Below are 57371 nucleotides of genomic sequence, written 5' to 3' on the forward strand. Positions count from 1 at the left end.
TTGAGCACGTTTCGGCTGGGATCGGCACTACTGGCGATCACGCCACCGATGAGATGGGTGTTGCCGCCCACAGTGATGTCGAAACCGCCACTGCCCGCACCGATGCCGCTGACGTCGGTCACGCTGGCGTAGTGACTGTTGACCTTCGTTTGGCTGAGGTTGAGGCCACCTCCGCCGCCGCCACCGATGCCGATCACCACTTGGCCACTGCCTTGGAACTGCTTGCTGGCGTAGTCGTCGGTGTCTTGTTCGCTTTGGATGAGTAGGTTGTTGCCGATGGCGGCGATGACTTGATTGCCGGTGAGCTGCGCGCCCTTGATGGTGGTGTCGTTGCCGCTGATGAGGGTCAACGTACCGCTGGCGTCGACGGTGCTGTCGGTATGGGTGATGCCGTTGCCGTGTGCGCTGCCTTCGCCACCGGCGGCTTGGGCGTAGATGCCGAAGCCGCTGCTGCCGATCAGTACGCCGACGCCTGCGCTGACGTTTTGGTTGTCGCTTTGCAGGGTGTGGTTTTCCGATTGGCTGAGGAGGTTGAGGTTGTTGGCGGCGGCTAGCGCCACGTTGTCGCCGTTGATTTGGCTGCCAATGATGTTCACGTCACCGCCGGTGGCCGCGATGGTGACGTTGCCGTTGCTGCGGATACGACTGCCGTAGGTGATGTCGTCGTGACTGGTGGTGGTGCTACTAGCACTGCTGCCGCCGATGCCGAGCTTGAGGTCGATGTTCGCTTTGCCTTGGGCGGCATTGGCGATGGCATCGGCGCCTGTCTGTCCGGGGCCGAGGTTCATGCCTTGGCCGGCGCCGGGTGAGAACAAGGTCTGCGCGGCTTGCGCCGCATACAGGGCCTGTAACCGGCTGTCCTGGACTTGGCTTCCACGTTGCACGCTGTAGTAAACGCTATTGGCGACGTTGGCCACCGTACCGCCGATGCCGACGTTGATGCCACCCTGACTCATCTTCTGCGTCTGCTTGATATCGGTACTGCCCACCGCCGCATCGATAGTGACGTTCTTGCCGATGATCGTGGTGGCGGTGTTGCTGATCACATCACTGCCGGTGATGTGCACGTTGTTGCCGGCGTTGAGGGTGACGCTGCCGTTCAAACTGCCTACGGTGCTGCCGCTGTAGCGGGTTTCGTGCACGGTGGTGCCTTGGTTTTGCGTGCGGTTACCGATGAGCACGCTCAAGCCGCCGTTGTTCATCAGACCGGTGTGGCGGGTGCTGTTGGCTTGGTTGTAGTCGTAGGTGTTTTGACCGGCGTTGAGTGTGAGGTCGTTGCCGGCGGCGAGGATCACCTCATTCGTGGCGACGATTTGCGCATTAGTGGCGGTGAGGTTGTTACCCGCGGCGACGGTGACGCTGTCGCCACTCAATACGCTGCCGGCACTGGTGCTTTGGCTGATTTGCATGCTGCTTGCGTTGCTGCGCCATTCCGGGTCGACGGAGCCGAAGCGTTTGCTGCTGGTGCTGAAGAAGTTGAAGCTGCTGGTTTCGATGGCGTGGGTTTCGGTGTGGGTGTCTTGCGCGTCGGTGAGGGTGATGTCGCGGCCGGCGGCCAGGGTCAGCGCGTCGTTGGCGTTGAGGTAGGCGGCTTGGGCATTGAGATCATTACCGGCCACCAGACTGACGTTGTTGCCGCCAAGGGTTGTGCCGACGGCGTAGGTGTCGCTGCTGGAATCTTGCGTGGTGGTTTTGCTGTGGCTGAGCAGGTTACCTTGGGATGTCACCGTGTTCTGGAAGCTGCTGTGGGTTTCTTCACCGGCTACAAGGTTGATGTTGTTGCCGGCGACGAGGACGACCTCGCCGTTGGTGCTGGTGAGGGTGCCAGCAACGCTGGTGAGGTCGTGGCCGGCGGTGATGCCCACGCCGTTGGCGGCATCGACGCTCGTGCCGCGCAGCGTTTCATCGTAGCGGCCGGTGCCGGTGATGGTGTGCCCGCTCACCGTTTCGGTGGTTTTGGCGGTGCTGTCGGTGACAGCGGTGAGCACGACGTCGTGACCGGCGCTGAGGGCCAGTTGGTTGCGGGCTTGGAGTTGCGCACCTTGGCTGGTGAGGTCGTTGCCGGCCATGAGGACGGCGCTGTCGCCAGCATTGACCGTGGTGACGAGATGCGTGGTGCTGGCCTCACCGTTCATCTGCGTGCCGCTGCGTTGCGTGTGGGTCGCGGCGTTGAGGTTGATGTCGTGGCCGGCGATCAGCTGCGCATTGTTGCCGGCATTGAGCGTGCTGGCAGTGGCGTTCACGTCATTGCCGGCGGCGAGGCCAAGGTTGTTGCCGGCGGTGACAGCGGCGTGATCGAGCGTGAGGGTGTTACCTGCTTGGGCTATCAGCGTGCCGGTGGCGGTGAGCTGGCCGCCGGACGGTGTGCCAAGCTGCGGCGCATTGAGGCCGCTGAGGTTGACGGTGCCCAGCGACACGTTGCCGGTGGTGGCGCTGCTGGTGAGATTATTGCCGGCGACGAGTACCACATTGCCGCCTTGGATGCTGCCGACGTTAAGCAGGTCTTGCGCAGCCGTTACGCTCACATCCCCACCGGCGGTGAGTGTGCCGGCATTGAGCAGATTGTTCGCGGTAAGGCTGGTGTTTTGGCTCGATCGAAGGGTGCCGGTGTTGGTGAGTTGACCGCTGGCGTTGAGGCCAACGGTCGTGCCCTGTATGACTGCGCCACTCGCCACGCTATTGGCGGTTTGTTGGCTGAGGTACACCACCGGCACCAGCACGTGTTCGCCGTCGACGGTTTCGTTGACGAGCCACACCATGTCTTGGGTGAGGCTCGCCATTTGTTCAGGCGTGAGTGCTACGCCGACGGCGAGGTTGAACTGCTCGGCTTCTTGCACGCCGGCGTCCATCAGCGCTTTGTATTGGTCGAGCGCGTCGGTGGCACCGTCGAGGTAACGACGGCCGGTGAGACCGGTGATTTGATCCATCACCAATTGGGTTTCGTAAAAGGCATCGCCGAGGCGCTTGAGGGTAGCGTCGCCGTCAAGACCTAAGCGATCGAGCAAATAATCACTGCCGAGGAAGCCGGTGTAGCTGGCGAAGCGCGGATCGGTTTCCACCAGGTATGGACCGCCGCTGCCAGGGTGAATGCTGTAGAGACCGTTGCTGGGTAGTTGTATGGGATAAGGTTGCAGCGGCGTACCGACGATTTGCGCACCCGGGGCGGCTTTGCCGGTAAGCGCCGCACCGCTGGCGTTGTTGCCCAAACCCACGCCCGTGACCGGTTTGCCATCACTGCCGACTACGGTGTTATCGATGGTTTGCCCACTGATGTCCACGGCATTGCCGGCGCTCATGAAGGCAGAGACCGGCGCATCGGCGGCAAAGGTGACCCAGCTCGGGATCTGGCCGGCGCCGAGCGCGAGTGTGTCGGTAAGGGTCTGGGTGCCATATTGCATCCACGGACCGTCAACCCATCCGCGCGGGTTGTCTATCAATCGCTGTGTGGCCGATTGTTCGCCGATAGTGGTGACAACGGTGCCTGTGGGCACCCAGGCAATGTTTTGCACCGTCTCGTTGCCAACGTTACCGCCGCCGTTGTTACCGTCCTGACCATTGATGATCAGGTTGTTGCCGGCGGCCATGGTGGAGGTGTCGTTAAGCACCGAGCCGTTGAGGGTGATGTTGCCACCGGCCAAAAGACGGCTTTCCGCGCTAGTGGCTGCGATCTGCGTGATCGATGTGAGTGTGGCGGTGTACATACCCTGGAAGGTGTTGGGCGAGCCTGATCCAAACGGATAACCGGCGCAACGCTGATTGTCCGTCGTGTTGTTGAGGTTATTGCAGAAGGCTGTGGCATCGGCAAACTCGCTGCTATCGATGATTTGGCTGGGGTCGGCGTCTGTGGGCGGCGCGATGGTGTTGTTACTGCTACCGCCGTTCCACAGGTAACGTGCAAGCGTGTAGGTATACGTGTTCCGCGCTTGTTCGGCAGCACTGAGGTTGTAGACCGAGGTTTCGAACACACGTCGCCGATTGGTGAACTGGCTAGCAGCGATGGTGACATCGCCACCGGCTTCGATATCGCCGGAAAGATTGAGTATCCAGTTGCTGCGCGTACCGTTGGCATCGGCGGCTATGGTCAGATCGCCCAGCGTGTAAAGCATCGCATCCCGATTGACCACGTTGCCGGTGACATACAGATTGAGACGATTCACCGCGGCGATCAGCGCGGTTTGGTACGGATTGTTATCTGTGATGTCGCCCAGATCGGCGCCATTGGTAAGGTTGGCGGCGTTGACTGTTATGTCGTTGCCGATCACGGTGCCGGTATTGGTGATGTCACCACCGTTCAACACCACCGTATTGCCTTCGATACGGCCTTCGTTGGTTTGTGTGGCCGCATTAATGATGGTGGTGTCGCTGTTGATGCTTGCGCCCGCGCGGTTGTCCAGGCTGGCTGCGTTCAACGTGAGCGCGCCCGCACTTTTCAGCGTGGCGCCGCTGGCGTTGATGAACGCGCCGCCTACGTTAAAGATGAAATCCCCATTGGCAAACAGTGTATTGCCGGCTTGGTGGGTGTAATCACTGGCAAGTGTGAGGCTTAAATTGTTGCCGGCGCGCAGACGACCGATGCCATCGAAGGTATCGAACTGCGAGGTGACATTGCCATTGGAGGCGACATTACCTCCATTGTTGTGCACGGCGCCCAGGGTAAGCGCGATATCGCCACCCGCACCAATCGAGCCGTCGGTGTTGTCGATCGTGGCCGCGGTGTTATGCCAGTTGAGATCGTTCGCGCTGTACAGCGTACCCACTTGGTTGGCGAGGTAACCGCTTTGCAGGGTGAGGCTGTGCCCGGAAACAATGGTGCCCGCGTTGTTGCTAATCTGCGCGATGGTGAGCGTGACATCGCCTTGACCACCTAACGTGCCGTTGCTGTTGTTTATCGTGTTGCTGGTGAGGGATGTCGTTCCGCTATCGATGTTGGCGATGCGTCCACCTTGATTGCTCACGGCCGCAGCATTGAGCGTTAGCGACGCATCGCCCTGGCCCGTACCGGCCTCCAGCGTACCCTTGTCGTTGGTCAGTGTGCCGCCGAACTGCGCGTTCACGCTGCCCTGCGCCTGCAGTGCCCCCTGGTTGATGGCATCGCCCTGTGTGGTGAGTGCCAAATCCGTACCGGCGTAGATTTGGCCGGCATTGCTCAGCGTGCCCGCATCAAGGTTGACGGCTTGGTTACTTCCAAGGAAGCCACTCGCATCATTGTTCAAAGCTTGCGCGACGGCAATATCGAGATTGCTGTGCAGCGCCTTGATCTGGCCGTTACCGTTATTCAACACACTGGCAGCGACACGCGCGCTGTTGGCTTGTAGCAAGCCACTCAGGTTGCTCAGCGTGCCGGCGAAGGTCGCTTGCAGGGCATCGGCGATGATCGTACCCCCGTCATTGCTGAAATCGCTGCCGGTCAGTGTGACGCTGCCGGCCACGCTGAGTGTTCCGCTGTTGTTGTTCGTTGTGGCGCTATGGAGCGCGAGCTGGCCATTGCCAACGATTTGGCCGTGCGCATTGATCAACGAACCGCTGGTGATGCTGAGGCTACCCGTGCCAGCGTGCTGGATGGCACCGGCCGTACTGTCGATGGCGCCGGCTTGTAGCGACATATCCTGCGCAGTGGCAGTCCACACGCCGTGCGTGTTATCCAGCATGCCGGCGACCTGCACACTCATGAGGCCGTTGCCGGTTTGCATTACGCTGCCGTAAGCGTTGAGCCAGGTAGCGCTTTGCACATCGATTTGACCCGCCTGCATTACGCCTTGGCTGTTGTTCACCATCCCCGCAGCGCGCACAGTTAAAGCACCTGATGCTGCGAGCGTCGCATTGCTATGATTGAGATCACCCACGGCGCTGAGGGTGATGTCACCACCGGACTGTGTCTGCGCATTGGACAGATCCAACACGCCGCCCTGCAGGGTGATGCCGCCCGCGGCAAGGTTGCGGCCGTTAGCAGCCAAGGTCGCTAATGCGCTGATGGTGAGTGTACCGCTACCCTGCAGCGAACCATCACCCGCCACACCGGCACCCAGCGTACCCAGTGATGCAAGTCGCTGCGCGGTCAATGTAGCGTTATTTGCCGCAGCGAGGACATTACCGTTGTTGAGTGTCCCACCTGCATTGAAGGTGAGATCACCGGCACTGTAAATCGTGCCATTGTTGGCGATATCGCCACTGGACTGCACCGTCATACTGCCCGTCGACTGCAGCGCGCCACTGTTGCTGACACTGTTGCTGCTGATAGTCAGGTTACCGGCGGCCGAAGTCGTACCCGTCAACTGCAGCTGGCCGGCCTGGTTGATGGTGAAATCGCCACTTTGCGAGGCAAGTGTGCCCGCATTGCGCACGCCTAGGCCGGCTTCGGTGCCCACCAGCATGATCTTGTTGGCATACATGCCGCCCAGTGCCGCCACGTCCAGGCTTACGCTCGGAGAGGCGCCATCACCCGCGATCGCATGCGCGGAAAGCCCGTTGTAGTCGACCTGATTAGCGCCGGTAACGGCATTGAGACGATTGGCCCACACACCGCCATTGACGCCAAGGCTTCGTGCAATCAGATCCAGGCGATCGATGTTGGATGCATTCAAGCCATTGCCATCGACGCTGATGGTGCCACCCGTTACATGAAAGGCACTCAGTGACCCATCTCCGCCAAATATCGGCGCGCCCGTGGTCAGGGTCGCTCGGGGGGTGTTGATGAAGCCGCCACCATCAACGCTGATCCCATTGGGATTGCTGATCACGACATCGGCGGCGTTCCCCGTCACCTCGGTATAGCCGCGCAGGTACGTTGGATTCGTGGAAGTGACTTCGTTGACGATCACTTTGGCCGACTGGCCCGCCTGATAGTTGGAGTTGCCGACGATGTAACCGGCCAGCTGCGTCTGTGATACGCCAGCGCTGTTGTTGAGGATCAAGCCCCGTGTGTCGACGTTGAACTGCTGATACTGGTTGCGCGACACACCCGCTACCGACGGGGCAGTGATGTTCACCACCGGCACGCCATTGGCGGCGGTGTCGATGCCGGGACGGTGCGCACCTGCGTTCGGATCGGGCACTACCTGGGCGGCGACGAACATCGGCACACCAAGCAGCGCCGATAGCACTGCTGCGCTCAATGCGCGGTGCGAAAAAGAAGGTGAAGAAATCCGTGCAACAGCAGAAAGGCCGACCATAATCTGTCCTTGATAGTTACGCAGCAAACCGATGAGATGTAGATGGAATAAATTGCTTATCCGTGCAAACCCATATCGCCAAGAAACTGTTTGGCGCAGCGCTCCCCGACCTCATTCACGGCGTTCTTTACGGCGGCATAGTCATCGGCCTTCCAGGCGTCCAAGGCTTGCTTGGTGTCGCCATCGCCCTGGCACACGGACGTAGACACCACCTTGTTGGTGCCGTCGAGTACGCTCGTACTTAACTGCCAATGCAAACGGTAGTTGTCTGAGCCAAACAAGCTGTCATAGCTGAGCATCCAGACATCCTGCTTGATGTCGATGTGGTAAGCGGCCGCCGCAGCATGTATGCCCGCGTCGTTCAACGAATGGGTGATGGACGTCGCCATGGCATAAGCCGGTGTTTGCGCCTGTTGCACGTTGTGACCTATATCTGACACCGCGCTCTGCACCACGCGGCCTGCAGAATCCCCTGCTTGCTGCGCCTCTTGCATCCCCTGCGGCGATATCGATGAAGGATTCGAGGCGACAATCGAAGACGCAACACTTGCCAACACCATGCCGGTGACGGCCTGCCCTTTTGTTTTCAAAGCGACGGACGATGCACCCTTGACATCGCCTACCACAATGCCCTGCTCGCGGAACTTGGCAGCCTGATCAACGCTCACCCCGACCGGTTGTGTCGTACAGCCTGCCAATAGCGTTACGAGCGTCATCATCGTTAGGAATTTGGATTGCATGATGTGGTCCTGAATCAATAGGAATAAACGAGCTGAAAACCGCTTGCTGGACGGTCGTTCGGCAATACCGTGCCGCCGTGCACGGCCTTGCCGACGAAGGCATCCCAACTCAGGTTTCGATAGCTGCCACGTAGGCCAAAAAAACCACCGGCCAGCGCGGTATTGCCGGGGAGGTACGCCGCACTTGGCCCACTGATGCGGCCTATATCGGCGCCGACATACCAAGCCAATGGCCAACCGCTGACTGGCATGGTGAAGCTGTTTCGCCAATACCAACCGCGTTCGCCGGCCAGGGTTTGATCACCGTCGAAACCATGCACGGTGTAGCGACCGCCGACGGTAATGAATGCATCGGCGTAGAGCCGATTGTTGGTGTATTGGCCGTGGAACTCACTGACCCATTGCACGAGTTGGTTCGCCACTTTGAATGGCAAACTCAGCGAAGCGTCCAGCGTGGACAGGTGATAATCGAACGTTGGATCGTCGGGTGTGCGATCGACGGCATCGTGCTGACCGCCAAACCAGCGCACGCCCAAGCGCTCGGCCAGACGCAGATCGAGCTGCGCGCCGCCAAGGTAATGCCGGTGTGCAAGGGCCGCTTCCACGGTGGTTTCGTCACGCCGCTGCGAATCCAGTTCCACGTCTTCGATATAACTGTGAGCCCAGCGTCTTCCGACATGCATTTCGGCGGTCGTTTTGCTGTCGCGATTGCGATACAACAAGCGCTGCGCAGCCAGATCGAGCGACCGGGACGTGCCGCGGCTCACAAAGGTCTGCGCGAAGCCTTGCACCGACTGGTGATAGCGACTGCCGTACGCGACCGCCGTGAACAGCCACTTTCTGCGTGGAATGGAATAGTTGACGCTGTAGCCCTGCGTGCCCAGATCGTTGCCATTGAACACTTCACGCGTAACGCCCAGCGACAAAAGGTCATTGGCTTTCAGCGGATTGTCGATGCCGACATTGATACCCGCTTGGTACAGGCCCGTGGCGGGCGCCCCGGAATCATCCAGCGTGGCCACCACACGCCACGGCTTGACGCGCTTGACGGTAATGACCAGATCGGACTGACCGGGAATATCGGCTGGCGCGATGTCTATGTTCGCGTCCTGGGAGGGCACGCGCTTGATTTGCTCCAAACCCTGCTCGATGTCGCGCAGATTGAGCAGGTCACCAGGGCGCATCGGCAGTGTTCATTGCCAATCACCCCAAGACGTTGCGTCAGCCATGCGGATGGCATGAATTGCGCCGGGCACTAGCGTAATTTTCAGCTTGCCCTGCGAAAGGTTCTGTTCGCCGAGGCCGACACGCGTGGTGACGTAGCCGTGATCCAGGATCAGATCACCCGCGCGCCGCATGATCAGACTAATGCCTTCATGGCCCACGCAGCGGCCGACGTAGTGATTGAGGTAGCGCCGCACAAAACCGAACGCTTCGCTGCGTTCACCTACCAGCCGGATCTGCTTGAGCTCAAAACAGGGTGTCTCGACGGGTAATTCCGTCGTGCGGAAATCAGTGGCGGCCTGGCCATGCAGGCGAACATCCGGAGCCCGCTCACGCGTTGCACGGTCTTGTGCTTGCTGCTGAGTCCTTTGGCGCTGTTGCTGCTCATCGAGCGTGAGCAGCCTGTCCTGCGACCAAGACGCAGGCGACAGCATCATGCATGCCAACGCCAGATGAGGTGACCAAGGGAATGTCAGGCGACATCGTTCGCCATCCTTTGCGATGTGTGTGGTTTCCATACTTCAGCGGGCGACTTTCGGTGAACCGCTGAGGCTAATGAGAAAGGCCGCACTTACACGCGGATACGACGAAATTTAGTCAAAACCTACGAACTTCCAGCGAATCCGTCTACAGCCGATTCGTAAAATGCGTCGGAAAACTCTTACTTTGCCCGATAATCCTGATACGACTTTTCTTCAACCAGTTGCGAGCCCAGCTTGAGGTTGATGTCGCGCTTCACCGCCGCACGGTCGTCGTTCTTAAAATACACCGAACGCGCCAGTTCGATGAACTCCGCGTCAAACGCCTGTTCCTTTTCCTTGATGCGGATACGGTCTTCGATATCCCAGAGCGCTTCGTTCACGGCCAGTAGATGCGCGCGCTCTTTGCTGATGTCGGTTTGCGATGCATGATGGTTGGCCCACGTGGCGTTGAGCAGGTTGAGTTCGTTGTGCACGTTGGCGCGCTTGGTGGCGTCGGAAATCCGCTGCGCCTTGATCTCGAGGATGGTGATCTTGTCGATCAGCTCCCCGAAGGAGACGGGTACCTGGATCAGGCTCATGAAAAAACCTCGTATGGAAAGGGTCGACAATCTGTCGCAAAAACGCCGCTTATCATACTGCTTGCTTACGGACGCGTCGCCCTGACACACCCAAAACAGGGCCATAGATGGCCCTGTTTTGGGAAACGAGTAACCCCGGGGCTCGGTGGCATTAGGCGGACAACACGTCGCCAGGCCCGGCTTTCGCCGGGCGATGGGAGCGTCCTAACTCAGCGCACTGGGCAGCCTTTGCATTCGAGCAAAAAGCGCCGCATAAAAGTCCGCCGGCAATTGCGCCTTTACCGGCACGCTCCACCAGTAAGGCTGCGCGAACGCGCGGCACTTTACTGCGTCTTTTTCAGTCATCAACACGGGCAAGTCGTCGCCATAGGCCAGATCGTCCCGCGTAAAAGCATGATGATCGGGAAACGGGTGCGGGATCACCTCGATGCCCTGCATCGCAAGATCGGAAAAGAAACGCTGCGGATGACCGATCGCCGCCACCGCATGCACGCGCATGCCGGAAAAGCTTGCGATGGAACGTTCGTGCCCATCCGCCAGCGCGCGCGCGTGATCGCCGTGCAGCCGCATCGGCACTTCGCCCGCCTGCGCGGCGGCACCGTTGCAAACGCGAAAACCCACCTGTTTCAGTCGCCCAAGCGGCTCGCGCAAAGGTCCGGCGGGAAGCAATCGTGCGTTACCGAAACGGCGCTCGCCGTCGATCACGCAGATTTCGATATCGCGGGCGAGACGATAGTGTTGCAATCCATCGTCTGCGACGACAACATCGCATCCGCCATCGAGCAACAGTTGTGCCGCCGCGGGGCGATCACGGCCGATCGCCACCGGAACGCCTCGACCACGCATCAAGCAAGGTTCGTCGCCCACTTCGGCAGGGTTCGGTGCGTCGCCGAGCAAGGTCGGCTGGCGTTGACTGCCGCCATAGCCACGACTTACCACACCAGGACGAAAGCCGCGTTCCCGCAAGGCCTCCACCACCGCCAATGTCAGCGGTGTTTTCCCCGTGCCCCCCGCGGTGATATTGCCCACGACCACGACAGGACAAGGAAGACGCACGGCACGCAGCCAACCCAGGCGGTACAGCGTGCGGCGAATGGCGACCACCACCCCATACAGTGCAGCCAACGGATAGCACCACCATGGCAACCGGCTTTGGCCGTACCAGCCTGCGTGGAGGGTTGCTTCCAAGCTCATCAGTCGGCGACGACGGCGGCAGGGCGCTCGTTGAACTGCATGCGGTGCAGTGCCGCGTAGTGACCGCCCATCGCGATCAGCTCTGCGTGTGTACCGCGCTCGACGATCTTGCCTTGATCCAGCACAGCGATCTGATCGGCGTGCTCGATAGTGGAAAGACGATGCGCAATCACCAAGGTCGTGCGATCGCGCATCAAGCGTTGCAGAGCCTGCTGAATCAGGCGCTCGGATTCGGTATCAAGCGCGCTGGTTGCTTCATCGAGCACAAGAATCGGCGCGTTCTTGAGGATCGCGCGCGCGATGGCGATGCGTTGGCGCTGACCACCGGAAAGCATGTTGCCGCCCTCGCCGATCGGGCTATGAATGCCGCTGGACAGCTTGACGATGAATTCCATCGCGTTGGCGGCCTCAGCCGCGGCAATGATGTCGCCTTCGCTCGCGCCGGCGAGTTCGCCATAAGCGATATTTTCGGCCACGGTGCCGTCGAACAGCACCACATGCTGCCCCACCCAGGCGATCTGCTGGCGCAGCGAGGCCAGGGTGTAGGTTTCGTAATCCTCGCCATCGAGCAGGACGCGTCCGCTGGAAGGTTCGTTGAAGCGCGGCAGCAAACTGACCAGACTGCTTTTGCCGCTGCCGGAGCGCCCGACCAGCGCGGTCACCGTGCCTGGCGCGCAATGCAGATCCACGCCCGACAACGCCTGGAATTGGCCACGCGGATAAATCAGGCGCACGTCTTCAAAACGCAGATCGCCACGCGTGCGCGTCAGCGCCTTGGTGCCGTGGTCCACTTCCGGTGGCATGTCGATGATGGCGAACAGGTTCTCCGCCGCCGAGATACCGGTCTGGATGGTCGATTGAACATTCGACAGGCGCTTGAGCGAGGACAACATGCCGCCCATGGCGCCGATCACAGAAATGAATACACCCGGCGAGATGCTGTCGATCACCGAGGGCCGCGATGCCAGAAACACCATTCCTGCCAGCGAAAATGACGCAACCGACTGGACGGTCGAGCCAGAAATCGCACTCGTCGCCACAATCTTGAGATTGAGATAGCGCGCGCGTCCGGACACATCCTTGAACCGTTCGGATGCCTGCTTCTGGCCAGCGTAAATGCGTACTTCGCGATGCGCCTGCAGCATCTCTTCCACTGTGCCCGTCACCGAACCCATCATCCCCTGGATGCGGCGACTGATGACACGGTAGCGGCGACTGACCGCAGTGGTGATCAACACGATGGCTGGCACCATCACGAGCAGCGCAGTCGACAGATAAACGCTTTCCTGCAGCATGACAACAAACATGAACAGGACCGTGAACCCTTCGGTCACCATGACTTTCAGTGCATCGGTAGAAGCACCTGCAATCTGCTCACTGGTATAGGTGATGCGCGAAACCTGATGGCCCGAATGCTCATTGCCAAAGTATGTCACCGGCAAGCGCAGGTAAGAGTCGAACACATCGCGCTGCATGGTCTGCACCACATTGCGACCAATGTAGCCCATGCCATAATTGCTCACGAAGATCGCGATGCCGCGAACCAGGAAGATCGCGACAATCCAGATCGGCATCCAGAAAATGAGGTATTGATCCTTCTTGGTAAGAAGGTCATCCATGATCGGCTGCAATTTCTTGGTAAAGAGCGCAATGCCGCCCGCATCCACCATGAAGCCGACAACGGAAATCAGAAGTATCGGCCAATAACGCGCCGAATAAGTCAGCAGCCGCTTGTAGACGCGCCGGCTTTCCGCGTCCCACAACGCGACCTTCTTTTTCCCCTCGCTCATTGGCCCGCTTCCGACTGCGTCGGCGTCGTGGCGATGGACAGATGCGTGAAGCCCAGCTGACCCAGTGCGTCCATGGCCGTGACCACGTTCTGGTGCGCTGTCATGGCGTCGGCGCGAATCGTGACGGTCTGATTGCGATCATCGCCAGCCACGCGGGAAATCGCCTGCTTGAGCGCATCCACACTGCCACCTGGGATTTCATCGCTGCCAACGTAGAAATGCCCATCGCGGTCCACCATGATGGTGATCGCGGGCGGTTGCATGTCGCGATCCTCCGCGCTGGCCTGCGGCAGATTCACTTTCAGGCGCGAGTGCTGCACGAACGTGGTGGTGAGCACGAAGAACATCAGCAAAGTCAGCAGCACATCAATCAACGAAACGACGTTGATCTCAAAATCGTCGCCCCGACGGTCGTTACCGATACGCATGGTTTAGACCGGCGCCTTGTCGCTCGCCGCGACCGAAGTACGACGTGCCCGCGGCGCCGGCGTGGGTGCGGCTGCGGAAAGCGTGAGGTCGTCCAGCAGCAAGGTGGCCTGCTTTTCCATGTCCACGCAATAGCCGGCCACTTTGGAGCGGAAATAGCGGTGCAACACGTACGCGGGAATTGCCACGGTCAAACCGGCGGCAGTACAGATGAGCGCCTCGCCGATGCCGCCGGCCATCTTGGTGGGGTCAGCCATGCCTCCCACCATCACCTGCATGAACATGCGAATCAGGCCGATCACCGTGCCGAACAGGCCCAGCAGCGGCCCAATCAACGCGATGGTGCCGAGCGTGTTGAGATAACGCTCCATGCGATGCACGACGTGTCGGCCGGTGTCCTCGATGCGCTCCTTGATGAGATCGCGCGAGTGGTGCCGTACCGCCAGTGCGGCGGCCAGCAATTCGCCCAACGGCGAGCCGGTGGACAGTTTTTCCAGATGTGCCGGGTCCAGTTGATCCGAACGCGCCCATTCGCGCACTTCCTGTGAGAGTCCGGGCGGCAGCACCGAGCTGCGGCGCAAAGTCCAGCACCGCTCCAGCACGATCGCCAACGCCACCGCCGAGCAGATCAGGATGGGCGCCATCGCCCAGCCGCCTGCCATCAAAATCTGACCTAAATCACCCACAAAAACTCCCGGCACTGCCGTCTGCGGAAGCTTCCATCATAGCAGCGTCGCCGCGGCATACCGTGCGGCCGGTGGCAGTTGAATGCCCGGCCCAGGCCGGGTATGACGCTACTCTTCCCGCCAGTAGCGCCGCGCCAGCACGCGCCAACGCGCCGCCACGTAGGCAGGCGCAGTCGCGGGAAAATCAATCTGAACGGCACCCGCCACCGCCGTGTTGAACACCGGCACGCGCGCTGCGGCGTAGCGCGCCATGACTTCCGGCCGTGGATGCCCGAAACGGTTTCGCCATCCGGCCGAAACAATCGCCAGTTCAGGTTCGACCGCCGCGATGAAGCCGGTGCCGGACGAGCCATTGCTGCCGTGATGAGGCACCTGCAGCACCGGGCGTGGCCCCGGTCCCACTGCCATGGCGACACGTGGTTCGGTATCCATGCCGATATCGCCAGTAAGCAAGAGACGCCCGGCTCGACCTTCAACCAGCAGAACGCATGAATGATCATTGGCCGTTGCGTCCTGCGCGCCCGCAGAAGGACTGAGCACGCGGAAGTTCACGCCATCCCAGTTCCAGTGCTGGCCAGCCACGCATTGTTCCATCGGAAATTGTTTCATCGGACTAGGCATGCGCGCAGGTTCGCCTGCGTAGCGGCGCGCCGCGGGGAAGGCGGCGGCCACGACGGGCGCGCCACCGGCGTGATCGTTGTCAGCGTGGCTGATCATCAGCACATCCAATCGGTCCATGCCGAGCGCGTGCAGTGAAGGCACCACCACGGCCGATCCCAGATCGTAGTCCGACGGATAGCGCGCCCCGGCGTCGTAAACCAGGACGTGGTCGTGTGTGCGCACGATCACGGACAGCCCCTGCCCCACGTCCAGTATCCACGCCTGGAAAGCACCGATATCCGGCGGCTGACGCACCGGCCATGACAATGGCAGAAACAGCAAGGCCCCGAGCACACGCAATGGCACGCCACGCGGCATGAACAGCCATACGGCACCCAGCATGGCCAACACGAGCGCCCACGGTTTCACGGTCGGCAAGAACCAGTGCGTACCTGGCCATGCGGCGGTTTGCTCCAGCAACCACCATTGCGCGTGAGTCAACCATTCGGCCACGCGCAGGGGTGGCGTGGCCAGCGGCGGACAAACGATCAACAACAACATGCCGAACAACGCGCATGGCACGATCACGAAGCTCACGAACGGCACGGCAACCAGGTTGGAAAACGCACCCACCAGCGATGCCTCACCGAAAAACCACAGCGTCAACGGCAACAGCGAAATCGTCATCACGATTTGTCCAACCGTGAGCTCATGCAGGAAAGCGCGAATCCCCCGCCCTTTGGCGTCCATGCATAAAATCAGGAAAGCGACGCCGATAAATGACAGCCAGAAGCCCGCTTCCAGCACAGCTAGCGGATCGACAAGCAGCATGGCGATGAGTGCGATCGCCAGGATATGGCCAGAACCCGCCGTCCGACGCAGGCATCGCGCCAGCGCCATCGCCGCAATCATCAGGACGGTGCGCACCGTGGGCATGCCGAAGCCAGCAAGCCCTGCATAAATGAACGCGCAACTTAACGCGGCGAGGGCTTGCGCCTGTCCACGTGGACAGCGTAGCGCCAGCGAAGGCCACAACGCATACAGGCCATAACATAGCCAGACGCCGAAGATCGCCGCCACACCAACGTGGAACCCGGAGATAGCGATCAGATGCGAAATGCCATTGGCACGCGCGACATCCCAGTCTTGCGCATCCAGCCCGCGTGTATCCCCCACCGTAAAAGCGCGCAGCAAGGCGGCATCATGGGGATCATGCACGCGTGCCTGGATGCCCTCGGCAAGTGATCCACGCCATCGATCCAGGCACCACGCCGACGTGCTCAATCGCGTGTTGGAGGCGTCGTCACGCACATAGCCCACCGCAGAGATGCCGCGTGCAAGTGCGCTGCGCTCGCCATCGGCGCCACCTGGATCGACCGTTCCGCGCGGCCTGCGTAAGCGCAGCAGCACGTGCCAGCGCGAGCAAGGTTCGGGCTCCGACGTGGGTTTATCGTACCAACTGATGCGCGCCAGACCTTGCCACGGCAGCGCCTGCCCATCCCGTGCGACGTGCTCGATCCGGAACTGCACACTGGTCGTGCCGGCCTTGATTTGCGCCAAGCCCACGACATGGCCGATGGCTTGGAAATCCTCCCCTTCCCATGCTTTGGGCAGGCGTGCATCCATGGCTGCACTGCCTCGCCATGCAGCCCATGCGAAACCAAATATCAGCACGACTAACCAACGCGTACATGGGACGCGCCACGCAAGCGCGCATGCGCACGCAGCGAGTATTACCAACACCCCATGCGGCGGCAGCTTCGGTAGCCATTGCACCACGGATACGCCAATCAACAAGGCGAGTGCCACCGGGATGGTGCTGGACCATGTTCGCGCTTGCCGTAATTCCCCGACCGTCATGAGGGAAAGCTAGCGCAGGTAAAAGCGCGCAGCTGTAAGGCGCAGGAGCGGATCGGGGTGCGGCAAAGCCGAGCTCGCGAATCGTGCTTTGACCAGCACGTATCCGCTGGACACCTTTGAAGGCCGTCACTCCCGCGTCAGCGGGAATCTACGATCGTCTCTGGAAAGACACGATGGATTCTCGCTAACGGGTGAACGACATGATGGGTGCGGCGTCGGAATGATGAAAGCCTAAGATCAAACCTTCTCGCGCAATTCCCCGTTATGCAATTCCAGTGTGCGATCCATGCGTTTCGCCAGCCTGCTGTCGTGCGTGACGAGGATGAAACTGGTGCCGATCTCGCGATTCAATTCAAGCATCAGTGCATAGACCTGTGAGGCGTTGTCTTCGTCAAGATTGCCCGTAGGCTCATCGCCCAGCACACAGGAAGGGCGCGTCACCAACGCACGCGCCACTGCGCAACGCTGGCGTTCGCCGCCGGAAAGCTCGGACGGCTTGTGCGCCAGGCGCTGACTCAGCCCCACACGCTCCAGTAGCGTCGCGGACTGTTTCTGCGCTTCAGAGATGCCAACCCCGCGAATCAGCAGCGGCATACACACATTTTCCAGCGCCGTGAATTCCGGCAATAGATGATGGAACTGGTAGATGAAACCCAGCGAGCGATTGCGCACGCGTCCGCGTTCGGCATCGGACAGCTTGGAAAGGGTGCGGCCTTCCACTTCCACTTCGCCGCCGCTCAACGTGTCGAGGCCACCAATGAGGTGCAGCAGCGTGCTCTTGCCGGTGCCGGAGGCACCGACGATCGCCAGCGTTTCGCCGCGCTTGAGCGTGAAATTCACGTCGGTGAGCACCGTCGTGTTCAGATCGCCTTCCGCATAGGTTTTGGCGACGTGACTGGCGCGCAGCACGATATCGTTGGAAGCGTGGTTCATCGGCTTATTCATAGCGCAGCGCCTGTGCCGGTTGCGTGCGCGAGGCGCGCCATGCGGGATAGAGGGTCGCAAGCAGGGAGAACAGGAAGGTGATCAACGCCACCCAGATCACGTCGTGCAATTCAAGCCTGCTAGGCACTTCGCTGATGTAATAGACATCCGGCGACAGGAAGGTGATGCCGGTGATGTGCTCGATCCACTTGGCAATCGTGGGTAGCTGCCACGACAGCAGCGAACCAAGCCCCACGCCAAAGCCGATACCGACAAAACCCACCAGCACGCCCTGCACCATGAACATGCCCATGATGCTGCGCGGCGTGGAACCGAGCGTACGCAGGATGGCGATATCGGCCTGTTTGTCGGTCACGAGCATCATCAACATAGAAATCAGATTGATCACCGCCACCAGAATGATCAACGACAAGATGATGAACATCACATGCTTCTCCATGGAAATGGCGGAGAAGAAATTGGCGTGACTGTCCATCCAGGTCGTCAACCCGTATATCTGGCCCAACGTATCGGACAACTGGCCTGCCACGGTGCGCGCGTTGTAAAGATCATCCAGCTTCAGGCGAATGCCGGTCGGGCCGTTGATGCTCTTGAGCTTTTCCGCATCGCCGATGTTGATCAGGCCAAGGCCGGAGTCGAACTCCTCCATGCCCATCTCGAAAATGCCGCTGACACGGAAACCGCGGATGGTCGGAATGGCACCCCATGGCGACGCGTGCCATTCCGGCACCACCATGGTGACTTTGTCACCGACATTCACGCCGAGCTGCAGTGCCAGATCTCTGCCGAGAATGATGTTCCAGCTGCCAGGCGTGAGCGAATCGAACGACCCCTGGATCATGTGCTTGTTGATGTCCGAAACGTTCGGCTCTTGCGTTGTATCGATGCCACGCACCAACGCGCCACTGGAGTGTTGCGCCTGCAGGAACGATTGGATCTCGACATAAGGCGCCGCCCCTTTCACATGCGGGTTGGCCTTTACCTGCTGCATGGCGTATTGCCAGTTCTGCACCGTCTCGCCCGGCAGGCCGGACACCGTGGCATCGGAAATCGCGCCCAGGATGCGTGAACGGAGCTGGTAGTCGAAGCCGTTCATGACCGACATCACGGTGATCAACGCCATCACGCTGATGGTGATGCATACGATGGACACCGTGGAAATGAAGGAAATGAACTGATTGCGCCGCTTGGCGCGGACGTAGCGCAGGCCGATGAAAAGCTCGAGCGGTCGGAACATGGGGGCTTCGCTGGTGGGATATGGGCGGGAGGCCTGAAACCTCAGACCGCACCGCGCGCGCAGAGTGCCCGAACTGAGGCGCAGGGGCAATGGCGAGCGGGCACCCTATCCTTTCGGCACGAGGTCAGCGGTCGTTTTCCGTGGCATTCGCCAGAACCGCCAGCCGCATGCGCAGGCGCCGGCGGATGTCCGCATCGCTGTTGTCCGGTAGCAGCCACAGCGTCAACCTGCCGTAGCGCCCGCTGGCAAGGCGAAGCAGCACCATCTGGCGCATCACGCGGGACGCGGTGAGCGTGGCCGCTTCATCCGCACCGTCCAGGCCGCGCAGCGTCCAGCCGCTCTGGCTCGCCCATCCTACCGCGTAGATCGGCAACCGTAGCCGGCGCACGGCGTGGGCACAGGCGGCTATGGCCGCCAGAGCCACTATCGCGCGTGCAATCGCAGGCATACCGGAAAGAGTGACCGCTGCCACAGCCGCTGCAGTGATGAGGACAAACAGTCGCGGCACCCAGCGCGAAGGCCGGTATTCAAAGCCGATGGCGGGCGCGGATGTCATCGATGATGGCCTGCCAGTCGGCGCGCGGCGGTTTAGCGTGACCCATCACCCAGTCCCAGAGGTCCGGGTCTTGGGCGTCGAGCAGTTCGTCGAACGCTTGTTGCATGGCTGCGTCCGCGGTGAGGAACGAGGTTTCCAGCCAACCGCCGAACAGGGCATCCAGTTCGCGTGTGCCACGGCGGGTGCGCCAGCGGAGGCGTTTGAGTTGCGCTTCGTCCATAGGCCTCGAAAACCACGCGGGGACCGGTCTTGCCTTGCCGTCATCCCGGCGCAGGCCGGGATCCCGTAGAACATGCAGTGCGAAGCGCTCAACCTGGGATTGCGTGGCTTCGCACGGTTTATTTGACTGGAGGCCTGCGCCGGAATGACGAGCGTCAGGCCGACCGACGTTCCACCAGCAGCTTCTTGATCTCCGCGATTGCCTTCGCCGGGTTCAAACCCTTCGGGCAGGTGCGTGCGCAGTTCATGATGGTGTGGCAGCGGTAGAGCTTGAACGGGTCTTCCAGATCATCCAGACGCGCACCGGTGTCTTCGTCGCGCGAATCGACGATCCAGCGATACGCCTGCAACAGGATCGCCGGGCCCAGGTAACGATCGCCGTTCCACCAGTAGCTCGGGCAGCTCGTGGAGCAGCATGCGCAGAGGATGCACTCGTACAAACCATCGAGCTTCTTGCGATCTTCCGGCGATTGCAGGCGTTCGCGATCGGGGGCCGCACTCTGCGTGCGCAGCCATGGGCGGATCGACGCGAACTGCGCATAGAAGTGCGTGAGATCCGGCACCAGATCCTTCACCACCGGCATGTGCGGCAGCGGGTAGATCTTTACGTCGCCCGAGGCACATTCGGTGATGGCCTTGGTGCAGGCCAGCGTGTTGGTGCCGTCGATGTTCATCGCGCAGGAACCGCAGATGCCTTCGCGGCAGGAACGGCGCAGCGTGAGGGTGGGATCGATCTCGTTCTTGATCTTCAGCAACGCGTCCAGAACCATCGGACCACACGCGGCCATATCGACCTCATAGGTGTCGATGCGCGGGTTCTGTCCATCGTCCGGCGACCAGCGATAAACGCGGAACGTACGGGGTTTCTTCGCGTCCTTCGCCGGATAGTGCTTGCCCGGCTGGATCTTGGAATTCTTCGGTAGCGTGAACTCGGCCACGATTGCCTCTCCAGTCGGTTCTTAGTAAACGCGCTTCTTCGGCGGAACCACCTCGACTTCGCCGGTCAAGGTGTACATATGCACCGGACGGAAATCAAAACTGGTTTTGCCGCTTTCGTCGACCTTCACCAGGGTGTGTTTCATCCAGTTGTGGTCGTCGCGATCGGGGAAATCTTCACGGGCATGCGCGCCACGGCTTTCAGGGCGCTGCTCGGCCGAGTGCATGGTGGCGACGGCCTGATCCAGCAGGTTGGACAATTCCAGCGTCTCGATGAGATCGGAATTCCACACCATCGAGCGATCGCTCACGCGCACGTTCTTGAAGGAATCGTGCACGTCGGAAATCTTCCTGGACCCTTCCTTGAGTGTTTCGCCCGTGCGGAATACGGCCGCATCTTCCTGCATGGTGCGCTGCATGTTCAGGCGAATCTTGGCGGTCGGCATGTCGCCATTGGCATTACGCAGGCCGTCGAAACGACCCAACGCCTTGTCCAGCACGCTGGCAGGCAGATCCTTGTGCGCGGCACCCGGCTTGATGATCTCGGCGCAACGATGCGACACGGCGCGACCGAACACCACCAGATCGAGAAGCGAGTTCGAACCCAGACGATTGGCACCATGCACCGATACGCACGCGGCCTCGCCGATGGCGAACAACCCCGGTACGACGGCATCAACGTCATCGCCCTTCTTCTGTACGACTTCACCATGGTAATTGGTAGGAATGCCGCCCATGTTGTAGTGCACGGTGGGCAGCACCGGAATCGGTTCCTTGGTGACGTCCACGCCGGCGAAAATACGCGCCGATTCGGCGATGCCCGGCAGGCGCTCGTGAATCACCTCAGGACCCAGGTGCATCAGGTTCAGATGAACATGATCATGATGCTCGCCCACGCCGCGGCCTTCGCGGATTTCTACCGTCATCGCGCGGCTGACCACGTCGCGCGATGCAAGATCCTTCGCGCTGGGCGCATAGCGTTCCATGAAACGCTCGCCCTTGGAATTGGTGAGATAACCCCCTTCGCCACGCACGCCCTCGGTGATCAGGCAACCGGCGCCATAGATGCCGGTGGGATGGAACTGCACAAATTCCATGTCCTGCAAGGCAAGGCCGGCACGCAACACCATGCCGCCACCATCACCTGTGCAGGTGTGCGCGGAGGTGGCGCTGAAATAGGCGCGGCCATAACCACCAGTCGCCAGCACCACGGCATGGCCACGGAAGAAATGCAGCGTACCCTCGTTCATGTCGAGCGCCAGGACGCCACGGCATACGCCTTCTTCATCGAAGATCAGGTCGATGGCGAAGTATTCGATAAAGAAAGTAGCGTCATGCGCCAGCGCCTGCTGGTACAGCGTGTGCAAAATCGCGTGACCGGTACGGTCGGCCGCGGCGCACGTGCGCTGCGCGGTGCCCTTTCCGTAGTGCGTGGTCATGCCGCCGAACGGGCGCTGATAGATACGACCGTCATCGGTGCGCGAGAACGGCACGCCATAGTGTTCGAGTTCCAGAATCGAGGGAATCGCCTCGCGGCACATGTACTCGATCGCGTCCTGATCACCCAGCCAGTCCGACCCCTTGATGGTGTCGTAGAAATGGAAACGCCAGTCGTCCTCGCCCATGTTGCCGAGCGCGGCGGCGATACCGCCTTGCGCCGCCACGGTGTGCGAACGCGTGGGAAATACTTTGGTGATGCACGCGGCCTTGAGCCCTTTCTCGGCCAGGCCGAACGTGGCACGCAGCCCGGCGCCGCCGGCACCTACCACGATCACGTCATAGTTGTGCTGCTGAACTTTGTAAGCTTCCATCGACCTCAGGCTCCCAGTGCGATGCGCAGCACCGCCAGCGTGCCGGCCAGCACGCACAGCACGGCGATAAACTTGATGACCACCAGAAGGGTGAGCTCCTTCCAGCGGGTATGGACGTAATCTTCAATGACCACCTGCAAACCGAGCACCGCATGCCAGAACATGCTGATCAGCAATGCGACCAGCAGCACTGCGTTCCATGGCCTGGCCACCGCAGCGCGCGCCGTGGCGTAGTCGCCGTGCAGCAGGCCAAGCACCAGAACTACGAACCAGATACCCAGGAGGACCAGCGCGACGGCGGTGGTGCGCTGTGTCCACCAGTGCCCCACGCCGTACTGTGCAGCGCCCAGGCCGCGCGCCCGCTTCAGCGGATGCCGCAGATCTTTCGCGTTCGCACTCATGCAGCACCTCCGGCGGAAAGCACATAACCCCAAACGATAAGCGTGAGCAGCAGGCTGACGATCACCGATGCCCAGCTCGAACGCACGAATTGCACGATCGTGTAGCCCGCGCCGGCATCCTGCACCAGATGGCGCACGCCGTTGCACAGGTGAAAGAAGAACGACCAGGTCCAGCCGATCAGCAGGATGATCCCGATGGGGCTGCCCGCGCAGACCTTGAACTGATTGAATGCGTCCTCGCCCGCAGCCAGGGCAACGAGCCCCCAGACGACGATCAAGGTGCCTACGGCCAGGGCGATGCCCGTCGCACGATGCAGGATGGAGGTCACCATCTGCACTTGCCACTTATATATCTGTAGATGCGGTGAAAGCGGTCGTTGGGTCTGTGCCATGTCGGCTATCCTGGGGTGGAATCGCTGATACCCGCACCTGCTTGTTCCCCGCTCCATCGCCACACCGCAGCGCAACGACGCAACGGATCAGAAATCGATGCAGCGCCCGTTCTTTTCCCAGTCGCCGTAGCGCGTAGGGTCCGGTGCCGGCTGCTCGCTCTGTTCCTTGCCTGGTAGGGGGAAACGGGCGTCGAGCCCCGCTCTTTCTTGGCGGGTTCGTTCGGCGTTGCGGGTTGGGAGGACGTGTCGGGCATGTTGGTATCGTCAAAAGCGTAATACTTGCGGCATAGCGGCACAACCAGTTGACGCCAGGCAGCAGGCGTTGCAGGCATGGGGGAGGCTTGCACCGCGCCCCTCCCGCCCCCACTCCTGCGCGCATGCCTACCTCTCACATCACCCAAGCGGTTCTTATCGAAGGCCCGGACGCCGTGGCGTTCGCACATAGCCAGTTCGCCAGCCAGGTCACGGCGCTCGCGAACGGTCAATGGCAATTCAGCAGCTGGCTGGACGCGCAGGGGCGCGTGCGCAATGTGCTTCATCTTGCGCGCATAGGCGATGAGCGCTTGATGGTGATCTTGCGTGGTGGCAACGCAACGGATTTCATCGACGCATTGCGGCGCTTTGTGTTTCGCTCGCGCGTCAAACTCACGACCGTAGAAGGATCACTTGCCGGCGGCGAAGCGATGCCAATGCATTACGTCGATGTGCATGATGATGTCGTTCGTCTCGGTTGTGGAACGCATGCGATGCTCTTTGGCGCGCATGTCGACAATGATGAAACGTGGCGACTTCAACAGCTGCGCGCAGGATGGCCTTGGCTTCCCAATGCGAGCTTGAATGAAATGCTTGCACCGGCTTTATCGCTGCATCGGCTTGGTGCGGTGACAATCGATAAAGGCTGCTATCCAGGACAAGAGATCGTTGCGCGCCTGCACTATCGCGGCGGCAACAAACGACATTTGCATCACGTCGTTCTGTCAAAAGCGCTTGAAGATGGTTCACTTCTGCATCACGAAGGTCGCAAGTTTGTGCAGTTGCTCAATGTCATCACACATGATGAACGCGTAGAAGCACTTGCTGTCATAAGCGATGAAGATGCGAATAACATCGCGCAACATACGGAAATCATTAGCGATGAGAAGATTACGATGCACTTGCTAACTGATTGGCCTGATTGACATTTACATCATGCATGCCATGCAATGCTCATAAGCGGAATATGAATCGGGGCCGCCAGGCACTTGCAAACACTGCCGCGCCCCACTAGATTCCGCCAAACTTTTTTGGCATCCACCTGCCCACAGGGTGCCTACATACGCGACGAACCGGAAGGGTCCGGATCGGCGCGACCCGGCAAGAAAGTCGCCGGTGACAACTCGCCGTATGCGCGAACACGCTGCATCAGGTGCCTCATTGCACGCAGCGTAATTGCCAAAGCTTCCCCGGTCGACATCGGACCTGTCGATCGATCCCCGCCGCGTTATTGCGGTAAAACATTGCTTGCGCCAAAAGTTTCGACGCGAGCGATAGATCCAGATGGAACGGCCTGCCCGCCCGTCCATCGCAACGGCGTTCAAGCACGTATGTGTGCACGGACGTACAGCACGCTGGAGGCAGATATGAAACTTTCCATGTTGTTGTGGCTGATGTCCGTACTGCCCCAACCGCTCGCAGACCAGACTTGTCTGGCGACCACCGTGTACCTGGAAGCACGTAGCCAGTCGACGGTGGGCCAATTGGCCGTGGCGGAAGTCGCCATGCGCCGGCGCGAACGCGGCCAGTGGGGCGATACCGTATGCGACGTCGTAAAGGCGCCGCATCAATTCGCGCTCACCACAACATCGCCCAACCAGGACATCGAAAATCTTTCGGCATTCCAGAAAGCATGGGATATCGCCGGAAAGTCGATCCAGAACTGGGGCCTCCCTGCTGACGAACGCCGCTTTTTCGTTCCGCATGCAGACCATTTCGCCACCGCTTCCATTTCGCCGACATGGTCGCGCAATCAGCATGCCATCACAATTGGCGATCACAAGTTCTATTCCATCAACTGATGTTCGCGCCCATCGCGACACAAAAAAGGCCCTCCTTTGAGGGCCTTTTACTTTAGACGTTTAGACGTCTATTTTCTTGAAATGATCAGCGCGGATAAACCAGATTATTGCTGATCACCACATAATCGCCAGGGCGAACGCCAGGATTGGGAACCTGCGTTACCGTGGCGTACTGACCGTTATCAAGGCGCACAATGATCTGCCACGCTGGCACCGTACCGGCAGGCTGGCTATTTGCTTGACCGACCTTGTTGCCCACCACGCCACCCACCACCGCGCCACCCACGATAGCGGCCGTATTACCGCGACCATGACCGATGGTGCTGCCCAAAAGGCCACCCGCAACCGCGCCGATCACGGTACCGATGCCGCTATTGTTGGTGCCCTGCTGCTGGATATAGATCTGCTGAACCTGCTGCACCACGCCACAGCTTTGGCAGACGCGAGAGGCGTAGGTGGTCTGGTAGGTCGTCGGTTGGGTTTGACAACCCGACAGCGCCGCCACCGCCACCATCAACGCCATCACCGCACCGTACTTCACCGATTTGCTTTTCACGACGACCTCCTTAAGTTGTGCCCTGGCGCAAGCGAACGCCGCTTCGTGCCTTATGTGCCGCATTGAAGCGCCAAGACGCTGAATGATGGCTAGACCGAAGCCGCCTGAGCGTTAACAAAACGCACCCTGAGATAGGAGAACAAGGCCAGGATGCTCCATCATGACAGCCATGCTCAAGCTCGCAGACAGCCATGTGCATCTGGATGATGCCTCCTTCGATACCGACCGCGACGCGGTCATTGCACGCGCCCGCGGCGCCGGGGTATCGCTGCAGATCATTCCCGGCGTGGACACCGCAAGCTGGCCGCGCATCCACGCGCTATGCACGCCGGGCAGTGGCCTGTTTCCTGCTTATGGCATGCACCCGATGTTCATGCATAAGCATCAACCGGAGGATCTTTCGAAACTATCGCATTGGCTGACTGCACACCGCCCCGTCGCCCTGGGCGAAATCGGCCTCGATTTCCACGAACGGACTGTCGACGCGGAGGGGCAGCGCGACTATTTCATGCGTCAGCTTATGCTGGCACGCGAATGGGACCTGCCCGTCATTGTGCATGCTCGCGCCGCCATGGACGAAGTGACCACGACGCTACGTCGCATCGGCAAGTTGCGCGGCGTGGTACACAGTTTTTCGGGCAGCCTTCAGCAAGCAGAGCAATTATGGAAACTCGGCTTCCATATCGGTATCGGAGGGCCAGTCACTTACGAACGCGCGCAACGCCTGCGCAGCATCGTCGCCACTATGCCGATCGAATATCTGATGCTGGAAAGCGATGCGCCAGACCAACCCTTGTCCACCCATCGCGGCCAACGCAACGAGCCGGCCCGCGTGACGGAAGTTCTGCAGTGCATTGCCCAACTGCGCAATGAGGCGCAAGAGCGCATCGCCGCCGCCACTACGGCGAATGTTCGACAACTCTTTGCAATCAGCGATTAGAGCAACGCGCTGCGTTCGATTCAGCCCATGCCCAGCACGTGCCTTGGGCACCCTCCCTGCCTGCAGGCACCGGGCCCATAGCGCACTTTCACTGGACTGACGAAATGGCTTTATGGATGGCAGCGCCTTTGGCACTTGCCAAGCGACGGCGTGCCCGGCCATCATTTATTTCATTAGTGAAATATGCACCGATGAAATGTCTCTTACCGACAAACTAAAAATGCTGGATGAGGGCGTTACGGAAATGCGCCGAATCATGCCGGCCGTGCCGTCCGACGTCGGGCTGTGCCGGATGATGGTGCTCATCAGCGAGCGTCTGCAGGCAGAGCTGGAACACAAGCTGCGCCCGCACAAGCTCAATGACAGCGAGTTTCGCACGCTGATCACGCTGTTTTGGCGGCCGGATGGCACGTCTACGCCCGGCGAAGTGTGCGAGTACACCTCACTGGGTGTTACCAATATGACGCGCATTGCCAACGCTCTGGTCAAGCGTGGCCTCATCACACGTGGGCACAGCGTGAACGATCGCCGCTGCGTGGTGATGCAGATCACCCCTGCCGGCAAGCGCTTCGTGCAGAAGATGCTCCCCACCATGCTCCCGCGCTTGAAGTTGCTATTCACGGGTTTTAGCCAGGCCGAACGCGGCACCCTGAATCGGCTGCTGCGCAAGCTCGCGCGCAACCTGACCCAACTCGAACACGAAGCGGAACATTCGCCATGAACATCGCTTCACCGCCCCGCATGGCGCGCTTGCGCCCGATCGCGCTGGTCGTTGCACTGACCCTTGCCGGCTGCTGGATTCCAGCCAAAATGCAGCATCCGGCGCTGCGTGACGACGTGCCATTGGCCGGTTTGCCGAGCGCTGCAGGCGCGGGTTGGCCGGCTGCCGACTGGTGGCGCGCATACAACGATCCGCAACTGGACCAGCTCATTGCGCTGGCCATGAAGCAGTCGCCGGATCTTGCTCAGGCGCACGCCCGCGTAAACACCGCCGAACAGTCGGTGCGCGTAGCCGCGGCACAATCGGGATTGACCATCAACGGCAACGCACAACTCACGCGCCAGCGCATGAGCGACCACGGGCTGTTCCCGCCTTCTTTGCTCGGCTTCAACTGGTACAACCAGGCCGACCTCGGCATACAGCTGCAATATGACTTCGACTGGTGGGGCAAGAAGCGCGCCGCCATCGAAGCGGCATTGGATCAGGCGCATGCCGCCGAGGCGCAACACAGCGCGGCGGCCCTCACCTTGCAGAACGCCGTTGCCGACACGTATTTCGCCTGGTTGGCCGATGAAAATCGCCTGCAACTCACACAACAAGCCATCGCTGTGCAACGACAGCTGCTGCGCATTGCCGAGCTGCGCGTACAACAAGGCGTGGATCTCCCCGATACGGCACAGCGGGTGCGCGCGCAGCTGGCCAGCGTGCAGGAAGCGCAGGCAACACTGGAAGGCTCGATCGAACTGCGCAAAGTCGCATTGGCTGCGTTGGCGAATGTGTCTCTGGCCGATCTACCTTCTTTGCAACCGCACCCCCTCCCTGCTATCGAAAGCGGATTGCCTGATGACGCACGCCTGGACCTGATCGCGCGTCGTCCAGATATCGCCGCCAGCCAATGGCGTGTGGAGGCCGCACTCAAGCAGACGGACGTCGCGCGCGCCGATTACTTCCCGGATATCAGCATCAGTGCGATGGCCGGCCTTTCCAGCACCAACCAGGGCGCACCGAATATTGCCGGCTTTTCCACCGGCACCAAGGGCGATCTCGGCAATTTGTTCACAGCCGGCAGCCGTGTGTTCGGCCTTACGCCGGCCGTGCATTTGCCGATTTTCCAGGGCGGCTTGCTGAAGGCGAACTATGGCGCCAGCCGTGCGCAGCTTGATGCTGCGATCGCCGATTACAACGTCACCGTAACGAACGCCGCGCGCGACGTGGCTACGCAAGCCGTCACCGCGCAACAGATCGCCGCGCGCCGGGCCGAGCAGGCTGCCCAAGTCGACGCCGATGAAGCGCTGCTCGCCTCCGCGCAAGCACGCGCTGCGCATGGCACCAAGGACGCCCGCGAAAGCCTCGATGCCCAAGCGCAGCTCCTGCAGCAACGCGACCAGGCGATCAGCCTGCATGCCCAGGCGCTCAGCACGGATCTGGCGCTGATCAAGGCACTGGGCGGCGGTTACCGATCCGATGTCACGCGCAACGCACAAACCACCCCCGCCTCTTCCCCGAATACCGCTGGAGCTCCCTGATCATGAGTGCTTCCGAGTCCGCTATCGCCAAGGACGCCAACGACAGCGGCCTGGCCGCAAAGAACCCCGCCAAGCGCAACCGTGCACTGCTGATTGTGGCAACGGTCTTCATGCTCGCGGCATTAGCGTGGTTCCTGTTGTGGTTCTTCGTGTTATCCACGCGCGAGAACACCGACAACGCCTATGTCGGCGGCAACCAGGTTGCGCTTTCATCGCAGGTACCGGGCACCGTCATCGCCATTCTCACCGACGACACGCAGCATGTGACGGCAGGCCAGGTATTGGTGAAGCTCGACCCCACCGATGCCGACGTGCGCCTGCGCCAGACCAGCAGCGCGCTTGCGCAAGCCGTGCGCCAGGTGCGTCAGCAGAATGACTCGGTGAATGAAGCCGACGCCATGGTCGCGCAACGCGAAGTGGATCTGCGCAAGGCTCAAGCCGATCTGAAGCGCCATCTGCCACTGGTAACGGCGCAAGCCGAATCGCCTGAGATCGTGCAGCACATGCGGGACAGCGTGGCACAGGCCGAGGCGGCGCTGAATGCGGCAAAGGCGCAGGCGCAGTCTGCGCGCGCCGCAGTGGAAGGTACCGACATCGGCAACAACCCGGCCGTGATGCAAGCACGCGCCAACTTCCGCGCGGCATGGATTGCCGCACAACGCAACACCATCGTGGCGCCGGTAAGCGGTTATGTCGCGCAGCGCAGTGTGCAGCTGGGCGCCAGCATTGCGCCGGGTCAGCAACTCATGACGATCGTGCCGCTGCACGATCTATGGGTGGATGCCAACTTCAAGGAAAACCAGCTTCGCCACATCCGCATCGGTCAACCGGTAAAGGTCACCACGGATTTGTATGGTGGTGGCGTGGAATATCACGGCAAAGTGATCGGGCTTGGCGCGGGCACCGGCAGTGTGTTCTCGCTGCTGCCGGCCCAGAATGCCACCGGCAACTGGATCAAGGTCGTGCAACGCGTACCTGTGCGCATCGCGCTCGATAACAACGAGCTGGACCAGCATCCACTGCGCGTAGGCCTTTCCGCGGATGCCACCGTGGATATCACCCAAGACAAAGGCCCGGTGCTCGCCTCCGCGCCCGCACTGCCGCCAGCGGAAACATCGGTGTACGACCAGGTGGCCGCACAAGCTGATGCCGAAGCGGAAAAGATCATTCGCGCCAATCTGGGCAAATGATTTTTCTCACGGCATGCATTCCCCCTTTCACGACGCCATTTTTCTCTAGCCGTCATTCCCGCAAAAACGGAATCCGCGTTCGCCTTTTGCTCTAGGGCACATGGTTTCCCGCTTTCATGGGAATAACGGCAAAGCACGATCGCGAGGCCAGCATGGCTGCTACACCTGAAACCGCAGCAAAGCCCAAACCGTTGCACGGCACGCCCCTGGTCTTGCTGACGATCGCCGTCGCGTTCAGCACCTTCATGGAGGTGCTGGACATGACCATCGTCAACGTATCGGTGCCGCACATCGCCGGCAGCCTTGCGGTGAGTCCCAACGAGGGCACCTGGACGATCAGCTCCTATTCGCTCGCCAGCGCGATCATGCAGCCTCTCACCGGCTGGATCGCGCGCCGTTTCGGCGAGGTGCGCACCTTTGTCACCTCCGTGATTCTGTTCGTGCTGTTCTCGATGTTGTGCGGCATGGCTACCAGTATGCCGATGCTGGTCTTTGCGCGCCTGATGCAAGGCGCCGGTTCCGGCCCGATGGTGGCGCTATCGCTGACCTTGTTGCTATCGAGTTATCCGAAGGAAAGACAAGGCATTGCGTTGGCGATGTGGGCCATGACGGTGGTGATCGCGCCGATCTTCGGCCCGATTCTGGGCGGCTGGATCACCGACAACTTTTCGTGGCCGTGGATCTTCTACATCAACGCACCTGTAGGTGTGGCGGCTGCCCTGATCACCTGGAGCTTGCTGCACAAGCGCGAAACCAAAACAGTAAAGTCGCCCATCGATGTCGTGGGCCTGGTGTTGCTGGTGGCAGGCGTGGGTTGCCTGCAATTCATGCTGGACAACGGCAATGACCACGACTGGTTTGCCTCGAACCTGATCCTGACGCTGGGCCTTATCGCGCTGGTGTGCCTTACCTTCCTGGTGGTATGGGAAATCCACGCCAAGCATCCGGTTATCGATCTGACGCTGTTCAAGCAGCGCAACTTCACCGTCGGTGTCATCAGCTTGTCGCTGGGCATGTTCGCTTTTTTCGGTATCAACGTGGTATTTCCGCTGTGGCTGCAGACCACACTGGGTTACACCGCCACCTGGGCAGGCCTGGCAGCGGCGCCCAGTGGCGTGCTGGCGTTCGTGTTTTCACCGTTCGTCGGGCGCAACATGCACAAGTTCGACCTGCGCATCCTGGTGACCTTCGCGTTCATCGTGTTTGGGGCGACATCGTATTGGTTCTCCACCTTCGATAGCGCGGCTTCGTTCGGCACGCTGGTGGTACCGCGCTTCGCCATGGGGCTGGCCATCCCGTTCTTTTTCATTCCCTTGAACCAGATCTACCTGTCCGGGCTGCCGGCCGCGGAGATTGCCAACGCATCGGGGCTATCCAACTTCTTCCGCACGCTGGGTTCTAGCGTTTCCACCGCAGTGATGGTGACCCTGTGGCAGCACCGCAGCATTTATCACCACGCCACGCTGACCGAAAGCGTGAGCCATGCCCAGCCCGGGGCGACCCAGTACCTGCAGCAGTTGTCGCACCTGGGTATGGGCGCCACGCAACAGCTGGGCTATATCGACCAGATCATCAACCGTGAGGGCTATACCCTGGCCGTCAACGACGTGTTCTATGGCTGCGCCGTGCTGTTCGTGGTTTTGCTGCCCGTGCTCTGGTTCGCCCGCCCACCGTTCGGGAGCGCTGGCGGCGGTCCGGGGCACTGAACCGGGCCCGAGGCGAAGCGCCTGGGCCTCTCCGAATGCTGCACTCTCCAGTGCAGCATAGAAGCTGAACACTGGCTGGTGCGGCGCAATACCTTCTGCTAGCTTGTGTGCATGGCACAAACTAACCGCATCATCAAGAAGTACCCGAACCGTCGGCTCTACGACACGGAAATCTCCAGCTACATCACGCTGGAAGAAGTCCGCCAGCTGGTTCTGGACAACGAAAACTTCGAGGTCCGCGACGCCAAGTCCGGCGAGGACCTGACCCGCTCCGTGCTCCTGCAGATCATTTCCGAGCACGAAGAAAAGGGGCAGCCGATGCTGTCACCCCAGCTATTGAGCCAGATCATCCGGTTCTACGGCGACTCGCTACAGGGGTTCATGGGGCCGTATCTGGAGCGCAGCCTGCAAGTGTTCCTCGACCAGCAGCAGCAGTTCCGCAACCAGCTCAACAGCCTGATGGGGCAGACGCCCTGGTCGCTGCTGAACGAGCTGACGGAACGCAATCTGGACGCCTGGAAGAACATGCAGCGCGGCTTCCTGGATGCTGCATCCCAGGCTTCCCCCCCGCCGGGCCAGGCAGGTCGCACCAAGAAACCTTGATCTTTCCGGCACAGGCTACCGCTGCAGCACAACACGTGCTGCCGCGCGGCATGTGCTGAAGGAAATTTGTCATGGCGCTGTCAAAGTCAGGTTCTCGCGTTGCCCTGGTCACTGGGGGCATTGGTGGTATCGGGACCGAAATCTGCCTGCAATTGGCGCAGGTCGGCCGCACGGTGATTGCGGTGGACCTGGCCACGCGCAGTGACCGCATCGAAGCGTTTCGCGAGCGAACCGCTGCATGCAACGGCGCCATCCGTTTTGAGCCTTGCGACGTCGGCGATTTCAAAGCGTGCGGCGACTTGATCACCCATGTCGAGCGCAACATCGGTCAGGTCGACATCCTGGTGAACGCTGCCGGCATCACGCGCGATACCAGCCTGCGCAAGATGGATCCGCAGCAATGGCATGAACTGATCCGCGTGAACCTGGACGGGGTCTTCAACACCTGCCGCCACGTAGTCGATGGCATGGTCACCCGTCAGTTTGGCCGGATCGTCAACCTCAGTTCGGTCAACGGCCAAACCGGGCAGTTCGGCCAAACCAACTATTCCGCCGCCAAGGCCGGTGTGCACGGCTTCAGCATGGCCCTGGCGCGCGAAACGGCGCGCAAGGGCGTTACCGTTAACACGGTGTCGCCCGGCTATTGCGATACGCCAATGGTCGCCGCCGTACCGCAGGAAATCCGCGAACAGATCATCTCCGACATCCCCGTGGGCCGACTCGGCACGCCGGGTGACATCGCCCGCGCGGTGGTGTTTCTGACCGCCGACGAGGCGGACTACATCACCGGTGCAAACCTGCCGGTGAACGGCGGCTACTTCATGAGTTTCTGATCGGCACCGCCGATGCGTACTTGCGATAAACGCACGGTTGCGGAACAGTGATGCGCTCCCTTCTACGGAGTGCACTATGACGCGGCAAGCAATCACCCTCATCGGCGGCGGCCTGGTTGGTGCGCTGCTCGCCCGGCTGCTGGCCAGGCGCGGGTTCGCCGTGGAAGTGTTCGAAAAGCGCCCCGACCCGCGTCTCGCGGGCTTTGTCGGCGGCCGTTCGATCAATCTTGCGCTCGCCGAACGCGGTCTGCAGGCGCTGCGCACGGCCGGTCTTGCGGACGATGTGCTCCAACGTGCAGTCATGATGCGCGGTCGCATGGTGCATCCGTTGCAAGGCGATAGCAGCCTGCAGCGTTATGGCGTCGACGACAGCGAGGTGATCTGGTCGGTGTCGCGCGGCAGTTTGAATATGCTGCTACTCGATGCCGCGGAGGCGGCTGGTGCGCGGTTCCATTTCGGCCACGCGTTGGCCGATGCCGATCTGGACGCGCGACGCATCACCCTGTCCGATGAGAGCGGCACGCAGCGCCAGCATGATGCAGCCGTGCTGATCGGCGCCGACGGCGCCGGCTCCGCGTTGCGCGCGGCGATGGACAGCTATAGGCCTCTGGGTATCCGGGTCGAACCGCTGGGCCACGGCTACAAGGAACTGGAAATTCCCCCCGGCTCGGGCGCCGAACGCTTCGCCATCGAGCCGAATGCATTGCACATCTGGCCGCGCGGCGGCTACATGTGCATCGCGTTGCCTAATACCGAAGGCAGCTTCACTGTCACGCTGTTTCTGCCCGCGCATGGACCGCATCCAAGCTTCGATACATTGGCCGATGCCGCCGCGGCCAATGACTTTTTCCTGCAGGACTTTCCCGATCTGCTGCCGCTGATTCCGTGCTTTGCCGACGATTACGACGGTCATTCGGTCGGCAGTCTGTCCACGCTATATCTCGATCACTGGCATATCGATGGGCGAGCGTTGCTGGTGGGCGACGCGGCGCACGCTATCGTGCCCTTCCACGGCCAGGGTATGAATTGCGGCTTTGAAGATACGGTGACCCTGGCCGACCTGCTGGCCGACACGCAGCGCGATACGGCCGACACGTTCGCCCAATTCCAGCGCATCCGCAAACCCAATGCCGATGCCATCGCAGCGATGGCGCTGGAGAACTACATCGAAATGCGCGATTCGGTTGCCGATCCGCGTTACCTCGCCAAGCGGGAACTGGGGGCACAGTTGGCTGCCCGCGCGCCGGCCCATTTCATGGCGCGCTATCGCATGGTCACCTTTACGCAGCTTCCTTACGCTTACGCCTATGAGCGCGGCCGCGCACAGGATGTGCTGCTCGATCAATTGCTGCGCAGCGCCTCCCATGCGGGCGACGTGCCGCTTGATGCAGCGGTCAGCGCGCTCCAGGCAACCTTGCCCCCACTGCCGCCGCTGCATCATGGATAGCACGCTGCTGGACACCTACCGCCGCACAGAATACCGCGTCCGTCTGGCGCGCGGCGGCTGGGCCTGCATCCAGGTGGACGCCCCACTGCCCACGCCCTTGCACGCGCTGATTGGGCCGCACGACTGGGCGTTCATCACCGCCTGGAATCCGCTCTCCCGCCAGCAGTCCCGTCGCCAGAATCATGCTGCGCAGCATGCCCTGCTGCAGGCCGTGCGCGCACTGCCCTCCACGGTCGCCATTCGTCCCGCCATCGGCGTGGGCGCACAGTGGCGCGAGCCTAGCCTTTTTGTCATCGGACCGGCGCTCGCCGAGGTGGATGCGCTGGCACGGCAATTTCAGCAGGCCGCGTACGTGCATGGGCTGGCCGATGGCCATGCGCGCCTGCGCCTGAGTAGCGACCAGCCGCCGCGTGGACAAGCGGGATAGAGGTACCCACAATGGCCCGACGAGCGGCCATGCTTTCCTGCCGCCACGCCCGCGTTGGCGGGGATCAAGGCAATGCGCAATTTCGAGGCTCCCGAATTTGAACACTGTGGCAAGCGCCCCTTCACTTGATACCCCCGCCCAAAGAGGGGCACCCCTGCTCGAAGCTCGCGCGCTCGCCTTCTATCGCCAGGACGAAGCCGTCTTCGGCCCACTGGATTTTTCGCTGACCGCCAGCGAGTTGATGCTGATCGAAGGCGACAATGGCAGCGGCAAAACCACCTTGATGCGCATCCTCACGGGCCTCCTGCGCCCGGAGGAAGGTGAGCTGTTCTGGCGCGGCGAGCGGTTGACCTGGGATCGCTGCAGCGGCGAGGTGGTGTTCCTTGGGCATCAGCTTGGCTTGAAAGCCGAGCTGAGCGCGCGCGAAAACCTGGCCTTTACCATCGGCCTGCACGGCCATCGCAACCAGAGCGGTATCGAACAAGCACTCACGCAGGTTGGATTGAGTGGGTTGGAGGATGAACCGGTACGCAAGCTTTCCGCCGGCCAGAAAAAACGCGTGGCATTGGCGCGACTGCTGCTGGTTCCGGCCATCTTATGGCTACTGGACGAGCCCTACGCCAATCTCGACCGCGCCGGCATCGAACTGGTCGATGTCTTATTGGAAGCGCATATCGCGCACGGCGGTTCGGCGCTGGTCACCAGCCACGGCGCGGTGCAATTTCACGGCGGCGAGCCGCAGCGGATTCATCTGCATGATTGAAACGCGGCGTCCGGGCCTCGCTCATGCCTGCGCGGCGGTGTTGCGCCGCGACCTCACGCTGGCATGGCGCCTGCGCGGCGACATGGTGTTGCCGGTGTTGTATGCGCTCATCGTCACCTCGCTGTTTCCCTTCGCGCTCGGCCCTGAGAATGCATTGCTGCGCCGGATCGCCGGCGGCGTGGTGCTGGTGACGATCCTGCTGGCGATGCTGCTGGCCATGGACGCGATGTTCCGCAGCGACATCGAAGACGGATCGCTCGAACAACTGATGCTCGCGCCGCAACCGCTTGCCGTCATGCTGGGCATGAAGATCCTGGCCCACTGGCTGGCGACCGCGTTGCCGCTGATCGTGGTCGCCCCGCTGCTTGCCGGCATGCTGCACTTGCCGGCCACCGTCATCCCGGTGCTGCTGGCAGCGTTGTTGCTGGCGACACCACTGTTGAGCCTGCTGGGCGGCATCCTGGTGGCCCTTACGGCCGGCACGCGACGCTCTGGTATGCTGCTGGCCTTGATGCTGCTGCCGCTGTGTGTGCCGGTGGTGATCTTTGCCGCTGGAGCTCTGGCAGCCGCCCAGGAGGGGCTGCCGTGGATCGCTCCGATCGCATGGCTGGGCGCGGCGCTCGTTCTTGCCGTGGTGCTGGCTCCTCTTGCTTGCGCCGCGGCGCTCCGCATAGCGCTGGACTCCTAGCATGGCAAATTGGATCCCCCTCTGGTTGCACAAGCTGAGCTCGCCGCCGGTGTTCTACCGCTTTGCCGGCAGCCTGCGTCCGTGGGCCATCACACTCGCCGTGCTGCTTGGCGTTATTGCACTGTACGGCGGACTGGTGCTCGCACCATCGGACTACCAGCAAGGCAATGACTACCGCATCATTTTCATCCACGTCCCCTGTGCCTGGATGAGCCTGTTCATCTATGGCGTCATGGGCGTTGCCGCCTTTATCGCACTGGTGTGGCGCATCAAGCTGGCCGAAGTGATAGCGATGGCTTCCGCGCCCATCGGTGCCGCATTCACGTTCATCACGCTGGTCACCGGTTCGCTGTGGGGCGAGCGCATGTGGGGAACATGGTGGACGTGGGATGCACGGCTCACCTCCGAACTCGTGCTGCTGTTTTTGTACCTGGGCGTGATCGCGCTGTACCACTCGTTCGAGGATCGCCGGCAAGGCGCTCGCACAGCGGCGTTTCTCGCCTTGATCGGCATCATCAATGTGCCGATCGTGCATTTCTCCGTGAACTGGTGGAATACCCTGCATCAGGGCTCCACCATTCGGCTGCTGGGGCCGTCCACGATTGCGACGTCGATGCTCTGGCCGCTGCTCACCATGATGGCCGCCACCAAGCTCTATTACATCGCCAGCCTGTTTGGTCGCGCGCGCGTCGATCTGCTTACGCTGGAAAGTGGCAAAGATTGGGTGCGCCAGATTGCCCAGAACGAGGTGCGCGGATGAACGGTGCATCGTTGTCATCGTTTTTCGCCATGGGCGGCTACGCGGTTTATGTGTGGCCGGCGTATGGCGTGTTCATCATCGTGCTGCTGATGGATTGGCTCGCGCCGCAATTTCGCCGCCGTCGCGTGCTGCGTGAAGTGCGCTCACGCATGGCCCGACAGGATGGGCGCAAGGCTCGCGCTTCGGCTCCCGCTTCCCTTGAGGAAGAGGGCCGGGGTGAGGGATTGCGCTTGCCATGATGGTTACATGTATGACCGAAGCCTTTTGCGCCGCGTCGACAACATGCTGCGTCGCAAGGCTGCCCTCTCACCTCAGCCCGCTCCCCGGAGGGGAGCGGGTGTTTGAAGCGCTATGAATCCAACCCGCCAACGCCGACTCACTATCATCATCGCCATCCTGGTTGCCTTCACTGTCGCGGCGGCCCTGGTGGTCTACGCGCTGCAGCAGAACATGAATTACCTGTTTACGCCCAGCCAGGTTCAAGCAGGGGATGCGTCGAGCTACAAGACGTTTCGCCTCGGCGGCATGGTGAAGTCCGGTTCGATCCAGCGCGCCGGCGATTCGTTGAAGGTGACCTTCACCGTGGTCGATGCCGGCGGTGCCATGCCGGTGGAATACATCGGCATCCTGCCCGATTTGTTTCGCGAGAACCAATCGGTGATCGCCACCGGCCATATGGACGGTGCGCGCTTCGTCGCTACCGAAGTGCTCGCCAAGCACGACGAAACCTACATGCCAAAAGAGTTGAAAGACGCGATGGCGAAGGCGCATGCCGGCAAGCACATCGATGAGGCGTCCAATCAGGACAAACAGCAGCTATGACTCCCGAACTTGGTCAACTCGCCTTGATTCTTGCGCTGCTGCTGGCGGCAGCGCAGTGCGCGCTGCCGCTCGTCGGCGCCTGGCGCGGCAATCGTGCACTGATGGCGATCGCACGACCGGCAGCCACCGGACAAGCCGTATTCGTCGCGCTTGCTTTCGCCATTCTGGTGTCGGCGTTTCTGCGTTTCGATTTCTCGGTTCAGTACGTAGCGGCCAATTCGAACCTTGATTTGCCCTGGTATTACCGCATCGCCGCCGTGTGGGGCGCGCATGAAGGCTCGATGTTGCTGTGGGTGCTGATTCTCAACGTCTGGACCGTTGCGCTGGCACTGTTCAGCCGTCAATTGCCGGAAGTGTTCGTGGCGCGCGTGCTGGGCGTGCTTGGTTTCATTTCGGTCGGCTTCTTGTGTTTCATTCTGTTTACGTCTAATCCATTCGGTCGTTTGTTGCCGATGCCGCCGGATGGCGCAGATCTCAACCCGGTATTGCAAGACCCCGGCATGACCTTCCATCCGCCCGTGCTGTACATGGGCTATGTGGGTTTCTCGGTGGCATTCGCCTTTTCCATCGCCGCGTTGCTGGGGGGCTCGATGGAGCAGTCCTGGGTGCGCTGGGCGCGACCGTGGACGAACGCCGCGTGGGGATTTCTTTCGTGCGGCATCGTTGCGGGAAGCTGGTGGGCGTATGCGGAACTCGGTTGGGGCGGCTGGTGGTTCTGGGATCCGGTGGAGAACGCCAGCTTCATGCCATGGCTGGTGGGCGTCGCACTGATTCATGCACAGGCCGTGACGGAGAAGCGCGGCTCGCTGCGCGCGTGGACGATTCTGCTGTCGCTGTTTGCGTTTTCACTTTCGCTGCTCGGCACCTTCCTGGTGCGTTCGGGCATTCTCACCTCGGTGCACGCGTTTGCTTCCGATCCACGCCGTGGTACCTACATTCTTTGCTTCCTGGCGATCGTGGTGGGAGGGGCGCTGCTGCTGTATGCATTGCGCGCACCAAAGGTAGCCGGCGGCAAGGCGTTCGCGCTGGTTTCGCGTGAGAGTGCGATTCTCATCGGCAATTTGATGTTCACGGTTGCCGCGGCCATGGTGATGCTGGGCACGCTGTTCCCGCTGCTTGGCGATGCACTGAACCTTGGCAAGATTTCCGTAGGCCCACCCTACTTCGGCCTGCTGTTCCCCCTGCTGATGTTGCCGGTGGTGCTGTTGTTGCCGTTCGGGCCGTACTTGCGCTGGGGCAAGAGCGATGCGCCTGTGCTCAAGCAGGTGCTGGTGCGCGTGGGCGTGGCGGCGGTGGCCTGCGCGATTGTGGCTGCCTTCTTCGTGCAAGGGCAGCTCAAGGCGATCGCTGGTGTTGCTGGCGCTGTATGGGTGGGCGTGGGTGTCGTGCTCTACGTCGTCAAGCGCTGGCGCGACATGGCGCCTGGGCGCCGTTATCCGGCTGAGATGGCCGGCATGTTGCTGGCGCATGTGGGCGTGGCGGTGTTCCTGATCGGCGTGCTGCTCTCCGAATCGCTCAGTGTTACCCGCGATGTGCGTCTGGCGCCAGGGCACGTCGCCGTCGTCGGCGGCTATACCTTCCGCTTCGACGGTGTGACGCAGGCCACCGGTCCGAACTGGGTAGCCGAACAAGGTGTGGTGACGGTCACGCGCAACGGTGCGCCGGTGGCCGTGATGCATCCGCAGAAACGCACGTATTCGCACGAGCAGGTGCAAACGACGTCGGCCATCGATCCGGGCGTCACGCGCGACATTTACGTCGCGCTGGGCGAACCGATGGATGCCAACCACGTGGAAGGCGCATGGGCATTGCGGCTTTACACCAAACCGTTCGTGCGCTGGATCTGGGGCGGCGGTCTTTTCATGATGCTCGGCGGTTTCGTGAGCGCCACCGATCGCCGCTTCCGTGTGAAGCGTGAAACGGAGGCCACCCAAACCGTTACTGGTGTGCTGCAGGAGTCCAAGGCATGAGCCGGTTGGTGCCATTCCTGGCCTTTGTTGTGCTTGCCGTGCTGCTCGGTTTCGGGATCTGGTGGAACAGCAGCCACGATCCCACGGCCGTGCCTTCGCCACTGATCAACAAGCCTGCGCCAGTCTTCGCATTGCCGACGTTGAATGATCCATCGCAAACGGTGAGCAAGGCCTCGATGCTGGGCAAGCCCTACCTGGTGAACGTGTTCGCAAGCTGGTGCTTTGCATGCGGCGAAGAACATCCGGTATTGATGGCCGAGTCCAAAAGCCTCGGTATCCCGGTGATCGGCTACGACTACAAAGACGATCCGAACGATGCCAAAGCATGGCTTGCGCAGCATGGCAATCCCTACAGCGTGGTGATTACCGACGTGTCCGGCCATACCGCTATCGACTTCGGCGTGTACGGTGCACCGGAGACATTTCTGATCGATGGCGCGGGCATTGTTCGCTACAAGCGCATTGGGCCGCTTACGCCCGATGTGATCGCGCAGCAACTGGAGCCTGCCATCGAAGCATTGCAGCATTCCGCCCCTGCTCCTGGCCGGGGAGCGGGCGGGGGTGAAGGGGTAGCCTCGCTATGAGGTTTATGCGTGTCATCAACTTGCCGCCTCGATTCATGCGCAGAAGAAAATGCTCTTTGCACGTGTGGCCGCTCACCCCAACCCTCTTCCAGCAAGGGAGAGGGAGTAAGACCACGATGTTTGCGAGCATCATGTTGATAGTGATGCTTGCATTGTTGGCAACCGCCGCCATCGCCCAAGCCATCGATCCGCTCCCCTTCCGCGATCACGCCGAAGAACTGCGTTTTCAACACCTCACCAGCGAACTGCGTTGCCTGGTCTGCCAGGACGAAGATCTTGCCGACTCCAACGCCGACTTCGCGCGCGATCTGCGCCACAAAGTGTTCGAACTGATGCAGCAGGGTGAAAGCGATGACCAGATCAAGCAATACCTGGTGGATCGCTATTCCGATTTCGTGCTCTACGATCCGCCGGTCAACAGCCGTACCTGGCTGCTCTGGTTCGGACCGCTGCTTATGCTTCTCGCCGGTGGCATGGTCGTGGTGTACACCATCCGCAAACGCACCCGCGCCGGCACGCCCGCCGCGCCGACCGAAAATGGGGACGATTGGTGAAGTCGCTTTTCTATATTGCCGCCACAGTGATGATCGCTGTGGCGCTGGCTCTGCTGTTGCTTCCATTGCTGCGGCATGGGCGGCAATCCGGCCGCCCACGCGGCCTGTTCATCCTCATGCTGTGCATTGCTCTGGTCCTCCCGGTGGGCGCCGTGCTGCTTTATCGGGACGTTGGCACGCCCGCCACGCTCAATGGTGTGCCGACGCAGGCGCAAACCATCACCGACGTGAACAAGGCGTTGGATGAACTGCGTACTCACCTCGCCAGCCAGCCTACCGACGCGCAAGGTTGGGCGCTGTTGGCCCAGGCGGAATTGGAGATGCAGCAGTTCGACGAAGCCCGCAACGCGTTCGACCATGTGCTTAAGCTCCGGCCCAATGACACCACCGCGATGGTGGGTTGGGCTCAGGCCGATTCCGCTGGGCGCCCGGATCACCGCATTGACGGTCGTGCGCGCGACCTGCTGCAACAGTCCGTAAAGCTGCAGCCCGATAACCAGCGCGGCTTGTGGCTGTTGGGCATCAGCGATTTCCAGCTAGGCCGCTATGCCGATGCGGCATCGACGTGGCGCATCCTGGAACCGCTGCTGCAGCCGGGCTCCAACGTGGCACAGGCGGTGACGCAACAAATCACCTTGGCCGATGCGCGGGCCGGTGGCGCGGCACCCTCGGCATCCAGCGCCGACGCGGCGGCAAGCATGGATAACCAGGGCCCCGCTCTGCACGTGAGTGTGGCGCTGGCGCCCACACTGAAGGCCAAACTTGCCGCCGGGGATACGCTGTTCGTCTACGCCCGTGCCGAAAACGGGCCGCCCATGCCCGTTGCCGTGGCACGCCTCACCGCAGCACAACTTCCGGCCACGGTGACGCTGACGGACGCCATGAGCATGGTTCCATCGATGAAGCTCTCCTCCGTTGCCCGTGTCGTCATCGGGGCGCGCATCAGCCATAGCGGTAACGCCATCGCCCAGGCCGGCGACCTGGAAGGCGACGGTGGCACGGTCGACGTCAACAGCAAGACGCCCGTGAACATCGTCATCGACAAAGTGCATGACTGAGGTCGGCGCAAAATGGTTTGATGTATATGAACTTTCGGATGCCTGATTTTCCTAGCCGTCATTCCGGCGCAGGCCGAGGCGCTTTATAACAGCGAAGCTGGTCAATCCAGTTTTAATACACGGCGCGAAGCACTCGAAACCGATGGGTGGCCTTCGAACGCATCATTGAACGGGATCGGACAAGGTGGGGTATCTATGTTCAAACGGACCGGGTATCTCACCCCACAAGGACAGGCCATGAGCGACGCACGCAAGTACTTCAACCTGCCCTCCCCGTTCGCGATGAAGCGCGGCGGCGCGCTGAATGGCGCTCACGTCGCGTATGAAACCTGGGGCAAGCTCAATGCAGCTCGTGACAACGCCGTACTGATCCTTACTGGCCTGTCACCCAGCGCACACGCCGCCGCGAATGCGGATGATCCTTCGCCGGGCTGGTGGGAAGGCATGCTCGGCCCCGGCAAGGCGATCGACACCGAGCGCTGGTTCGTGGTCTGCATGAACTCGCTGGGCAGCGACAAAGGCTCCACCTGCCCGGCATCCGTCAACCCGGCTACCGGCGAGCCGTATCGGCTTACCTTTCCTGATCTTTCGCTGGAAGACGTGGCCAATGCCGCAAAGACCCTGGTTGCGAGCCTTGGTATCGACCAGCTCGCCTGTCTGATCGGCTGTTCGATGGGCGGCATGAGCGCGCTGGCTTACATGGTGCTGCATCCGCGCAGCGTGCGCGCGCATATCAGCGTGGATACCGCGCCCCAGGCACAACCGTTTGCGATTGCGATCCGTTCATTGCAACGCGAAGCGATTCGACTCGATCCGCACTGGAATGGTGGTCAGTACGATGACCACCACTATCCCGACACGGGCATGAGCATCGCGCGCAAGCTTGGCGTGATCACTTACCGTTCTGCCATGGAATGGAACGGCCGTTTCGCGCGCATCCGGCTCGACGCCGATCAGCGTGAGGAGCAGCCGTTCGGCTTCGAATTCCAGGTGGAGTCGTATCTTGAAGGTCATGCGCAGCGTTTCGTGCGCACGTTCGATCCCAATAGCTACCTGTATCTTTCCCGCGCCAGCGACTGGTTCGACATCGCCGAATACGGCAACGGCAGCGTGATGGGAGGCTTAAAGCGCATCCATCTGGCTCAAGCGCTGGTGATCGGCGTAAGCACCGACATCCTGTTTCCGCTGGAACAGCAAGAACAGATCGCCGATGGACTCAAAGCGGCGGGTGCGAACGTCCAGTTCGTGGCACTGGATTCGCCGCAGGGCCACGATGCCTTCCTGGTGGACATCGAAAACTACAGTCGCGCCATCGGCGGGTTTCTGGCCACCTTGTAAAGCGGCGCGCCTATAAACTCATCGGCTCGAACGACGCGAACATGCCCTCGGCTTCCCGCAACTCGCGCAGCGGTACATAGTCGCATGCGTTGGCAAAGCGCTCCCACAGCTCCGCCACGCGCGAGCTGTTGTGGGCGGCCTCGATGGCACCGTCCTTCCATTCGAAAACTTCTACGATCGTGCCGTCTTTCGCACGCATCGCCTGCGCGGGCCGCTCGGTCACCAGGCCCAGCGCACGCAGGCACGGCGCGTGCTCGCGGACCAGCGCCTCCAGCTCGGCTTCCTGCCCGGGTTTCGGGCGGTACGCTACAATCACCATCGAACCCATGGACGTCCCCCTTCGGGCCGGATCCGGCGCCGCTCGGGAAAGGCTAGCAGAGAAGCTTCATCCAGGCTTCAGTCAACTTGCCGCAATAGGATCGTTTGCATCACCCGGATCGATCGAGACCATTCATGCTCACCACGGAATTCCCAGGCTGCGAAACGTTGATCCACGCAATCGACGCGGCCGTCTCCAAGGGCTCCACGCCCGCCATTACCGACAGCCTGCGCAACAGCCTGTGCAAGCTGATACAGAGCAAGGAAATCGTCTTGCCCGCCTGCGTGTTCGAGACCGCACAGGACCGCTACGCCCGCCGCGAGCTGTACCACAGCGACGAGCTCGGCTACTGCGTGGTCGCCATGACCTGGGGGCCCGGCCAGGGCACGCCCATTCACGATCACTGCGGCATGTGGTGCGTGGAAGGTGTCTGGAGCGGCGCGCTGGAGGTGGTGCAGTACGAGCGCCTGCCGGGCGAAGGAGGGGAAGAGCTTTATCGCTTCCAGCCAGTCGGCTCGATCCAGGCCGGCCCGGGCTCCGCTGGCAGCCTGATCCCGCCGCACGAGTACCACACCATCCGCAACCCCAGCGACGACACCGTCGCCGTGAGCCTGCACATCTACTCCGGCAACATGACCCATTGCGCGGTCTTCGAGCCCAAGGGCGGCGATCGCTGCTACAAGCGCCAGGACCGCCAGTTGAGTCTCGACCCGGTGAACTGAAACCGGCATAATAGGCGTTCGCACACGTGCCGGTGTGGCGGAATGGTAGACGCGGCGGACTCAAAATCCGCTTCTGGCGACAGAGTGTAGGTTCAAGTCCTATCACCGGTACCAAAAAATTTTACGCATCAGCCCGCCTTAGCGCGGGCTTTTTCGTGTGTCCGGAAAGAGGGGTGCGGCCAACACCAAGGCAGCAACGACGCGTGGATTCGGCCCGAAGCTAGCCGCGCACAGCCGTATGCTGCGAATACAGCGCGTGCCACTGGCCATCGACGTACACGAAGATGTCCGATGATCTCACCCCCTTCTGTGGGCCTAGTGACGTGTCATAGAACGACACAATGGCGGTGTTCCCCTGCATGACCACCGCGCTGCCGAAGGCATGGTCACGCTGATACGCGGCCCATTTGAGCTTGGCCTGATCCAGGCTGGTACCTCGGCGCTTGGCCGCTCCGGCGACGATCGCGTCCTTGGGATGTGCCGCACCGTTGTCGCCCACCGAGCGGTACTCCGGTAGCAGCATGTGATCGAGCCAAACGGTGTCGCCCGTCATTTCGGCAAGCGTCCAATGGTTTTCGACCGCCATCACGCCGGCTTCCGTTTGCTGCGCTTCGTCGGCTGCGGGCATCGCGTCCTGAGCATGGGCAGGTATGGTTTGCACAGAAAAGACCGCACAAGCGAGCAAGGCGACCGCCATAGCGGTGGGCGGGCGCAGCGGGTTGAAGTTCGTCATACACATCCTCCAGAAGACTGTTCGGGTGCATCGAGCATCGCTGCTGTTTGGCGGTTGGGCATGGGCTTTGTGATGAGCGCGTTGGTTGTGGGGTAAACGGTCGGATGGCGAGGGCGAGCGGTCATGGCTGATGCGCAGACGCAGCACGAAGGAATCGCGCTTCCAAAGCGCCTGCATAGTCCGCACACTACTGCCGCGTTGAATGCCGTAAACCAACCGCAGTGGAAGGCGCAGGCGCATGAACGAGTCGACCCGCACGCATCAATTGAAAGTTCTGGGCCTGGCGTTCGGGTTCTGGACGATGCTGGCGTTGTCGTACACGGCCAGCTCCGTGCTCGGCGGCATCAGCGAAGGTCATCCGGTAGCTTGGCCTCGTGCGTTGGCGTGGAACCTGATCGATTTCTATGTGTGGATGGCGCTTACGCCGCTGGTGAGCTGGCTGGGCCGCGTGGGTGCGCACGGATGGCGAAGGTTCTGGCTGCTGCATATTCCCAGCAGCCTGCTCATTGCCGCATCGCAAAGCGCAGTAATGCTGGTGTTGTTTTTTGCGTTGTGCGGGCCCAATCCCAAAGGGAACGTCTTCACGCTGAGCGATCTGCTGCGCAATGAAGGCGTTTACAAGTTTCATCTGGCGCTGCTTACCTATTGGATGATGCTGGTGGTGCTGCGGGGCTTTGCATCGTGGCGCTCATTGCGGGATGAGCGGTATCGCAACGCGCAACTGGAAACGCAATTGGCACAATCCCAATTGCAGGCGTTGCGCATGCAGCTGCAACCTCACTTTCTGTTCAATACGCTCAATGCGATTTCTGCGCTGACGGTAGCCGACCCGCAACAGGCGAAGCTGATGATCGCGCGACTCAGCGACTTTCTACGCCTTACGCTGGAGGAGCGCCATGCACAGCAAGTGCCGCTCTCGCGTGAAATGCAGTTTCTGGAATCGTACCTGGGCATCCAGAAAGTGCGTTTCCAGGATCGCCTGGTCACGCATGTAGACGTTGGCGATACCGGCAAGGCGATGGTGCCGAGCCTTATCCTGCAGCCGCTGGTGGAAAATGCTTTACGCCATGGCCTGCTTAGCAAGAACGATGGTGGCGCGCTGCATATCGTCGCGCAACGTATCGGTGACGAATTGCGTTTACGCGTGGAAGACGACGGACTGGGGCTCCCTTCGGCAGGGACCGTGGAAGGCGTCGGCTTGAGCAACACGCGTGCGCGACTGCAAGCGATGTTCGGCGACAAGGCGAGCATGGATCTTTCGCCGCGTGCCGGCGGTGGCACCTGTGTTCAATTGCGCTTTCCGTTCGTGGAGGTCGGCGCATGAGTAGCTCGCATCTTCGTGCGCTATTGGTGGACGATGAAATACTCGCACGCGTCGCACTGCGCCAGGCACTTGCCAAACATGCGGACGTCGACGTCGTCGGCGAATGCGGCAACGTGCACGAAGCGGCGCAGGCGATCGCGACGTTGCTGCCGGATCTGGTGTTTCTCGATATCCAGATGCCTGGCGGCGACGGTTTCAGTCTGCTTCAGCGTGATGCGCCGGCTGAGTCACCGCCGCTGATCGTCTTCACGACGGCGTTCGCCGAGCACGCGCTGCAGGCGTTCGACGCCAATGCCATCGACTATGTGCTCAAACCGATCGACCAGGCCCGTTTCGATCAGGCCATGGATCGCGTGCGCAGTCATTGGCATGGATTGCAGAACCATCGCAGCGCTTTGACTGCGCATGGCGACGGTCACTGCGTAAAGCGCATCAGTGTGCAGGTGGCCGAACGAACCATCGTGATACCCGTGTCGGATATCGACTGGATTCGCGCCGACGACAACTACGTCCGCATTCACGCCAATGGCAGCACGTACCTGCATCGCGAAACGCTGCGCCACCTTTACGAATCACTGGATCCTGCCCACTTCCTGCGTATTCATCGCAGCATCGTGGTCAACATCAACCGCATCCGCGAAGTGCACGCGTTGTTCCAGGGCCATGCGGAAATCGTGCTTCACGATGGCACGCGACTGGACTTGAGCCGGCGATTCCGCAATGCCGCACGCAGCGCACTGCGGCTGCGCTGACCGCCTGCCTCTGCAGAACGACCGCTTACCCCTGGCCGCCGGCCAGCCCTCCCAAAAGCGATGCGACGCCTACCCCGGTACACCACGCTTGCCGTGGCGGCCTATCAAGGAGCGGCGTACCGATGTTCGGCTATTACCTGCAGCTCGCGATGCACAGCTTCCGGCGCAGCCCGGGGCTCACGGTGCTCATGGTTATCATCATGGGTATCGGCGTTGCCGCATCGATGACGACATACGCGGTATTTCGCGCTGTGTCAGGCGATCCGCTGCCGGAAAAATCCGCGCAACTGTTTGTGCCACAGATCGACAATATCGGACCGCAGAACGGCTCCAGCGGCAACCAGCTGCCGGACGCGCTGACCTATACCGATGCCATGGCCTTGATGCGAGCCAAAGCAGGCGCACGCCAAACGGCCATCTACCCGATCGTCGGCGACGTCGTGCCGGACGAACATTTGCAACTACGCCCGTTCACTGCGAATGGATATGCCGCCTATGCGGATTTCTTTGCGATGTTCAACGTGCCGTTCCGATACGGACATGGCTGGCACAGCGACGATGACGACAGGGCCGGCAATGTCATCGCGATAAGCAATCGCCTGAATCAGCGTCTGTTTGCCGGTATCAACAGTGTCGGCCAGACATTGAATGTGGACGGCCACGACTATCGCGTGGTCGGCGTGATGGACGATTGGAATCCGCAGCCACGCTTTTACGACGTCAACAACGGCTTCAGCTTTGGCGATACACCGGACTACTACCTGCCCTTCACACGCGCGGTAGCCCTGCATATCGGTAGCAACGGCAATAACAATTGCTCGGCCTCGGGAAAACCCCTCACCCCCGGTTGGGATGGATGGCTGCGATCGGAATGCACGTGGGTTTCGCTATGGGTGCAACTGCCGGACGCCACATCGGTGCAGCGCTATCGACAGTTCTTGAGCCATTACGCTTCCGAACAGCAGCGCGCAGGCCGCTTTAAATGGGCCAGCAACGTACGCCTGTTCGACTTGAACGGCTGGCTGGATCACGAAGGTGTGGTGCCCCCGGAGGCCCGTGTTTCCTTGCTGGTTGCCATGGGATTCCTGTTCGTATGCCTGGTCAACACCGTGGGTCTGCTGCTGGCCAAGATCATGCGGCGCGCCGGCGAAATCGGCGTGCGTCGTGCGTTGGGCGCCTCGCGCGGTCATATCTACGGCCAATTCCTGGCCGAGGCGGCGGCAATCGGTGCGGCTGGGGGCCTTCTGGGATTGTTGCTCACCGCAGCGGGTATGCACGGAACGGATCTGCTGTTCGACCCCGACATCGCAAAACTCGCCCATCTCACGGCGGGTTTGATCAGTTCGACGGTATTGGTAGCGATATTCGCAACGATCATCGCCGGGCTCTATCCAGCATGGCGCGCTGCACGTGTCCAACCCTCGTGGCAATTGAAATCTCAATAAAGGCGGCACCCATGCAGATCAGGCCTATCGCATCCGCACTTTTGCACCACAAGGGTGGCACGCTATTGATCGTGCTGCAGATTGCGCTGACGCTGGCGATCGTATGCAACGCGCTCTTCATCATCCATGCGCGCGTGGCGCGACTGTCGCGGCCCAGTGGCGTGGACGAAGCCGACGTATTGGTCGTTCAGAACCAATGGCTTGGTGATCCGGCACCCCAGCAGATTCAAGCACTGATGGCGTCCGATCTTCAAACGCTGCGCCGCCTGTCGGGTGTCGTTGATGTGTACGCCAGCAATGGCTTTCCCTTGAGCGATGGCGGTTGGTCGAAAGGGGTGCGTTACACCATGGAGCAGCGCACCCCTGCTTCGGCCACGGCCATCTATTTCGCCGACGACCATGCACTCGACACGCTCGGTCTGAAACTGCTCGCCGGGCGCAACTTCCGCGCCGATGAAATCGGTCACATGGCAGCACGTGACAGCTTGCTGCCGCGCGTGATCCTCATCACCAAGGCCTTGGCCGATCGCCTCTTTCCGGGCGGCCATGCCGTGGGCAAGCAGATCTGCATCGGCGGCGCACCGCCGAGCACCATCATCGGCGTGGTCGCTCGGATGCAGACATGGATCGGCAACTATTCAGAAGCGTGGATGGAGCACTCCACGCTGGTTCCGTTCCGATTGCTCACAAGTGGAACGGTCTACCTGGTACGGGTGCAGCCTGGCATGTTGGAGCGCGTCGCAAGGGCGGCGCCTCAGGCGCTGTTTACGGCCAATCCCTTGCGCGTCATCGGGCCCGGCGACGTCAAGACGTATGCACAGGTTCGCGCGAGCGCGTACAAAAAGGATCGCGGCATGGCCATCCTGATGGGAGTGATCTGTGCCGTGCTGTTGGCGACGACCGCCGCCGGCATCGTGGGCCTGACCAGCTTCTGGGTCGCCCAGCGCCGCCAACAGATCGGCGTGCGCAGAGCGCTTGGTGCCACGCGAGGGGACATTCTTGAGTACTTCTGCATGGAGAACCTGCTGATCAGCGTGGCCGGCGTGAGCGTCGGCACGCTGCTTGCGCTGGCGGTCAACGCCCTGCTCGTTGACCGCTTTGAAATGCAGAGGCTGTCGCTCGCGTATGTGGTAACCGGTATCGTCGTGCTGCTCTTGCTCGGCCAATTGGCCGTATTCGTGCCGGCATGGCGCGCCTCGCGCCTGTCTCCGCTTAAAGCGGGCCGGACGGTATGAGCGGCATATGCCGCAATAGGCCATTAATGCGCGGAGGCACTGGAGCGCAAGCCGAACAGAATCAGCAGCACGGCACCCACCGTAATGCCGGAGTCGGCGACATTGAAGGTCGGGTAATACCAATTGTGGTAGTAGACCTGGATGAAATCGGTCACCTGCGACGCATGCAAGCGATCGATCAGATTACCCAGCGCGCCACCGATCACCAACGAAATCGGCAGCGCCGTACGCCAATCCCGTCGTGCCGTGCGCGAGAGCCAGATCAACAGCGCCAGCGTGATCACCACCGCAAGCACCACGAAGAACCAGCGCTGCCAACCGCCACTTTGCGCCAGAAAACTGAAGGCGGCTCCCGTATTGAAGTCGAGCGTCCAGTTGAGGAAGCCGGGAATCACCGGATGCGGTACACCCTGCGGCTGCAGCGCGCTAAGCGCCCACCACTTGGTGAGCTGGTCCAGAACGATGACCAATACAGAGATCGACAACCAGGGAAGTGCGTTGGGTTTGGGGTGCATGGGTGTTCTCAAGATCGCATACCAGTGCCGTGGGACGCCCCCCTCCCCTGCTTGCAGGGGAAGGAGCGGGTTTGAGGCAGAGTTTAGAACCAGCGACGATTCTCGCCCGGCCCTTCCACATTGCTGACGCATCGCCCGCAGATGTCCGGATGCGCCGGATTGCTACCCACATCGTCCCGACGGTGCCAGCAGCGGATGCACTTGGTCGCATCGCTCACACTGGCCGATACGTACACGTCGCCACCACCTTCCAACGGCAGCGCCACCGCATCGGCGGGTCGCGGATCGAGCGGCGCAAAGCTCAATGCCGACGTGATGAAGAAGAAGCGCAATTCATCCGCCGTGGATGCATAGCGTTCCGCTGTGGCCGGATCGGTATGCAACACGAGCTTTGCCTCGAGCGCCGCACCGATCTTCTCGGCTTTGCGCATGTCTTCGAGCACGCGCGAGGCGGCATCGCGCATCACCAACAGGTCGGACCAGTAACGACGCTGCTCTGGAGAGCCCTGAGTGTTGATCACGCCGTCATACCAGGTTTCGAACAGCACGCTTTCGCCGCGCTCACCCGGCATGTGCTGCCAGATTTCCTCGGCAGTGAACGACAGCATCGGTGCCAACCAGCGCACCAGCGCTTCCAGGATGCGGTACATCGCACTCTGTGCACTACGACGGCCGATACTGTCGGTCGGCATCGTGTACAGACGATCCTTGGTGATATCCAGGTACAGCGCCCCCATCTCGTTGGTACAGAAGTTCTGCACACGCTGTACGATTTCTGGGAAATCGTAGCGCTCATACGCGGCGACCACGGCCTGCTGCAATTCGTAGGCCTGACCGATCGCCCACTGGTCGAGCAACAAGCTCTGCTCGATCGGCACCAGATGCGTGTGCGGATCGAAGCCATCCAGGTTGCCGAGCAGGAAGCGCGCAGTGTTGCGAATGCGCCGGTACATATCCGCCACGCGCTTCAGGATTTCCTCCGACAAGGACATCTCATAGCGATAGTCGGTCGACGCGACCCACAAGCGCAGGATGTCCGCGCCCATGCGATTCATGATGTCCTGTGGCTCGATGCCGTTGCCCAACGACTTGGACATCTTGCGCCCCTGCGCATCGACGGTGAAGCCGTGCGTGAGCAACTGCTTGTACGGCGGCTGGCCATCGAGCATGGCGGCGGTGAGCAGCGACGAATGGAACCAGCCGCGGTGTTGGTCGGAGCCTTCCAGATACAGATCAGCCGGAAAACGCAGCACATCGGCGTGCGAACCGCGCAGCACATGCCAGTGCGTGGTGCCCGAATCGAACCACACGTCCAGCGTGTCGCGATTTTTTTCGTAGTGCGCGGCATCCGCACCGAGCAGTTCGGTCGGATCGAGGCTTTGCCACGCTTCGATGCCATGCTGCTCGACGCGCCTGGCCACTTCTTCCAGCAACTCCGGCGTGCGTGGATGCAGGTCACCACTTTCGCGATGTACGAAAAACGCCATGGGCACGCCCCACTGACGTTGACGCGAGAGCGTCCAGTCAGGGCGATCGGCGATCATGTTGTGCAGACGCTGCTTGCCCCACGCAGGAAAGAACTGCGTGGCCTCCACGCCGTCCAGCGCCGTTTCGCGCAGCGTCTTGCCGCCGTCTTTGGGCGTGATATCCATGCCTGCGAACCACTGCGAGGTGGCGCGATAGATGATCGGCGTCTTGTGGCGCCAGCAATGCATGTAGCTGTGCGCGTATTTGTTCTGATGCAACAGCGATCCGGCTTGATCCAGCGCTTCGACGATCTTCGGATTGGCCTTCCACAGGAACATGCCGCCGAACAGCGGCAACCACGATGCGTAGACACCGTTGCCCATCACGGGATTGAGGATATCGGCATCCTTCATGCCGTAGGCCTTGCACGACTGGAAGTCTTCCACGCCGTAAGCGGGCGCGGAGTGCACGATGCCGGTACCCGTATCCAGCGTCACGTAATCACCGAAATAAATCGGCGACAGGCGCGCATAACCCGGATCGACCGCATACAACGGATGGCGGAATTTCAGATCACCCAGCTCATGACCTTGCACCGAAGCGACCACATGCCCTTCCAGGCCGTACGTCTTGAGGCATTCTTCGACGCGCTCGGTGGCGAGAATCAGCAAGCCCTTGGGCGTATCGACCAGGCTGTAACTGAATTCCGGATGCAGGTTGAGCGCCTGGTTGGCAGGAATCGTCCAGGGCGTAGTGGTCCAGATTACGATCTGGCCGTTGGGCTTAGGCAGTTTCTCCAGGCCGAAGGCCTTGGCGACGGCATGGGGGTCATCGAACGCGAAGCCGACGTCGATGGCGATGTCGGTTTTGTCTTCGTATTCCACTTCCGCCTCGGCCAGCGCGGAGCCGCAATCGAAGCACCAGTTGACCGGCTTCAAGCCGCGATAGATGTAACCCTTGCGCAGCAGTTCGGCCAGCGCGCGGATTTCGCCCGCCTCATTCGGCGGTGCCATGGTGAGGTAAGGACGATCCCATTCGCCCAACACGCCAAGGCGCTTGAAGTCGCCCTTCTGCTTCTGGATCTGCTCACTGGCGTACGCGCGCGCCTTGCTCATCACCTCGCTGGTGGGCAGGTTTTTGCCGAACTGTTTTTCGATCTGGATTTCGATCGGCATGCCGTGGCAATCCCAGCCCGGCACATAGGGCGCGTGATAGCCGGCCAGCAGCTTGGATTTGACCACCACGTCCTTGAGTATCTTGTTGATCGCGTGGCCCAGATGAATGGCGCCGTTGGCATACGGCGGGCCGTCGTGCAGCACGAAAGTCGGCCGGCCCTTGGTTTTGGCCTGGATCTGGTGATAACGCCCCGCCTTTTCCCATTCGGCCAGCCAGCCCGGTTCGCGCTTGGGCAGGTCGCCGCGCATCGGGAAGGTGGTCTGTGGCAGGTTGATGGTGCTCTTGTAGTCCTGGGTCATCGCTCGGTGCCGTTTTTACGGGGGTTCCGCTTCGATGCCCGGAGGAACCGAAGCCTCGGTGCTTGCCGCGCGCGGCGGCAAGCGCACGCGCTTCGGCAAGTGCGTCAAATAATAATGATCGTCGCGGCCAGCGCCGTCGAAGGGGTGTGCAAACGGGACATGCTGTGACTCATGATGCGGCCAGGTTCGCGTCGATCAATACCGGGTTCATACCAAGGATCTCCCGGGCTGAACGCGCATCATGCCGCATTTGCGTGGTCAATGCGTCGAGGCCGTCGAATTTCATCTCATCGCGCAGCTTGGCCACGAATTCCACCGCCATGCGATGTCCGTAGAGGTCGCCTTCGAAATCGAACAGATGCACTTCCAGCAAGGGCTCGGCCACCTGATTGACAGTCGGCCGCGTGCCCAGGCTGGCCACACCCGGCCAGCTGCACTCGCCCTCGCCCAGCCCCACGCGTACGGCGAAGATGCCCTGCACCGGCGTCACGCGATCGCGCAGATGGATGTTGGCGGTGGGAAAACCCAGCGTGCGGCCTAGCTGGTTGCCATATTCGACCTTGCCCTCGATCACGAATGGCCGGCCAAGCAGCGGTGCAACGGCACCGAAATTCCCGGCCGCCAGCAGCGCCCGCACCCGGCTGGCCGACACGCGCTCGCCGTCCAGCGACACGGCCGGCATGGTGTGGGCGGCAAAACCGTGCGCGGTGCCGATGCGTTCCAGCATCGCCACGTCGCCAGCGCGCTTGTGCCCGAAACGGAAATCCGCCCCCACCCATACTTCGCGCACGTCAAGCCGGTCGATCAAGACGCGCTGGATGAATTCCTCGGCCGCCATGGCCGTCAACGCCTGGTCGAAGCGCAACAACAGCGTGTGTTCCATCCCGGCCGCGGCAAAACCCAGCAGCTTTTCGCGCACGCTGGACAGGCGCGGCACGGGCTCCTTGGAGAAGTAGGCGCGCGGTAGCGGCTCGAAGCTCACCACGATGGGCGTGCAGCCCAACGCCTGCGCACGCTGGCGCACTTCGCTGAGCAAGGCTTGATGGCCGCGGTGCAGGCCATCGAAAGCACCGACCGCAGCCACGCTGCCGCCGGGGGCCACGCACGGCCCCACAACGTCCCGGGACAGTTTCATCATGCGGCCAGTATAAGGGATGCTCCCGACGGTTCTGCGTCGGGCATTCGGTTCATGCATGGTGCAATTCGCGCAGCCGGAAACCGGTGGCGAACAACACAGCGACATACGTCGCCCCGCCTGCGCACACCAGCACCGCCAGACGCCAGACGCGACCGATTACCTGCATGTGCGTCCAATCCGGCCAGTACCATCGCCCCAGCAGCAGCACCGCCACCATGGCGGCGCATCCCAGCCCCAGTCGGGTTAGATGCTGCGGCCATCCGGGTTGAGCCTGATAGATATTCGCCTGCCGCAACCAGCGCCAGAGCAACCCTACATTGATGTAACTGGCCACGGCGCTGGCCATGCCGAGCGCTAGATGCAGCCCCGGCACCTTGGACAAGCCTTCGAACAGCGGGGCCGCCTTCAATGCCGGTGGCGCCCACAGCGCGTACAGCGTCAGCAGAAATATCCCGTTGAGCAGCATATTGGAAAGCAACGCCGCCACGCCGGCACGTACCGGTGTACGCGTATCTTTGCGCGCGTAGAACGCCGGCAGCAGCACTTTCACTTGGGCATAGGCCGGCACGCCAAAGCTCAAGGCGGTCACCGAAAACGTGGTCATGCGTGTGTCAAACGGCCGGAATTGGCCGTTCTGAAACAATGTCGCCACCAGCGGCTGGGCCAGCAGCATCAGGCCGAACATGGCCGGCACGGCAATCAGCAGCGTGGTGCGCAGGCCCCAATCGAGTGCCTTAGAAAAACCTTCATGATCGGTGGCAATGTGATGCCTGGACAACGAGGGCAAGATCACCGTGCCCAAGGCCACGCCGAATACGCCCAGCGGCAATTCCAGAAAACGGTCGGCTTGCGACAACCACGTCTGCGAGCCGGATATCAGCAGCGATGCGATCACCGTATCGAACAGCAGATTGATCTGCGACACTGAAGAACCGAACAGCGTCGGCACCATCTGGCGCATGATCCTTTGCACCTGCGGATGTCGCCAACCCCAGCGCGGCCAGACGAGCAAATCGAGCCGGCGCAGCGCGGGGAGCTGAAACAGCACCTGCAGAATGCCCGCCGCAAACACCGCCCAACCCAGCGCCAGGATCGGCGTCTGCAAACGACGCGACAGCCACCATGCGCCGGCGATCATGCACAGGTTGAGGATCACCGGCGTCAACGCCGGCAAGCCGAACCGGTGAAAGCTGTTGAGCGCACCGCCCGACAATGCCGTCAGCGACACGAACAACAGAAAAGGAAACGTCAGGCGCAGCAGTTCTACCGTCAGCGTGAACTTATGCGGTTCGTCCACCGCGCCCGGCGTGAAAACCGTCGCCACCTGCGGCGCGAACACGACGCACAGCGCCGATACCACCAACAGCACGCCGCCCAGCGTTCCTGCCACACAAGCCATCAGTTCCTTCAGCTGCGCGTGGCTGTCCCGCTCCTTCACCTCGGTAAACACTGGCACAAAAGCGGTGGAGAACGCGCCTTCGGCAAACATGCGGCGCATGAAGTTGGGAATGCGAAACGCCACCCAGAACGCGTCGGTGGCCACATTGGCGCCGAACACGTGGCTGATGGAGATATCCCGCAGCAGCCCGAGCACGCGCGAAACCATGGTCATGCTGCTAAAGGAGAGCAGCCCGCGGAGCATGCTGGGGGATTTCATGCGAGGGATGGGTCCTGAGGGCTCTTTTTCTTGGGAGGGCCCGGATTTGGGGCTCATCTGACCACGATGTTACCTGCGCACCTCGTGAATACACGAGAGGTCATCACGGGGTGGCCTTCTTCCCCAACGGTCTCGGAAAATACGCCCCAGTCGCCCTTCCGCGTACTTGAAAAGGACCATGGATGGCCCTGCGCTGAGGAGCGAGTAAAGGCGGGATCCAGCGTATTTGTTGGCCAATCAACTCACTAGGCCCCGGTTTTCGCGGGGAAGACGAGGCGAGGTACGTTTCTTCATACCTTGGAAAAGGGCTGCGCGGCCCTTAACCACTTGACCCAACGGCAAAATGACGCCACAATTGCCCCCTTTTTCCAACCCCAGTATTCATTCCGGAGTTCTACCTTGGCTAACATCAAGTCCGCGAAGAAGCGCGCGCGCCAGTCCGAGCAGCGCCGCCTGCGCAACGTCAGCGCCCGTTCCATGGTCCGTACCACCCTGCGTAAGGTCGTCAAGGCGATCGAGGCGAAGGACAAGGCTGCCGCCGTGGAAGCCTTCGCGGCTGCCCAGCCGGTGATGGATCGCTACGCCGCCCGCGGCCTGATCCACAAGAACAAGGCCGCTCGCCATAAGAGCCGCCTCAACGCCAAGATTCGCGAGCTGGCCTAAGGGCTGGTACGCATAAGGGTTGGTGCGAAAAAGCCGGCGCTTGCGCCGGCTTTTTTATGTCTGAATGTCCTCTTCCCGAGAGGAAGAGGAGGCCGGCGCAAATGCCGGCTTTTTTATGTCTGAATGTCCTCTTCCCGAGA

At 61.2% G+C, this 57371-nt stretch carries 52 protein-coding genes, 1 tRNA gene and 1 pseudogene; 28 read left to right on the forward strand and 26 right to left on the reverse strand.

The genetic code is table 11. From position 1 onward, the window contains the following. The 19 genes and pseudogenes from DWU98_RS14135 to DWU98_RS14225 form a co-directional block, all read right to left on the reverse strand. On the reverse strand, positions 1-7169 hold a 7169-nt coding region (locus DWU98_RS14135; RefSeq protein WP_115496197.1), incomplete at its 3' end, for a hemagglutinin repeat-containing protein. A gap of 56 nt (positions 7170-7225) precedes the next feature. Beyond that, positions 7226-7909 (reverse strand): hypothetical protein, encoded by a 684-nt coding sequence (locus DWU98_RS14140; RefSeq protein ID WP_147293329.1) that lies wholly within the window; start codon positions 7907-7909, stop codon positions 7226-7228. A gap of 14 nt (positions 7910-7923) precedes the next feature. Then, a complete protein-coding gene (locus DWU98_RS14145; protein ID WP_115496199.1) occupies positions 7924-9093 on the reverse strand; it encodes a ShlB/FhaC/HecB family hemolysin secretion/activation protein in 1170 nt (389 codons plus the stop codon). Positions 9094-9102: 9 nt separating this feature from the next. Next, entirely contained in the window at positions 9103-9570 is a 468-nt protein-coding gene (locus DWU98_RS14150) for a POTRA domain-containing protein (RefSeq protein WP_158545063.1), read from the reverse strand. 224 nt (positions 9571-9794) lie between these two features. Further along, positions 9795-10193 carry a DUF6165 family protein gene (locus DWU98_RS14155; protein WP_115496201.1) on the reverse strand — a complete coding sequence of 133 codons (399 nt, stop codon included), beginning with the start codon at positions 10191-10193 and terminating at the stop codon, positions 9795-9797. Between the two features lie 204 nt (positions 10194-10397). After that, positions 10398-11387: a tetraacyldisaccharide 4'-kinase gene (gene lpxK, locus DWU98_RS14160; protein WP_115496202.1), complete on the reverse strand. Its 990-nt coding sequence runs from the start codon at positions 11385-11387 to the stop codon at positions 10398-10400. Continuing rightward, positions 11387-13177, reverse strand: a complete 1791-nt coding sequence (gene msbA, locus DWU98_RS14165; protein WP_115496203.1) for a lipid A export permease/ATP-binding protein MsbA — start codon at positions 13175-13177, stop codon at positions 11387-11389. Before msbA ends, lpxK begins: the two co-directional genes overlap by 1 nt. Continuing rightward, entirely contained in the window at positions 13174-13605 is a 432-nt protein-coding gene (locus tag DWU98_RS14170; protein WP_115496204.1) for an ExbD/TolR family protein, read from the reverse strand. Before DWU98_RS14170 ends, msbA begins: the two co-directional genes overlap by 4 nt. A 3-nt stretch (positions 13606-13608) precedes the next feature. Continuing rightward, positions 13609-14265 carry a MotA/TolQ/ExbB proton channel family protein gene (locus DWU98_RS14175; RefSeq protein WP_115496205.1) on the reverse strand — a complete coding sequence of 219 codons (657 nt, stop codon included), beginning with the start codon at positions 14263-14265 and terminating at the stop codon, positions 13609-13611. 132 nt (positions 14266-14397) lie between these two features. Further along, positions 14398-16749: a DNA internalization-related competence protein ComEC/Rec2 gene (locus tag DWU98_RS14180; RefSeq protein WP_115496206.1), complete on the reverse strand. Its 2352-nt coding sequence runs from the start codon at positions 16747-16749 to the stop codon at positions 14398-14400. Positions 16750-16986: 237 nt separating this feature from the next. Then, positions 16987-17682, reverse strand: a complete 696-nt coding sequence (lolD, locus tag DWU98_RS14185; protein ID WP_115496207.1) for a lipoprotein-releasing ABC transporter ATP-binding protein LolD — start codon at positions 17680-17682, stop codon at positions 16987-16989. Positions 17683-17686: 4 nt separating this feature from the next. After that, positions 17687-18931 carry a lipoprotein-releasing ABC transporter permease subunit gene (locus DWU98_RS14190; RefSeq protein ID WP_115496208.1) on the reverse strand — a complete coding sequence of 415 codons (1245 nt, stop codon included), beginning with the start codon at positions 18929-18931 and terminating at the stop codon, positions 17687-17689. A gap of 124 nt (positions 18932-19055) precedes the next feature. Beyond that, positions 19056-19487 (reverse strand): protein YgfX, encoded by a 432-nt coding sequence (locus DWU98_RS14195; RefSeq protein ID WP_115496209.1) that lies wholly within the window; start codon positions 19485-19487, stop codon positions 19056-19058. Further along, complete coding sequence (locus DWU98_RS14200; RefSeq protein WP_115496210.1) at positions 19459-19707, reverse strand: FAD assembly factor SdhE; 249 nt, start codon at positions 19705-19707, stop codon at positions 19459-19461. The genes DWU98_RS14195 and DWU98_RS14200 overlap by 29 nt, the downstream gene beginning before the upstream one ends. 154 nt (positions 19708-19861) lie before the next feature. Continuing rightward, positions 19862-20644, reverse strand: coding sequence for a succinate dehydrogenase iron-sulfur subunit (locus tag DWU98_RS14205; RefSeq protein ID WP_115496211.1), 783 nt, complete (start codon positions 20642-20644; stop codon positions 19862-19864). A 21-nt stretch (positions 20645-20665) separates the two neighbouring features. Continuing rightward, complete coding sequence (gene sdhA / locus DWU98_RS14210; protein WP_115496212.1) at positions 20666-22453, reverse strand: succinate dehydrogenase flavoprotein subunit; 1788 nt, start codon at positions 22451-22453, stop codon at positions 20666-20668. Positions 22454-22458: 5 nt separating this feature from the next. After that, entirely contained in the window at positions 22459-22854 is a 396-nt protein-coding gene (sdhD, locus tag DWU98_RS14215; protein WP_115496213.1) for a succinate dehydrogenase, hydrophobic membrane anchor protein, read from the reverse strand. Further along, complete coding sequence (gene sdhC / locus DWU98_RS14220; RefSeq protein ID WP_115496214.1) at positions 22851-23246, reverse strand: succinate dehydrogenase, cytochrome b556 subunit; 396 nt, start codon at positions 23244-23246, stop codon at positions 22851-22853. Before sdhC ends, sdhD begins: the two co-directional genes overlap by 4 nt. Before the next feature lie 87 nt (positions 23247-23333). After that, positions 23334-23393 (reverse strand): annotated as a pseudogene (locus tag DWU98_RS14225) (DUF1674 domain-containing protein); the annotation flags it as partial. 230 nt (positions 23394-23623) lie between these two features. Between DWU98_RS14225 and ygfZ the strand changes: the two are divergent. Beyond that, positions 23624-24424: a CAF17-like 4Fe-4S cluster assembly/insertion protein YgfZ gene (gene ygfZ, locus DWU98_RS14230; protein ID WP_115496215.1), complete on the forward strand. Its 801-nt coding sequence runs from the start codon at positions 23624-23626 to the stop codon at positions 24422-24424. 441 nt (positions 24425-24865) lie between these two features. After that, positions 24866-25300, forward strand: coding sequence for a cell wall hydrolase (locus DWU98_RS14235; protein ID WP_230474854.1), 435 nt, complete (start codon positions 24866-24868; stop codon positions 25298-25300). Between the two features lie 85 nt (positions 25301-25385). Here DWU98_RS14235 and DWU98_RS14240 read toward each other — a convergent pair whose 3' ends face one another. Then, positions 25386-25856: a glycine zipper 2TM domain-containing protein gene (locus tag DWU98_RS14240; RefSeq protein WP_115496216.1), complete on the reverse strand. Its 471-nt coding sequence runs from the start codon at positions 25854-25856 to the stop codon at positions 25386-25388. Positions 25857-26025: 169 nt separating this feature from the next. Here DWU98_RS14240 and DWU98_RS14245 point away from each other — a divergent pair, with 169 nt between their 5' ends. From DWU98_RS14245 to metX, 19 genes are all read left to right on the forward strand, one after another. Next, positions 26026-26796, forward strand: coding sequence for a TatD family hydrolase (locus tag DWU98_RS14245; RefSeq protein ID WP_115496217.1), 771 nt, complete (start codon positions 26026-26028; stop codon positions 26794-26796). Between the two features lie 196 nt (positions 26797-26992). Beyond that, positions 26993-27517, forward strand: a complete 525-nt coding sequence (locus DWU98_RS14250) for a MarR family winged helix-turn-helix transcriptional regulator (RefSeq protein ID WP_115496255.1) — start codon at positions 26993-26995, stop codon at positions 27515-27517. Beyond that, complete coding sequence (locus tag DWU98_RS14255) at positions 27514-29043, forward strand: efflux transporter outer membrane subunit (RefSeq protein ID WP_230474855.1); 1530 nt, start codon at positions 27514-27516, stop codon at positions 29041-29043. Before DWU98_RS14250 ends, DWU98_RS14255 begins: the two co-directional genes overlap by 4 nt. A gap of 2 nt (positions 29044-29045) precedes the next feature. Beyond that, positions 29046-30233, forward strand: a complete 1188-nt coding sequence (locus tag DWU98_RS14260; RefSeq protein WP_115496218.1) for an HlyD/EmrA/EmrK family protein — start codon at positions 29046-29048, stop codon at positions 30231-30233. A gap of 152 nt (positions 30234-30385) precedes the next feature. Beyond that, positions 30386-31939, forward strand: a complete 1554-nt coding sequence (locus tag DWU98_RS14265) for a DHA2 family efflux MFS transporter permease subunit (RefSeq protein ID WP_115496257.1) — start codon at positions 30386-30388, stop codon at positions 31937-31939. 111 nt (positions 31940-32050) lie between these two features. Next, positions 32051-32542 (forward strand): polyhydroxyalkanoate synthesis repressor PhaR, encoded by a 492-nt coding sequence (gene phaR / locus DWU98_RS14270; RefSeq protein ID WP_115496219.1) that lies wholly within the window; start codon positions 32051-32053, stop codon positions 32540-32542. Between the two features lie 71 nt (positions 32543-32613). Next, on the forward strand, positions 32614-33375 hold the full coding sequence (phbB, locus tag DWU98_RS14275) for an acetoacetyl-CoA reductase (RefSeq protein ID WP_115496220.1): 762 nt from the start codon (positions 32614-32616) through the stop codon (positions 33373-33375). 76 nt (positions 33376-33451) lie between these two features. Next, on the forward strand, positions 33452-34822 hold the full coding sequence (locus DWU98_RS14280; RefSeq protein WP_115496221.1) for an FAD-dependent oxidoreductase: 1371 nt from the start codon (positions 33452-33454) through the stop codon (positions 34820-34822). Next, positions 34815-35249, forward strand: a complete 435-nt coding sequence (locus DWU98_RS14285; RefSeq protein ID WP_115496222.1) for a DUF3293 domain-containing protein — start codon at positions 34815-34817, stop codon at positions 35247-35249. Before DWU98_RS14280 ends, DWU98_RS14285 begins: the two co-directional genes overlap by 8 nt. A gap of 106 nt (positions 35250-35355) precedes the next feature. Then, positions 35356-36012, forward strand: coding sequence for a cytochrome c biogenesis heme-transporting ATPase CcmA (ccmA, locus tag DWU98_RS14290; protein WP_115496258.1), 657 nt, complete (start codon positions 35356-35358; stop codon positions 36010-36012). Continuing rightward, a complete protein-coding gene (gene ccmB, locus DWU98_RS14295) occupies positions 36005-36700 on the forward strand; it encodes a heme exporter protein CcmB (protein WP_115496223.1) in 696 nt (231 codons plus the stop codon). Before ccmA ends, ccmB begins: the two co-directional genes overlap by 8 nt. Before the next feature lies 1 nt (position 36701). Beyond that, entirely contained in the window at positions 36702-37460 is a 759-nt protein-coding gene (locus DWU98_RS14300; protein ID WP_115496224.1) for a heme ABC transporter permease, read from the forward strand. After that, on the forward strand, positions 37457-37699 hold the full coding sequence (ccmD, locus tag DWU98_RS14305) for a heme exporter protein CcmD (RefSeq protein WP_115496225.1): 243 nt from the start codon (positions 37457-37459) through the stop codon (positions 37697-37699). The genes DWU98_RS14300 and ccmD overlap by 4 nt, the downstream gene beginning before the upstream one ends. 112 nt (positions 37700-37811) lie before the next feature. After that, positions 37812-38282, forward strand: coding sequence for a cytochrome c maturation protein CcmE (ccmE, locus tag DWU98_RS14310; RefSeq protein WP_115496226.1), 471 nt, complete (start codon positions 37812-37814; stop codon positions 38280-38282). Next, positions 38279-40252, forward strand: coding sequence for a heme lyase CcmF/NrfE family subunit (locus DWU98_RS14315; protein WP_115496227.1), 1974 nt, complete (start codon positions 38279-38281; stop codon positions 40250-40252). The genes ccmE and DWU98_RS14315 overlap by 4 nt, the downstream gene beginning before the upstream one ends. Further along, the gene (locus DWU98_RS14320) at positions 40249-40836 is read left to right on the forward strand and encodes a DsbE family thiol:disulfide interchange protein (RefSeq protein WP_115496228.1); all 588 of its coding nucleotides are present in this window, start codon (positions 40249-40251) and stop codon (positions 40834-40836) included. Before DWU98_RS14315 ends, DWU98_RS14320 begins: the two co-directional genes overlap by 4 nt. Positions 40837-40952: 116 nt before the next feature. Continuing rightward, the gene (locus DWU98_RS14325) at positions 40953-41390 is read left to right on the forward strand and encodes a cytochrome c-type biogenesis protein (protein ID WP_230474856.1); all 438 of its coding nucleotides are present in this window, start codon (positions 40953-40955) and stop codon (positions 41388-41390) included. Continuing rightward, the gene (locus DWU98_RS14330; protein WP_115496229.1) at positions 41387-42448 is read left to right on the forward strand and encodes a tetratricopeptide repeat protein; all 1062 of its coding nucleotides are present in this window, start codon (positions 41387-41389) and stop codon (positions 42446-42448) included. The genes DWU98_RS14325 and DWU98_RS14330 overlap by 4 nt, the downstream gene beginning before the upstream one ends. Positions 42449-42685: 237 nt before the next feature. After that, positions 42686-43786: a homoserine O-acetyltransferase MetX gene (gene metX, locus DWU98_RS14335; RefSeq protein WP_115496260.1), complete on the forward strand. Its 1101-nt coding sequence runs from the start codon at positions 42686-42688 to the stop codon at positions 43784-43786. A gap of 10 nt (positions 43787-43796) precedes the next feature. Here the strand turns inward: metX and DWU98_RS14340 are convergent, their stop codons facing one another. Then, complete coding sequence (locus DWU98_RS14340) at positions 43797-44114, reverse strand: hypothetical protein (protein WP_115496230.1); 318 nt, start codon at positions 44112-44114, stop codon at positions 43797-43799. 125 nt (positions 44115-44239) lie between these two features. Between DWU98_RS14340 and DWU98_RS14345 the strand changes: the two genes are divergently transcribed. Continuing rightward, a complete protein-coding gene (locus tag DWU98_RS14345) occupies positions 44240-44827 on the forward strand; it encodes a cysteine dioxygenase family protein (protein ID WP_115496231.1) in 588 nt (195 codons plus the stop codon). A 28-nt stretch (positions 44828-44855) separates the two neighbouring features. Continuing rightward, positions 44856-44941, forward strand: a tRNA-Leu gene (locus tag DWU98_RS14350). A 106-nt stretch (positions 44942-45047) separates the two neighbouring features. Here the strand turns inward: DWU98_RS14350 and DWU98_RS14355 are convergent. Next, positions 45048-45560 carry a nuclear transport factor 2 family protein gene (locus tag DWU98_RS14355; RefSeq protein WP_230474857.1) on the reverse strand — a complete coding sequence of 171 codons (513 nt, stop codon included), beginning with the start codon at positions 45558-45560 and terminating at the stop codon, positions 45048-45050. 238 nt (positions 45561-45798) lie between these two features. Here DWU98_RS14355 and DWU98_RS14360 point away from each other — a divergent pair, with 238 nt between their 5' ends. The 4 genes from DWU98_RS14360 (at position 45799) to DWU98_RS14375 (ending at position 50316) form a co-directional block, all read left to right on the forward strand. Next, positions 45799-46884: a sensor histidine kinase gene (locus DWU98_RS14360; RefSeq protein WP_115496232.1), complete on the forward strand. Its 1086-nt coding sequence runs from the start codon at positions 45799-45801 to the stop codon at positions 46882-46884. Further along, positions 46881-47636 carry a LytR/AlgR family response regulator transcription factor gene (locus tag DWU98_RS14365; protein WP_115496233.1) on the forward strand — a complete coding sequence of 252 codons (756 nt, stop codon included), beginning with the start codon at positions 46881-46883 and terminating at the stop codon, positions 47634-47636. The genes DWU98_RS14360 and DWU98_RS14365 overlap by 4 nt, the downstream gene beginning before the upstream one ends. A 122-nt stretch (positions 47637-47758) precedes the next feature. After that, positions 47759-49081 (forward strand): ABC transporter permease, encoded by a 1323-nt coding sequence (locus DWU98_RS14370; RefSeq protein WP_115496234.1) that lies wholly within the window; start codon positions 47759-47761, stop codon positions 49079-49081. Positions 49082-49092: 11 nt separating this feature from the next. Further along, entirely contained in the window at positions 49093-50316 is a 1224-nt protein-coding gene (locus DWU98_RS14375) for an ABC transporter permease (RefSeq protein WP_115496235.1), read from the forward strand. Between the two features lie 23 nt (positions 50317-50339). Here the strand turns inward: DWU98_RS14375 and lspA are convergent, their stop codons facing one another. The 4 genes from lspA to murJ form a co-directional block, all read right to left on the reverse strand. Further along, on the reverse strand, positions 50340-50831 hold the full coding sequence (lspA, locus tag DWU98_RS14380; protein WP_115496236.1) for a signal peptidase II: 492 nt from the start codon (positions 50829-50831) through the stop codon (positions 50340-50342). A gap of 83 nt (positions 50832-50914) precedes the next feature. Continuing rightward, on the reverse strand, positions 50915-53773 hold the full coding sequence (gene ileS / locus DWU98_RS14385) for an isoleucine--tRNA ligase (protein ID WP_115496237.1): 2859 nt from the start codon (positions 53771-53773) through the stop codon (positions 50915-50917). 169 nt (positions 53774-53942) lie between these two features. Next, positions 53943-54911: a bifunctional riboflavin kinase/FAD synthetase gene (locus DWU98_RS14390; RefSeq protein WP_115496238.1), complete on the reverse strand. Its 969-nt coding sequence runs from the start codon at positions 54909-54911 to the stop codon at positions 53943-53945. 49 nt (positions 54912-54960) lie between these two features. After that, positions 54961-56568 carry a murein biosynthesis integral membrane protein MurJ gene (gene murJ, locus DWU98_RS14395; RefSeq protein ID WP_115496239.1) on the reverse strand — a complete coding sequence of 536 codons (1608 nt, stop codon included), beginning with the start codon at positions 56566-56568 and terminating at the stop codon, positions 54961-54963. Positions 56569-56967: 399 nt separating this feature from the next. On the opposite strand from murJ, the gene rpsT reads away from it, so the two are divergent. Continuing rightward, positions 56968-57231 (forward strand): 30S ribosomal protein S20, encoded by a 264-nt coding sequence (gene rpsT, locus DWU98_RS14400; RefSeq protein WP_115496240.1) that lies wholly within the window; start codon positions 56968-56970, stop codon positions 57229-57231. Positions 57232-57371: the final 140 nt, after the last annotated feature.

This window comes from Dyella monticola, assembly GCF_003363155.1.
In the GTDB taxonomy this organism is placed as follows: domain Bacteria; phylum Pseudomonadota; class Gammaproteobacteria; order Xanthomonadales; family Rhodanobacteraceae; genus Dyella_B; species Dyella_B monticola.

What these genes read in the sequence shown, in the direction of transcription:
- DWU98_RS14140 (WP_147293329.1), bottom strand. Translation starts at nt 7,909, where the DNA reads ATGCAATCCAAATTCCTAACGATGATGACGCTCGTAACGCTATTGGCA.
- DWU98_RS14390 (WP_115496238.1), bottom strand. Translation starts at nt 54,911, where the DNA reads ATGATGAAACTGTCCCGGGACGTTGTGGGGCCGTGCGTGGCCCCCGGC.
- sdhA (WP_115496212.1), bottom strand. Translation starts at nt 22,453, where the DNA reads ATGGAAGCTTACAAAGTTCAGCAGCACAACTATGACGTGATCGTGGTA.
- DWU98_RS14370 (WP_115496234.1), top strand. Translation starts at nt 47,759, where the DNA reads ATGTTCGGCTATTACCTGCAGCTCGCGATGCACAGCTTCCGGCGCAGC.
- DWU98_RS14255 (WP_230474855.1), top strand. Translation starts at nt 27,514, where the DNA reads ATGAACATCGCTTCACCGCCCCGCATGGCGCGCTTGCGCCCGATCGCG.
- DWU98_RS14245 (WP_115496217.1), top strand. Translation starts at nt 26,026, where the DNA reads ATGCTCAAGCTCGCAGACAGCCATGTGCATCTGGATGATGCCTCCTTC.
- DWU98_RS14365 (WP_115496233.1), top strand. Translation starts at nt 46,881, where the DNA reads ATGAGTAGCTCGCATCTTCGTGCGCTATTGGTGGACGATGAAATACTC.
- phaR (WP_115496219.1), top strand. Translation starts at nt 32,051, where the DNA reads ATGGCACAAACTAACCGCATCATCAAGAAGTACCCGAACCGTCGGCTC.
- lspA (WP_115496236.1), bottom strand. Translation starts at nt 50,831, where the DNA reads ATGCACCCCAAACCCAACGCACTTCCCTGGTTGTCGATCTCTGTATTG.
- DWU98_RS14300 (WP_115496224.1), top strand. Translation starts at nt 36,702, where the DNA reads ATGGCAAATTGGATCCCCCTCTGGTTGCACAAGCTGAGCTCGCCGCCG.
- lpxK (WP_115496202.1), bottom strand. Translation starts at nt 11,387, where the DNA reads ATGAGCTTGGAAGCAACCCTCCACGCAGGCTGGTACGGCCAAAGCCGG.
- DWU98_RS14340 (WP_115496230.1), bottom strand. Translation starts at nt 44,114, where the DNA reads ATGGGTTCGATGGTGATTGTAGCGTACCGCCCGAAACCCGGGCAGGAA.
- murJ (WP_115496239.1), bottom strand. Translation starts at nt 56,568, where the DNA reads ATGAAATCCCCCAGCATGCTCCGCGGGCTGCTCTCCTTTAGCAGCATG.
- DWU98_RS14375 (WP_115496235.1), top strand. Translation starts at nt 49,093, where the DNA reads ATGCAGATCAGGCCTATCGCATCCGCACTTTTGCACCACAAGGGTGGC.
- DWU98_RS14145 (WP_115496199.1), bottom strand. Translation starts at nt 9,093, where the DNA reads ATGCGCCCTGGTGACCTGCTCAATCTGCGCGACATCGAGCAGGGTTTG.
- DWU98_RS14235 (WP_230474854.1), top strand. Translation starts at nt 24,866, where the DNA reads ATGAAACTTTCCATGTTGTTGTGGCTGATGTCCGTACTGCCCCAACCG.
- DWU98_RS14360 (WP_115496232.1), top strand. Translation starts at nt 45,799, where the DNA reads ATGAACGAGTCGACCCGCACGCATCAATTGAAAGTTCTGGGCCTGGCG.
- DWU98_RS14150 (WP_158545063.1), bottom strand. Translation starts at nt 9,570, where the DNA reads ATGATGCTGTCGCCTGCGTCTTGGTCGCAGGACAGGCTGCTCACGCTC.
- lolD (WP_115496207.1), bottom strand. Translation starts at nt 17,682, where the DNA reads ATGAACCACGCTTCCAACGATATCGTGCTGCGCGCCAGTCACGTCGCC.
- ccmD (WP_115496225.1), top strand. Translation starts at nt 37,457, where the DNA reads ATGAACGGTGCATCGTTGTCATCGTTTTTCGCCATGGGCGGCTACGCG.
- ccmB (WP_115496223.1), top strand. Translation starts at nt 36,005, where the DNA reads ATGATTGAAACGCGGCGTCCGGGCCTCGCTCATGCCTGCGCGGCGGTG.
- DWU98_RS14265 (WP_115496257.1), top strand. Translation starts at nt 30,386, where the DNA reads ATGGCTGCTACACCTGAAACCGCAGCAAAGCCCAAACCGTTGCACGGC.
- DWU98_RS14315 (WP_115496227.1), top strand. Translation starts at nt 38,279, where the DNA reads ATGACTCCCGAACTTGGTCAACTCGCCTTGATTCTTGCGCTGCTGCTG.
- DWU98_RS14285 (WP_115496222.1), top strand. Translation starts at nt 34,815, where the DNA reads ATGGATAGCACGCTGCTGGACACCTACCGCCGCACAGAATACCGCGTC.
- DWU98_RS14170 (WP_115496204.1), bottom strand. Translation starts at nt 13,605, where the DNA reads ATGCGTATCGGTAACGACCGTCGGGGCGACGATTTTGAGATCAACGTC.
- DWU98_RS14320 (WP_115496228.1), top strand. Translation starts at nt 40,249, where the DNA reads ATGAGCCGGTTGGTGCCATTCCTGGCCTTTGTTGTGCTTGCCGTGCTG.
- DWU98_RS14195 (WP_115496209.1), bottom strand. Translation starts at nt 19,487, where the DNA reads ATGACATCCGCGCCCGCCATCGGCTTTGAATACCGGCCTTCGCGCTGG.
- ileS (WP_115496237.1), bottom strand. Translation starts at nt 53,773, where the DNA reads ATGACCCAGGACTACAAGAGCACCATCAACCTGCCACAGACCACCTTC.
- DWU98_RS14345 (WP_115496231.1), top strand. Translation starts at nt 44,240, where the DNA reads ATGCTCACCACGGAATTCCCAGGCTGCGAAACGTTGATCCACGCAATC.
- metX (WP_115496260.1), top strand. Translation starts at nt 42,686, where the DNA reads ATGAGCGACGCACGCAAGTACTTCAACCTGCCCTCCCCGTTCGCGATG.
- ygfZ (WP_115496215.1), top strand. Translation starts at nt 23,624, where the DNA reads ATGCCTACCTCTCACATCACCCAAGCGGTTCTTATCGAAGGCCCGGAC.
- DWU98_RS14200 (WP_115496210.1), bottom strand. Translation starts at nt 19,707, where the DNA reads ATGGACGAAGCGCAACTCAAACGCCTCCGCTGGCGCACCCGCCGTGGC.
- DWU98_RS14260 (WP_115496218.1), top strand. Translation starts at nt 29,046, where the DNA reads ATGAGTGCTTCCGAGTCCGCTATCGCCAAGGACGCCAACGACAGCGGC.
- DWU98_RS14175 (WP_115496205.1), bottom strand. Translation starts at nt 14,265, where the DNA reads ATGGCAGGCGGCTGGGCGATGGCGCCCATCCTGATCTGCTCGGCGGTG.
- msbA (WP_115496203.1), bottom strand. Translation starts at nt 13,177, where the DNA reads ATGAGCGAGGGGAAAAAGAAGGTCGCGTTGTGGGACGCGGAAAGCCGG.
- DWU98_RS14190 (WP_115496208.1), bottom strand. Translation starts at nt 18,931, where the DNA reads ATGTTCCGACCGCTCGAGCTTTTCATCGGCCTGCGCTACGTCCGCGCC.
- DWU98_RS14250 (WP_115496255.1), top strand. Translation starts at nt 26,993, where the DNA reads ATGTCTCTTACCGACAAACTAAAAATGCTGGATGAGGGCGTTACGGAA.
- DWU98_RS14280 (WP_115496221.1), top strand. Translation starts at nt 33,452, where the DNA reads ATGACGCGGCAAGCAATCACCCTCATCGGCGGCGGCCTGGTTGGTGCG.
- sdhC (WP_115496214.1), bottom strand. Translation starts at nt 23,246, where the DNA reads ATGGCACAGACCCAACGACCGCTTTCACCGCATCTACAGATATATAAG.
- DWU98_RS14155 (WP_115496201.1), bottom strand. Translation starts at nt 10,193, where the DNA reads ATGAGCCTGATCCAGGTACCCGTCTCCTTCGGGGAGCTGATCGACAAG.
- sdhD (WP_115496213.1), bottom strand. Translation starts at nt 22,854, where the DNA reads ATGAGTGCGAACGCGAAAGATCTGCGGCATCCGCTGAAGCGGGCGCGC.
- DWU98_RS14325 (WP_230474856.1), top strand. Translation starts at nt 40,953, where the DNA reads ATGTTTGCGAGCATCATGTTGATAGTGATGCTTGCATTGTTGGCAACC.
- DWU98_RS14355 (WP_230474857.1), bottom strand. Translation starts at nt 45,560, where the DNA reads ATGACGAACTTCAACCCGCTGCGCCCGCCCACCGCTATGGCGGTCGCC.
- phbB (WP_115496220.1), top strand. Translation starts at nt 32,614, where the DNA reads ATGGCGCTGTCAAAGTCAGGTTCTCGCGTTGCCCTGGTCACTGGGGGC.
- ccmE (WP_115496226.1), top strand. Translation starts at nt 37,812, where the DNA reads ATGAATCCAACCCGCCAACGCCGACTCACTATCATCATCGCCATCCTG.
- DWU98_RS14180 (WP_115496206.1), bottom strand. Translation starts at nt 16,749, where the DNA reads ATGACGGTCGGGGAATTACGGCAAGCGCGAACATGGTCCAGCACCATC.